This is a genomic window from Varibaculum cambriense (assembly GCF_032557235.1).
Lineage (GTDB): Bacteria > Actinomycetota > Actinomycetes > Actinomycetales > Actinomycetaceae > Varibaculum > Varibaculum cambriense_C.
Genome location: NZ_JAWGMB010000004.1, coordinates 115,344 through 173,014 on the forward strand (window position 1 = coordinate 115,344; position 57,671 = coordinate 173,014).

The following is a 57,671-nucleotide window of genomic DNA, read 5'->3' on the forward strand; positions in this document are numbered from 1 at the left end:
CCGATAGCGACGGAGACTCCTCCCGCTCCAAAGTCATTGCATTTCTTAATCCGCTTGGCGACCTCGCCGCGACGGAAAAGCCGCTGAATCTTGCGTTCAATAATCGGGTTACCTTTTTGTACCTCTGCCCCACAGGTTTGGGAGGAGTCCCGAGTGTGGGTTTTGGAAGATCCGGTAGCTCCCCCAATCCCGTCACGTCCGGTCCGTCCTCCGATCAAGAGGATGAGATCCCCGGGGGCAGGTTCTTCGCGAATAATGTTCTCTGCGGGAGCTGCTCCTACTACAAAGCCAAGTTCGAGGCGTTTTGCACGATAACCAGGGTGATAGATTTCCTTAACATAGTTAGTAGCAAGTCCGATCTGGTTCCCGTAAGAGGAATATCCAGCGGCTGCTCGTTGGGTGATTTCTTTACTGGATAGTTTGCCTTCGATGGGGTCTGATAGCCGGGGATCAGCGCTGCCGGAAATACGCATTGCCTGGTAAACGAAGGTACGTCCCGATAGCGGGTCACGTATAGCACCCCCAATACAAGTTGAAGCCCCACCGAAAGGTTCTATCTCGGTGGGGTGATTGTGGGTTTCGTTCTTGAACTGCAGGATATAACGCTCGCCGCCCACAGTTACATATACCGAGCAGGCGTTAATCTCGTTGGAGACTTCCTGGTTCTTCACCTTTTCTCGTTTGGCAGCCAGGGTGGCCAAATCCATCAGGGTAATCGGTTTTTCGCTATTGCGTTCTTGCAGGTAGCGATCCCATTCTTCCTGCAGGCGATCCGCGTAAGGACCGCTAAAGGCGGCATCGGTTAGTTCAGTTTCAAAAGTGGTGTGGCGACAGTGGTCTGACCAGTAGGTATCGATTACTTTAATCTCAGTTTCGGTAGGTAGACGCCCGATACTGTCGAAATAGCCTTTGATAAATAGCAAGTCTGCTTTGGTCATCGCCAAGGCGGCATTTTCATAGTAATCTTCGGTGATTTCAATGCTGGGAGGTAATTGCCGGTTAGGAACGTAGGTTTCGTTTTCCAGTATCGACATATCTTTAAGTCGCATCTCGATGGGGTTGAATTCAACCTTGCCGGTATGCCCGTATCCGCATTTGACGGTAGCTTCATATCCTTGCAGCTGTAGGCATTTTTCCGCGGCATCGGCGCGCTGGTCGAATTGTCCCGGTAGATATTCGAGGACGTAGTAGTCATCGATATCAATCTCGTCAAGCACCAGATCCTGGTTGATCTCAGCAAATACGGTGTACTTGGCTTTTTCCAGTGCAGCCGCGTCAAGACCAAAAATGTCATAGACATTGAAATGGGTAGTATCGTTCTTTTTCCTTACGAAAATCCGCTTATTCAAAGTCTTCCCTTATATGAAATAGCTGCCCGGTATGAAATTTTGCGCGCGGCATTGGGAAGTCGTCTGAATTCTCACCCACTACCCAACCGCATTCCCCTGACCTCTGGTAAAACCTGCTGCCCGGGAAGCCTGTTAGTTGCTTGCCCGGGACTTATTAGAACAAGTCCACAGGAACCAACTACCCTTTTAGCCTACCAGGGGCAGCGCCTAGCGTACTAATCAGCTACTAGAAACCAGCAAGCAATTCGTCTCACCTTTTATTGATTCTCTTAATGCCGAGGAAGAACTTCAGGTTTGCGGGATAGCTTTCAAATACACGCGAATCAGGCTATCGGGTTGTGGACTTCGATCTGCCAGTCCGTTTCGAGGCTCTAGGTACTAAAGTAAAAATATGTTAGTTGCATTTTCTATTACTCCTTCTACCGCCGATGCTGAGGGCGGAGTTCATGACGCCGTTGCTGCCGCGGTAAAAGTTATTCGGGATTCGGGACTGCCTAACCGTACGGATTCCATGTTCACCACTATTGAAGGCGAATGGGATGAATGTATGCAGGTAGTCAAGGACGCCTGTGAAGCGGTATCCCAATATGCTCCGCGGGTCTCCTTAGTGCTAAAAGCAGATATTCGTCCTGGCCGCAGCGGTGAAATGACCGCGAAACTAACCCGTCTAGATGCCGCGCTGGATCGACTGCAGTCCTAGAGTATGTATCTGAAAAATCTGGGTTAAAACCTAATATCTGTGAGTAAAAAAGCTAGTGGCGCCGCCCCGAAATCGGGGCGGCGCCACTAGCTTTTTTACTTGTAGGCGCTCACTCGATAAGTAGCCAAAGTGGGCTACCTACTGGAGTCACCTATCAGATAAATAAGCTATTTACCTAGCTGTGCGGTCCATTCGGGAGGAACGTCTTTACCGGATTCCTCATCCTTTTCCGCCTGCGCGAAAGTCTCTTGTACGATTCCCTTCGCGTGGTGGGAAGGCGAATAAACTGCATAAACCTTCATCGGTTCATCACCGATGTTAATAATGTCGTGCCATTTGCCGGCCGGTACCATTACTGCCCAGCCGTCGCCGACCTCTTGCTCGAAGGTGAGGTTATCTTCGGCGTCCCCCATTACCACTTTGCCTTTACCCGCATCCAGGCGCAGGAATTGGTCATTATCAGGGTGTACTTCCAGGCCAATAGATTCACCTACCGGTATAGACATTAGGGTTACCTGCAGGTATTTCCCAGTCCAGGCGGTGGTACGGTAGTTGGTGTTTTCCTTAGTTTCGGTTTCCAAATCGAAGCTATAGGGCTCTGGTCCATTGTCATGAACTGCCATGAGTTTTTTCCTTTCATTAGCCTTTCAGATTGTCCTCTTCCATGCTAGCCAGGCTGAAACCAGGTCGCAGCACTTCCCGGAGAATATCGCTACCAGCGTGGAAACAACCTGGGTAAATATTTCGGCTACCAGTAGGTGCTCACTTCTTAGTTCAGCGGATTGAAGGCCGGAAGATCGAAAGGGGTGGGAGTGAAGGCGTTTTGCGACAAGGCTGTTCACGCCGCCTTTGTTATTCTATTTTTACTGCTGAACAGGAGTCTTGATTGTTAGAGTAGAAACATGCCAACGTTTACCCCTAATGAAGCTGGATTCGGTTCAGCCTCGCGCACGCCCTCGGGCAGCTTCCCTTCCCCTCCCCCAGGCACCCCTTATCAGTTTTATGCGCAGGGTAATACCTACCCACCGGCTGGCCAGTACCCCCACCCTCCCCAGCATCCGGAATAAAAAATACCACTTTAAAGAACAAATCTACAGCGATAAACGCCTGGTAGTCGGAGCCAGCCCCACCGCTAGTAACGCCCGGCAAATCGTGGCCTACAGTCCCCAAACCACGAAACTGCTGTGGGTACAGAACCTGGAAAAACCTGCCTCGGTAACCTGCAGTGGGAAAGCCGTTTACACCACCAGGGTGGCTCGGGATTCCTCGGGACAAGCCAGCCCGGATTCTGACGCTAATACCCAGAGCGCAAAGCCCCAAGCCCCGGATCCCTTAGCAGAGGGCGTTTCCAATGAACTCGAGGTAATGGCACTTACCGGCAGCTCGCAGGCACAAGATTCTCCTGAGGAAGAACTAGGCCAAGCCGATACCCAGCCGAGTGAACCTGAGGTGGCAAAAGATGCCATTAAAAATATTGACTTCGCCAACGCTTTCCAGCCCTTCGAAAACTCCCCGGAATGCGCCGAAGCTAATTTTTGGCAGCATGCTGATGGAACTCCTGTTGCCCGGAAGATGCCGGCTGCCACCAGTGAATGTTGGGCAACCATGAAAAATGGAACCTCGGTTGAACAGTTTACTCCCGCGCCCATGAACCCGGAGTCGCATATGGACGCGATCACGCTAGCAGATAAAAATGTTGGTAAGCTATTTGACCAGGCAAGTTTCCCACCCGATCCGAATAAATCCTATGCAGTGGGATACGGGGATGTAAACGCAGACGGTTATTTAGATGCCCTGCTGGTAGTCGACGTATTCGAAGGAACTGGCTTCAACCTGGCGATTTTTGATCCAGCAGACCCCAAGCATCCCTATCTAGCTGCAATTGGGCCGGCTCTAGAAAACGGAGTGGTGAAAATTGTTGGTCCCGGCAGGATTAATATTTACGGAACTGATCCGATACTGGGCTCAGGTGGTTCCGACTTAATAGCTGAAATGTCAATTAAAGGGTTTGAAATCAGCGACTATCACGATTCTTACTCTTCGCTATAGGGGGCAGTAGGTCTGTCATACCCCGGAAAAAAGGCGGAGTACCACGGAATCAGCGGCATTCTCCGCTCCGAACTAAGTAGCTGAGGTAATGCCAGAGCTGGGGAGACTAATCTCGGGCTAAGAGTAGCTTATAGTGAAAAATCGGGGTTTCCTCCAGTTTGGTTCTGGAGGAAACCCCGATTCAATAATCCTTATCCGCTAGTGCCGTCCAAGGACGCACCTGATAGGCACTACTGATTGAACAGTCCCTTGAGATCTTCCAGCTGATCTACCTGCTGTTGCAGCGTATCTTCTACCGCAGCTTTTGCGCTGTAGGTGACGGCATAAGCCCCGGTCGGAACCGCGAGCACCCCAATTACTAGGGAAACGCAAAGCGTCCAGATGATATAGAAAACGGTATGCCGCATCTCCGGGCTTTTATCTTGCGGATACAGTTCTTTTAAGCCTCCAAAGATTAGGAGCTCCATAATCAGTAGGGAGGCCGATAGCAGTAATTGGAGAATCGCTATCAATAATAGTGGTAACACCGGAATCGGGAGCAGAGAAATCAAGAATACTAACGCTAACGCAAAGGAAGGCATGACCAGCCCAGTCGCAACTATGGAAGCGACTTGAGTAAAGGTGATGGTACTTTGCTTGGTGCGAGCAGCAGCTAATGCTAATGCCGCCCTCAGAATAACTGCCGCGAAGGCTACCAGGGTGAAGACGAAGAAGCAAAGGAACCAATACCCGAAATATAAAATGCTATAGGCACCATACCTCGAGCCACCGAATATTCCCCCCGAGAAGATATCGGCGCTGCGTGCTACCAGGACTGAGGCGCTGAGCCCCGCTAATAGGGAAAACAGCAGCATCATTACCCACCACCAGTGTTTCAACTGGGAGTTGGCTTTTACCCGAAGTTGCCCCTCCGATTTGTGCATGGCTACAAAAGTAGGCCAAATAGCTTTTAAGGCGAGCACAAAATCGTTGGGTGCTTTTTGGGGTTGCGGATAACCGGGAAGATTAGCAGCATAAGGTGACTGCATCGGTGCCGGATTAGCGGATGGATATCCTGCTGGGGAATACCCCACCATTTCTCCCTGGGGTACCTCAGCTGACGGAGGGAGCGTCTGCGGCATTCCGACCATCCCTTGCGGCGGATAAGGCGGATAGCCAGCGGGAGGCACCGGTTGCGGATATCCCCCTGACGGATATGGGGGATTCATCCCACCTGGCGGAGCGGGAGGAAGCGGGGGATTTACCCCGTTAGCGGGAGCTGATGGCTGTGAGGAGCCGGCTTCAGGAGAAAATGAACTGTTTTCGGAACTAGAGCTACCGTTAGGAGCCAATCTAGTTTCGTATCCGTCTGGTTGCTGAGCTTCTTCATCAGGTTGGAAATGGGGTGAGTTACTCAATGGACTTCCTTTCAAATTGTTGCAATACGCAAATTCTAGCATCGTAAAAATCTAAAGAAGGGTTGAGCAAAAACGGCAGGAAAAACCTTCCCTTGAGCACTAAATAGACCAAAAACTGGCCAGAGTCAACGGATACCTGCCCTCAGCGGCTATTTAATCGCTGGGGGCAGGGTGTGTAATAGCCGATTTCGGTTATTCCCATTCGATGGTCCCCGGGGGCTTGGAGGTGCAATCTAGCACCACCCGGTTGATCTCGGGAACATCCCCGGTAATGCGGTTAGAAATCCGCTCCAGCACGTCGTAGGGCAAGCGGAACCAATCGGCAGTCATTGCGTCCTCGGTCACTACCGGGCGAATCACAATCGGATGCCCATAGGTGCGGGCATCTCCTTGCACCCCGACGCTACGTACATCTGCCAGCAGCACCACCGGACATTGCCAAATCTGGCGATCTAGCCCCGCAGCGGTTAGCTCCTCCCGGACTATCCGGTCAGCAGCCCGCAAAATATCTAGGTTTTCTTTAGTGAGCTCCCCTAGGATCCGCACCCCCAGACCGGGACCCGGGAACGGCTGGCGCCACACCAGATTTTCTGGCAAGCCTAGCTCTATCCCTAGCGCGCGTACCTCGTCCTTAAAGAGAGTACGCAAAGGTTCGATCAATTCGAAGGAGAGATCTTCTGGTAATCCTCCCACATTGTGGTGAGACTTGATATTGGCGGATCCTTCTCCCCCACCTGATTCCACAACGTCGGGATATAGAGTTCCTTGCACCAAGAACTTTATTTCTTCTCCGGCTTCGCCGGCTTCTTTCACGAGGGCGCGCTGGGCGTCCTCAAAGGCGCGGATAAACTCTCGCCCGATAATCTTGCGTTTTTGTTCCGGTTCTTTTACTCCAGCGAGGGCGTTCAGGAAACGTTCGGATTCATCTACCGTGACGATCTTTACGCCACTGGAAGCCGCGTAGTCACGCTCGACTTGTTCTCGTTCTCCTTCCCGTAGCAGACCGTGGTCTACGAAGATACAGGTAAGTTGATCACCCACGGCTCGATGTACCAGGGCGGCGGCGACTGAAGAGTCAACTCCGCCAGACAGCCCGCAGATCACCCGGGCATTGCCTACTCTTTCTCGAATCTGGCGGATTTCGTGTTCCTTAATAGACTGTGGATCCCAGTTAGGCTCCAGCCCGGCAGCATTGAACAGGAAATTCTTGATCAATTGACTACCGTATTCACTGTGGCGCACCTCGGGATGCCATTGCACTCCCCAAATGGGTCTGCCCTCAATTTCGAAGGCTGCTATTTGGGCACCAGGCGAACTGGCCACCACTTTTGCCCCTGCCGGCAGTGCTTTCGCCTCATCATTGTGAGACATCCATACCACCTGTTCAGCCGGGGTATCCGCGAATAGGGGACAGTCGGCAGCGACCGTAGCTTCAGCTTTGCCATATTCATGACGTCCGGCGCTGGCAACTTCACCCCCCAACATCTGGGTGAGCATCTGGAAGCCATAGCAAATTCCCAAAATCGGAACTCCGCTGTTTAAAAGTTGCGGATCAATGTGGGGAGAGCCGTCTTCATAAACCGAATGCGGCCCTCCGGAAACGATTAAAGCCAGTGGTTTGCGCGCCAGAATCTGCTCCGCAGAGAGCTTAGGAGAAACAATTTCGGAATATACATGGGCTTCCCGCACCCGCCGCGCAATCAACTGTGCGGTTTGCGCACCCATATCGAATACGAGGACGGGACGTACCCAGTCAGGACTTGATTCATTCACGTATTCCAGCATAGCGGGAAATTATTTCCCTAGGTGCCTTCAAGCTAAATATATTTTTCCTCAGCAACGACCAAATACTTTAGTATTACTTTTATTTGAGCATTAATTTACCTGGTAGTCTAGGGGTGGACAGTTTTCAAAGAATCGGAAGGAAACAAACGGCAATGGCGAACTCCTACTATCTGGCGCCCCTGCAGGCAAATATCAACACTAAAACCATTACTGCGGCCTTAACGCAGCTGCTGGGGAACTTGCAGGTTCAACCGATATTTCAGAACGGATTGCCTCAACCCCATGATTGGGTTTTGAAATCCAAACCAGCTGCCCAAAAACTAATTGACGCTTTCCCGGTTTCCATCCCCGCCCTCTACGATGGTTCCTTTACCACGGCTTTCAACGGGATAGATATCGCCTCCGTACATGCTCGCGCCGCTTCTCACCTACTCGCCCCCATGGTTTTATTAATTGATGCTTCTGGAATGGATGAGGAAGCAGCAGTTAATACCGGACACATAATGGCGTTTAACGCTTCCCAAGCAGGGGGAACTCCCCTAGCCACTATTTTACTCAACGCTGGCTTTACCCCTTCGGTTTCCCTCGAACACGCGCCGGTAGTTGCCGTCAGCGGTAGCGAGGTAAGCGCGGAAGATCTAGCCAAGTTAGCACCTACTTTAAAAAATGCGCCACGTCCCGCGATCCCTCCCCTCACCTTCCAGGGTATGCTGACCGAGCGTGCGAAAGCTGCCCCGCGCACTATCGTGTTACCTGAATCTGAAGACGACCGCGTCCTGCAGGCCGCCGCGCAAATTCTAAAGCTTTCGGCAGCGAAAATTATCCTGCTGGGTGAAGAGGCGGAGATCGCCTCCAGGGCGCAGAAACTAAACCTCGATTTAGCCGGGTCCCAAGTAGTCTCGTTACGCGACGAGGAACGACTAGACAAATACGCTTCCCGGCTTGCCGAGCTGCGAGCCCATAAAGGCGTCACCGTAGAAAAAGCCCGGCAACTATTACAAGATTCCGCCTATTTTGGCACCATGATGATCGAAAGTGGCGACGCCGACGGCATGGTTTCAGGAGCTTGTCACACCACCGCTAACACCATTCGCCCCGCCCTCCAAATAATAAAAACCAAGCCAGAGGTTTCGACCGTGTCCGGGGCTTTCCTAATGCTGTTTTCCAATCACGCCCATCTCTACGCCGATTGCGCAGTTTCGATTGCCCCAAACCCGGATCAGCTTGCCGATATTGCTGCCAGCAGCGCCAGCACTGCCTCCCAATTCGGCATCGATCCCAAAGTTGCCCTAGTCTCTTATTCCACCGGAGATTCTGGCAGAGGGGAAACCGTGGAAAAAGTATTAGCGGCAACCGAGATAGTCAAAGATGCTCACCCCGAATTAGCAGTAGATGGCCCCTTGCAATTCGATGCGGCTATCGATAAAACCGTGGCGGAAAAGAAATGCCCGGCTTCGCCGGTGGCGGGACAGGCTAACGTATTTGTTTTTAACCACCTTGATGTTGGAAACTGCGTATATAAAGCGGTGCAACGCACCGCAGGAGCCATAGCCGTAGGGCCAATCCTGCAGGGATTAAATAAACCTGTCAACGACCTATCCCGCGGGGCTTTGATAGAAGATATAGTTAACACCATTATTATTACTGCAGTTCAGGCACAGGGATAAGTCCCCCAAAGGAGGAAAAGGGCGTGGAAAACGATACTATTCTAGTAATCAATTCTGGATCTTCATCCATTAAATACAAGCTGATGAATCCAGAAACCGGTGAAGAGATAGCTCGAGGAATCGTTGAGCAAATCGGCGAAGACAGGAGCCGGATCAAGCACGTCTATCATGACGTGGAAGAGAAGATGGTACGCTCAGTGCGCGACCACCTCGAGGGGATGGCAATAGTCGAAGAACTATTCGAAAAGATCGGTCCGTCTCTGCAAGAATCTCACGTAGTGGGAGTAGGACACCGGATTGTACAAGGCGGTCCCTATTTTTCTGGACCAGCAGTAATCGACAAAGACGTTTACGGTTTGATCGAAGAACTATGCCCCCTGGGTCCGCTGCATAACCCGGCACACTTAAAGGGCATTGATGCCGCCAAGCGCATATTGCCGAAGGTTCCGCATGTAGCCGTATTTGACACGGCATTCTTTAATCACCTACCTGAAAAGGCATACACTTACGCTCTGAAACGATCAGTCGCCGAAAAGTACCGCATTCGCCGTTATGGCGCCCACGGCACCTCCCACCAGTATGTTTCCCAGAGAGTACGTTCCATTTTGGGAACCGACGATTTGAAACAGATCGTGTTGCACCTCGGCAATGGTGCCTCCGCTTCCGCGATTATACGCCACCATCCTATTGATACTTCGATGGGACTAACCCCCCTAGAAGGCTTGGTGATGGGAGGCCGCACTGGCGATATTGATCCGGCTGCAGTTTTCCAGCTCTACCGCGAGGCTGAGATGAGCATCGACGAAATTGATGAACTCTTCAACCGCCGGTCAGGTATGAAGGGGCTGACCGGGCATAACGATATGCGCGAGATTTGGAAATTGATCGAGGCCGGAAATGAACAGGCCGAGATGGCCATGGAAATCTATCTGCATCGCCTCTTGAAATATGTGGGAGCCTACTGGGCGCTGCTCGGCGGGCTAGATGCCCTGACTTTCACTGCCGGAGTGGGCGAAAACGATCCGGGAGTTCGCTGGGAACTGTGCAGAAGTCTCGCCTTTATGGGAGTTAAAATCGACCAGGAGCTTAATGAGGAGCATTTTACCCGCGAAGCAATTATTTCTACCCCAGAATCTACAGTAAAAGTACTGGTGGTTCCCACTAATGAGGAGCTCGCCATCGCTCAGCAGGTCTACTCTTTAGTTAAGTATTAATCAACTGTCCTAATAGGGGGTGGGGATCGGACAGCAATGATCCGATCCCCACCCCCTATTATTTGTATTCTCAGTTTTCACCGCCGCCATTTGCGGCGGGATCTCTACCTGGTTGGCACGGCGTCTAGTTTTCTTGCTCGTATTTAGCCATTAGGTCAACACGCCGCTGGTGCCGCTGCTCCCCCGTGAAAGGCTCCGCAATAAACGCATCGATTATTGCTAAGGCCTCTGGTATCTCGTGCATGCGCGCACCTACCGCCACGATTTGGGCATTATTGTGCATCCGGGCAAGTTTGGCAGTCTCCAAGCTCCAAGCCAAGGCGGCGCGAATCCCTTTAACACAGTTAGCGGCCATTTGTTCGCCGTTACCGGATCCCCCTAAAACTACCCCTAAAGAACCATTATCTGCCAAGACTGCTTCGGCACAAGGAATACAAGTATTGGGATAGTCGTCCTCAGCATCGTATTCCTTTGATCCGTGATCAATCACCTCTAAGCCTTTTTCCTGAAGATGACTAACTAGAGCTTCTTTTAATTCAAATGCGGCGTGATCGCATGCAACATGTATTCTCATGCCCCAAGCGTATCAGGGTAAGTAGCTGAGCGGGCAGTAATTGCAGCTTTGGCAAGCGCGGGATAATCAGTCATGACGGCATCTACACCCAGGTCTGCTAGCTGCAACATCTCAGTTTTCTCGTTAATTGTCCAAGGTTCTACTCTAATTCCTTGGCTATGACACCAGGAGACAAAAACACGGTCTACCACGGTGATGCCTTTCCATTTGAGGGGCACCTGAGCAAAAGCACCAGCGCAATCGAAGTGCCGCTTACTGGCGCTGTGGGCAGCGACCAGCGCCTGTACAACTTCGACTGGAGATAAACAGGTTTGCGCCTCCGGGTGACATTTTCGTAGCTTCGCCAGAGTGCGGGAAGAAAACGAAGAAAAAACTACTCGCTCCCAGGCATCTGCATCGCTCACTGCCCGTAAAGCTCCCTCCAGGGAACGCGGCTCTTTGATATCCACGTTATAGGCTAAGGTAGGGAAATCTTCGAGGGCGGCTTTTAACGAAATCGGGCGTTGTCCTGCCGGTCCGCGAAGCGCAAAGAATTCTTGGGAAGTAAGCTCTCCGACTGTACGGGAATTGCCCCAAGGGGTTGTTAACTGGGAATCGTGTTGCAACACCACAGTGCCATCTTTAAGAGCACGGACATCGGTTTCGTAGCGACTTACCTTTTGAGAAAGTGCGTAGCCGATGGATTCGCGAGTGTTCTCTAGGGTTTCTCCGGCTCCCCCTCTATGGGCAATAATTTGGGGCGTTATTCGCATTTTTGTCCCAGGTAGCGGAAATGATGGGATTCAAGCCAGGGAACTGGATCAACATAGTTACTTTCATTGCCAGGCATGATCTCAAAGTGTAGGTGATTGCCGGTAGAGTTCCCGGTAGAGCCCACCGCCCCCAACTGATCTCCCGCCTTGACCTGTTGTCCCACTGTCACCGCAAAAGATCCCGGAAGCATGTGTTTGTATTGGGAGTAAACAGTTGCCCCATCGATAACATGTTTAACTCGCACCGTATTGCCTCCCCCACCCATGGGGCCGACAAAATCTACTTCCCCATCGGTTAGGGAATGGATCGGGGTGCCCGCGGGAGCTGCAAAATCCGTTCCCGAATGTAGTTTCAATATGCCAGATATCGGGTGTATACGCTCCCCGAAGGGAGAAGATTGGTGAAAGGTTCCCCGCTGCAAGGGAAATAGAATCGCGCCTTCGTTGGACATAGTTTGAACAGCCCGGTTACCCGATCCCACATTTGAGAATTGACATTGAGGATCCGCACTTAATATCCGCGCCCGAGTTCCGGCTGCTGGTACTGGAACCAGTCCTTCTTCGGAATCTACCGCTTCCAGAGAGTGGACACTGCCCGCCCAGCTTTCTGCGTCAGTGTGCACAGATAAGACTTGAGCGATCATAGAGCCGGGTTTATTAGCCTGCACGAATCCGGTTAACGGCGCAATGATAGTAACTGCTGCTAAAGCTAGAATCACGAGGGCACGGGGAACCGCAGCGTAGCGCCGAAAACGTCGTATTCTCTTCCGTTCGGCGCGGCGAGAACGCCTGGGCATAGCCGATTCGTCCATACCTACTTCCTCCGGAAAACTAACCAACCCTGAAATAATAACGAATTTGTAACGCTTTATCCAGAGCAGGTCGGAATGGTCATTACCTGACCACATTTCCCCGCTGAACTAGAAATACGAAGCAAAACCTACAATCATCAGCAAAAGAATAATTATTCCCGAAAAAGAGATTGCAGCGCCCGCGATAGCAAGCCCACGAGGTCTACGGAAAATACCGATTAGGGAGAAGATCGCTCCTAGAATCCAAATTATGAAACCTGCAACTGGAATCCAGGCCAAAAAAATACCCAGTAGCGCTAAAACGAACCCCGCGGTACCGATACCGTTTCTCTGCCCAGAAACAGGCGCATTCACATATACGTTGGTACTGATGCTGGCACTAGGAGCCGGCTCCCCTGCAGGTCTAGTCTGCGTCCTAGCAGTCTGCATCTGGGCAGGAAAGGGCTGAGACGGGGGAACTACCGGCTGACCGGCTTGGGGATGATTAGGGAACTGACCACCATAAGGATGGGGCTGTGGCGCACCCGCCATCGGAGGACGGGCAGGATACGGACTAGCCAGCGGAACTAGCTGCTGACCCGCTTTCGGATGATTAGGGAACTGACCACCATAAGGATGGGGCTGCGGCGCGCCCGCCATCGGAGGACGGGCAGGATACGGACTAGCTTGAGGAAGTGCCGGTTGGGACGATTGCGGATAACGCGGATTCTGCTGGTTATTTGTCATTATTATCCTAAAAAACATATGTGGGAACAGGTTTTCTATATCTAACGTAGCACAATAATTAAGACGCTATCCCCCAGATTCAACAACAATTTGGTACTTAAATAGCTCGATTATCAGCTGGCTGGAACAGCCCAGCCTGCGCCAGTAGTACGGGCGCAGGCATTCGCTCCCGCAATCCTTATTTAGCGGCTACTTCCTCTTCCGGAAGCCCCCCGGTAGTTAGCACTACTCCAGTATCTGAGCTATTCTCGGCGGGGTTCCAGGCAATCCAATTTATCTTAGTTACATCGGTTGCCAGGGATACTATCTCGGGCTCCTCATCTAAGGTTTTTACGCTCTTGCCTGCCAAATCCATCGCCAAAATTTCATCGGTAGTTTGTACATAAAATTGATTAGTCAAGTAATTGGTAGCTCCAAAGTGACTATCATCGCTATGCAACAGTCGCTCGAACTGCGCACTATCCAAGATTTCACTGACTTTCCCGTCGGTTCCCAGATGGAAAACTTGGTAGGAAGCTCCACAGGTTACCAACACCGACCCATCTTTTAGTTGTTTCATAGTCACACTTTTAAAATCTGGATGGTCGGTGGCAACTTTAAATAGACCAATCAGCGGGGTAAGCTTACCGGTGCTGTCCACCAAAAAGACATTAGGAAGACTGTGCTTTTCGTCGTCAGACGTCTGACAGGAGAACAAATATTGCTCATTGCTCAATCTGAATAGGTTTAAGCTAGTACCCTCACCTACCGGCTTGTAGCAACTGGGATCACCAACATCGATATTTAATGGCAGCTCAAATAAGACTTGATTACTGTCAATAGAATAGAACCGCCGTTTCCCTGTGGCAATCATGTAGATATCATTGGTAACACTACTTGAAACCGCAAACTCATCTTTGTCGGCAGCTAGTTCTTGCAAGGAGGCGGCTTTGTTCTGTCCCCCAGTTAGCGACATTACTTGCACGTGCCGCTGAACTGTCTTAACTAAAGCATCCGGCTTCTTGTATTCGCTGCTCCAGATTTTTGCCACCGCTACTGATTTTTCTGACTTCCCCACGATGCGGTAACTATAATCTTGACGATCATTGACTACGTTATCTGCCTCGGTTTGCAGGTAAATGCGGGGTTTAGCCTTACATGAAGGCAGCTGCAGTTCTTGGGCATAAAGATGTACGGTTTCCGGAGAAGTTCCCATCGCTTTGGTTAGCACGGTATACACCACGAAAACAGCGGGATCTTCTCCGTAGGTTGCGGCCACTGAAATATCTTGATCCGTCATCTTTTCGCCGTTTTGCACCGGGGAAAATGTGCATTCAACCGTTTTGTCTTTCAGTTTGGGGGTCCAAACTTTAAAAGAATACTGTGGGCTTTCTTGCCCTCCGGTGTTGAAAGCTTTGGTTATCATTGCTCCCCCCTGCCACTGCCAGCTATTATCAGCTCGCAACTCCACTTTCGTAACCTCGGGAGTGGGAATCTCGGAGGCGGTAGCTTGGGTGCTTTGAGTAGAAGCAGCGGCAGTAGGTTTCGGCTTTGATCTAGCACTGAGCGTATAGGCAACCCCGGAAATTAGCGCAATAGCCACCACTACCCCGATAAGGATCGGCAATAGTGCCTGCTTATTCCGGTACCATTTTTTCTTCGGGTCTTTCGAAATATCGCCTAGTAATCCCGGGGGATTCGCGGAATAAAAATTAGAGCCAGGATTATAGGGAGCAGGCGGGGATTGCGGATAAACCGGTTGTTGCCAGGCCTGGTACCCAGATCCCACCGGTTGGGGAGGAGTCGCGGCAGACGGCGGAGAAAAATGGGGGTACCCCCTGTCGGCTTTGGACAGCGGCGATGATTGATTGCTTTGACCGGCTAACCGGGTTTGATCCATATCCTGTACCTGGGGATCATTTAGTTGGTACCCACAGTTTTGGCAGGATGCTACCCCGTTCACAACTGGGTTTTGGCAACGCGGACACCTATCCATAGATAAAGACTCCCAACAAATGAGCCAACGAACCTACTAGTCAGTATAGCCAGTGAGTGTCTTCGCGAATACGGCATTTGCGATGCCACCCAGAACAGAGTTAGTTTTCGCTTCGCTGCATAGTGTCGCGGACTTCTCCCACTAATTCTTCCAAAATGTCTTCTAAGAAAATAGCCCCAATAGTTTGCCCGTTTTCATTGACTTTAGCCAGGTGAACCCCGGTTTTTTGCATAACTCTTAATGCGTCCTCTACTTCTTCATCAGGGCAAACCTCCGGGAGGACCCGAACTCGCCAAGATTCCAGAGGCGCCTGGCGAGCAGCGCTAGAATCAGCGAAAATAACATCTTTCAGATGCAAATACCCTTGCAAGTCACCAGATTCATCACTAATCGGGAAACGAGAAAACCCGGTTTTTGCCACTTCAGCTTCAAAGTCGGCAGCGGTTAGCGGCCAGTCCAAAGTAACTAGTTGCGCGCGCGGAACCATCGCTGAACGTACATCCTCTTTAGAAAACTCCAAGGTCCCCGATAATAATCCCAAATCGTCGTGCAGGGTTCCGGCGGCGGTGGATTTTGCGACAATCGCCGCCACTTCTTCAATGGTGAAAGACTGCGAAACTTCCGAACGAGGGGTTATCCCCAGTATTTTCACGAACCAGTTAGCGCTGTTATCAAGGGCGTGCACAATAGGACGTACTGCCCGGGCAATCCGTACCAAATGTGGAGAAATGACCAGACAGACCCGCACCGATGTGGCTACCGTGAGATTCTTGGGAATCATTTCTCCCAAAACGATATGTAAAAATACCACTATTATCAGCGCTAACACGAAGGCGATGGGGTGGGTAAGCGAGGGCGATACTCCGAAGAAATCTAGCGGACGCGCGATTAAATGCGCTAATGCTGGCTCAGCTACAGCACCTAACCCGGTAGAAGCTAAGGTAATCCCCAATTGGCTTACCGCTAAAACCAGGGAAACATGCTCTACCGCCCACAGCGCTGCTTTCGTCCCCCGTTTACCTTGCGCGGCCAAAGGCTCAATTTGCGAGCGCCGGGTGGAGGTAACAGCAAACTCTCCGGCCACGAAAAACGCGTTTGCAGCCAGTAACGCTACCGCGATTATCAGTGCCAACCAATCAGACATTTCCTTCGCCCCCTTTACGGGGATCCTGCCCGCTAAGTTTCGCGGTAGGTCGAGTTCCCGAAGCGGATTTGGAGCTACTAATCAGCACTTTCTCAATCCGACGCCCCTCCATTTTTGCCACCGTCAAGATATGACCACGAACCTTATACCTCTCCCCCACCTGGGGAATCTTACCGGCAACAACCAAGATCAGACCGGCAATTGTTTCATAAGGACCATCATCTGGTAGCAGCACCTCAATCCGGTCAGCTATTTCATCGGGACGCAACATCCCATCTACCAGCCACTTATTATCACCCTCGAGGCGGATACCACGCCGGCGTAAGTCGTGTTCGTCAGCCACTTCCCCCACGATTTCTTCCACTACATCCTCTAGAGTCACAATGCCGCAGGTACCGCCATATTCATCAACCACAATCGCCATTTGCAGATCCGCTTCCCGCAATTGCACTAGCAGCGGTGCGAGCCTGACGGTTTCGGGAACGCGTAGTGCCTTAACCAGGAGGGACTGGGCAGTAACTGGCACGTTTTTTCTTTTAACAAAAGGCACCGCCACTGCGCGACGTAAATGCACCAAACCGAGAACATCATCGGCATCCTCGCCAATAACCGGGAATCGAGAGTGCCCGGTGCTCCGCGAAAGCTCCACCACGTCCTCGGCGCTTTGCCCAGCCTCTAAAGATTCCATCCGTCTCCGGTCAGTCATCACGTCGCGAGCGCAAAGCCTACCTAGCCCTACGGAGCGGGTAAAAATCGTGGCAGTAGATAAATCTAAGGTACCGGCTTCGGCGCTGTGGCGAACCATCGCCGTTAGTTCCGAAGCTGAACGCGCCGAGGATAACTGTTCTAAAGTTTCTACCCCCAAAGCGCGAACCACCTGGTTAGATAACCCATTAAGCAGCGTAATTATCGGCTTAAATACGACGGTAAAACCGCGTTGGAGGGGAGTTACCACCCGGGCAATTTCGAAAGGTTTAGCTAACGCCAGGTTCTTGGGGAACAGTTCCCCGAACACCATAGAAAAGGCGTTGACCAATATCAGAGCTACCACCACCGCAATGGCCGTGGCCAGCGAGGCTGCCAGTTTTATGTCCTGTAATAACTGCGCAAACAAAGAAGTAAGCGCAGTCTGCGTGGTATACCCCAATAGGATGGTAGTGAGAGTGATTCCCACTTGCGCCCCTGAAAGTTGGGTCGACAAATGCTGCAAAGCTTTTAGAACTCCGGCAGCTCCCTTTTCTTTACGCTTCACCCTCTCCTCTACCTGGGTGGGGTCGAGAGCCAGCATGGAAAACTCGGCCGCCACAAACAGGGCGGTACCGATCGTCAATAAGACCCCCAAAAGCACCATTAACAGGTAATAAACGCTATCAGGCAACTACACCACCATCATCAAACCCGGGGAGGACATACCAAAAACACCTCTTCAAGTAGGCAATTCGTAAGCTATTTTAATAGCAATGCACCAACATTAGTAAAGTCTACATAAACTCTCTCAATATCGAGAGAAATGCTAGGACTTTCGAACTAAATAGGCTTAGTATCTTATTGGACACTCCGTCACCATCCAGAAAAGGAAGCGCCATGCCCAATTCGGAAGATCAAGTGGATCATTCGGTAAGCCCGATCAACCAGGAGATCATCGATGATCTTTATGACAAATATTGCGCCGACCCTCTGTCGGTTCCCGAAGACTGGAGAGAATACTTCTCCGCTTTGGAAGCACGCAATGAGCAGATCAAAGAGCCAGAACCCCAAGAAAAGCAGCCTCACAAGGTGAAGGGAACCGGCTCAGCGGTAAGTGCCCGGGACGTAACTCGTTCCGATTTGCCTCCCGCTCCCCCGGTGGCCGCCTCAGAACCGACCTCTCCCTACGTCGCCCGGAAAACGGCTCTAAATCTCGGCCCGGCAGGTGACAGTGATGAGGAAGATACGGTAGAGCGCCTCCGCGGGGTGGCTAAAGCGGTAGTTAAGAATATGGATGAATCGCTGCAGATTCCCACCGCTACTTCTGCCCGCGAGATTCCCGCCAAACTGTTAATCGAAAATCGCAAAGTAATAAATACCCATTTGGCGGCCACTACCGGCGGTAAGGTATCCTTCACCCACCTAATCGGTTACGCCATTATTGAAGCGCTAGTCGAAATGCCATCCATGAACGTCCGCTTTGAAAAGGACGAGGACGGACATGGTTGCATCCGCAAGTTTGCGCATGTCGGTTTCGGACTAGCGATCGATCTTCCCAAGGAAGACGGTTCCCGCTCGCTAATGGTTCCAGTAGTTCACAAGGCCGATACTTTAAACTTCCGGCAATTCATTGATGCGTACGAGGATCTAGTTAAAAGGGCGCGTGCCGGTTCCCTAAAACCTGCGGATTTTGCGGGAGGAACCGTTACTTTAACCAACCCCGGAACCTTGGGTACCAAACAATCAGTTCCCCGGCTAATGACTGGTCAAGGGGCGATCATTGGTGTGGGCGCTACCTCGTTCCCTGCAGAATGGGCCGGGGCCTCACCTTCGCAACTGGCCAACGCCGGCATCGGTCAAATCATGACCATGACTTCCACCTACGATCACCGCGTGATCCAGGGTGCCGGCTCTGGGGAGTTCCTGCGGATTATTGAACAGAAACTTACCGGCCATGACGGCTTCTTTGAGCGCGTGTTCTCCACTTTAGGGGTTGCCCATGCGCCCTATCAGTGGGAACGAGATTTCAACTACGATCAGGTAACAGAAAAAGGTAAACCTGCCCGGATTGCGGAATTAATCCATGCTTACCGCTCCCGAGGACACCTGGCCGCCAATACCGATCCTTTGCAGCAAATCCTGCGCCGCCACCCGGATCTTTCTATCGGATCTTACGGACTGAGCGTTTGGGATTTGGATCGGGTCTTCCCTACCGGTGGTTTCGCTGGCCGCGACACTATGAACTTGCGGGATCTGTTAGAGCAACTGCGCGCCACCTACACCCAGGCTATCGGGATCGAATATATGCATATTCAAGACCCGGTTCAGCGCCGCTGGGTACAAAGCCGCATCGAAAAGCCCTCGAAGAAGCTCTCGAAAGAAGAGCAGATGCATGTACTCAGTATGCTCAATCATGCCGAAGCTTTCGAGACTTTCCTGCAAACCAAATACGTCGGGCAAAAACGCTTCTCGCTAGAAGGCGCAGAATCCCTGATTCCGCTGCTAGACAAGATGCTATCTAGTGCTTCACGCACTGGTGTAAAAGAAATCACTATCGGGATGGCTCACCGTGGCCGCTTGAATGTGCTGTCTAATGTGGCCGGTAAATCTTATGGCCAGATCTTCTCCGAATTTGAAGGCTATCTGGATCCGAACTCTACTCAAGGTTCTGGAGATGTGAAGTACCACCTGGGCACCGAGGGTATTTATTCTGCTGGCGAGGGCGAAGGGGTGCTGGTGTCCCTGACCGCAAACCCCTCCCACCTGGAGGCGGCCAATGGGGTTACCGAAGGTATCACTCGCGCTAAGCAAGATCGCTTAGGGGGTGGGAAAGATGCAGAAAGCCAGGTCATGCCGATCCTTATCCACGGTGACGCCGCTTTTATTGGTGAGGGCGTGGTACAGGAAACCCTGAATATGTCCCAATTGCGCGGTTACCGTACTGGCGGCACCGTGCACATTATTGTAAACAACCAGATCGGTTTTACTACCGGGCCAACTTCGGGGCGTTCTACCCGTTACTGCACCGATTTAGCTAAAGGTCTGCAAGTTCCAATTTTCCACGTTAACGGGGATTACCCGCAAGACGTGGTGAAGGCCGCCATGCTAGCCTTTGAGTTTAGGCAAGAATTCCATAAAGACGTAATCATCGATATGGTCTGTTACCGTCGGCGCGGACATAATGAGGGCGATGACCCCTCCATGACCCAGCCGGTGCTTTATTCACTAATTGATAGCCTGCCCACCACGCGCGAGGTTTATACCCGTAACTTGATTGGGCGCGGAGATTTGAGCGAAGAAAAAGCCCAAGAAGCCTTGCAGGAATACCACGATGACCTGAACAAGATTTTCCAGGAAACCCGGGAAAAGAAAGAATTCGACGCCGAAGAACATGACGATACTACCAATCCTGGCGGGGATACCCGCTGGGTAATGCCTACCTCCCAGCAACCAGGTCAAGGGATGATGATCGGCTGGACTTCGGCAATCACTCGCGAAGAGATAGAGAGGATCGGCCAATCCCAGGTTCGGGTGCCCGAGAACTTCACCCCCCACCCCAAGATCATGAAGGTACTGCAAAAGCGGGAAGTCATGTCGCGCGAAGGCAAGATCGACTGGGGAATGGGCGAAATGTTGGCCTATGGTTCGCTAGTAATGGAAGGCACTAATGTTCGTCTCGGTGGACAGGACTCGCGCCGTGGTACTTTCTCCCACCGTCACGCGGTAATTCACGACTATGAAAATGGGCGCGAATGGACACCGTTGAATTTCTTAACTGAGGAACAAGCAACTTTCCAGGCATTCAACTCTCCACTGTCCGAGTACGCACCGCTAGCTTTCGAGTACGGCTATTCAGTGGAATCTCCGGAAACCTTGGTGCTGTGGGAAGCTCAGTTTGGGGACTTTGCTAACTGTGGTCAGGCAGTTACCGACGAGTTCGTTTCTTCCTCTTTCCAAAAGTGGAATGAACGTTCGGGAGTGGTAATGCTATTGCCGCATGGTTATGAGGGGCAAGGCCCGGATCATTCTTCGGCACGCATTGAGCGTTACCTGCAACTGTGCGCCCAAGAAAATATGTGGGTATGTCAGCCCTCAAATCCGGCGAATAATTTCCATATGCTACGCGCGCAAGCCTATAAGCGCCCGCGTAAGCCCTTGATTGCCTTCGAGCCGAAGCAATTGCTGCGTTTAGCAGCGGCAGCTTCCCCGGTAGAAGATTTCATTTCCGGGGAGTTCAAGCCGGTTATCGGCGAAGTAGACGAGCGGGTAAGACAGCCTTCCCGCGTACTGCTGTGTAGCGGGCGTGTCTACTATGACTTGGTGAAAGAGCGGGCAAAGCGCGAACGTTTCGATACCGCTATCGTTCGGCTAGAGCAGCTTTATCCGCTCCCGGTAGTCGAGCTGCAGGAAGTTCTAAACACCTGGGGAGATTTGCCTCTCACCTGGGTGCAGGATGAACCAGAAAACCAAGGCGCCTGGCCTTTTATGGCCTTGCATCTTTCAGGAGCTATCGGCAAGAGTCTGCAAGTAGCTTCCCGATCTGAAGCGGCCTCTCCGGCAGCCGGTAATTCCAAGTTACACAAAGCGGAGAACGCCGAGCTAATGGAGAAGGCTTTCGCCTAGTTCGCTGTTAAAAGCTTTTGGGGGGTGGTGACTTTTCGTCACCACCCCCCAAAACTTTTACCGCAATGACTTAGCGGTAGCTAAAGCTCTTAGCAGTTGGGCCGTTTGCCGTGGTTGGCGGCACTGGTACGGCGGCTTTTGCGTTTACGTCCACGTTTAGACATCTTTTACACCTTCCCAATTAATAAACAACGTCCCTAGTTTTACATATAATTCTAAGTTTTTGAAAACTGACGATGCTTGCGGAAAACTTATTGAACCAATTCCCCATAAAGTCCAACAATTTTAAGGTTAATCTTCTTGGTAGCGTTGTTCTTCATAGGCAATCTGCATCCCATCCGTTTGCATATATACCGCCAGACTCTCCACAATCCGAGTCCGTAAGGTCGAAGGAGCCACGGTTCCGTGACACAGGCAGCGCCGCAAAGACAAGGAGATGCCGGCAGCTTCGGCCTCTAGGATTTTCCGGCAACAAGGACATTCAGCAATATGGCGTGCCTCATCCTCACTAAGTTCCCGGGACTCCTCCGTGGCATGTCTAAGGGGATCACGCCCACATGGCTGCTCGTTCATTACTTCACCCCGATTCCGTACTCGCGGGCATATTCTGATAGTTCCTCTCGAAGTTGGCTGCGCCCTCGATGAAGCCTAGACATTACAGTACCTAGGGGGATTCCCAGAATCTGCGATATTTCCTTATAGCTGAACTGTTCCACATCCGCCAGGTAGACTACCGCCCGATGCTCATCGGAAAGTTTTTCAAAGGCCGCTTGGATAGTTTCATTCGGAAGTCGCTCCAAAGCGGTAGTCTCGGCAGAGGGCATTCCCTCCCCATGATGCAGTGATTGCGCTACCTGTGCTCGATCAGTTATTTCTCCCGAACCGTGCTCTTGGGGACGTCGGGTTCTTAAACGGTACTGATTGATAAAGGTATTAGTCATAATCCGGTACATCCAGGCTTTTAGATTGGTGCCTGGTTGGTACTGGTTAAACTTACGAAAAGCCTGCATATAGGTATCTTGAACCAGGTCTTCCGCATCTGCAGGTTTTCGAGTAAGTCGCAGCGCTCCTGCATAAAGCTGATCTAGCAATGGTAGGGCTTCTTTGCTGAAACGGTCTGAAAGGAGCACCTTATTATCACCGGCAGCTAAGGGATCTGACTGAGACCCATTCCCGTCCTCGCCAGCAGGTGTATTCCCGTGATCAAGCGCTACCGTTTTAGGTAACGCCGCCGTGCCTGCCAGCTCTGCCTCTAGGATTTCAGTTTCCATTAACTCCATTCTAGCTTGGTTTCAGCAACATTAGTTTGGGTAATTAAGCTCCCAGAAGCTAGAAATAGCCAGCAGCTTAGGTAAGAATAGAAGTATGGCTAAAAGGTATGCACTTTCTCGCGCGCTCATAGCAGCGCCTTTGATGATTGAGGGGATCGACGCGATCCGTAACAGTGACAAGCATGCACGCTTAGCCCAACATCACCTAGAGGTAATGGAAAAGAACGGTTTTCCTCCTCTGACCCAAAGCGATGTGAAAACTATTGCTAAAGTTTGCGGAGTGGCGGTAACCGTATTGGCCTTGCGGATGGCTACTACCCGCCGTTCTCCCCTAGCAACTAGTGCCTTGGTGTTAGCTAACGGGGCAGCTACCATTGTGAACGGCTGGCAGCCAGGTAAGGTTGATGCCTTACGAATTTCGCAAGGTTTAGCGCTCCATGCCGGTCTAATCTCTGAAGTTTTTCCCACTAGACAGGACTAAGTTTTGAGTGTCTGGAACGCGCCCGTTAAAACTACCCCGCTAAATGCGGTAATCTCCCTTCCGCCCTCTAAATCTTTAACTGCCCGCGCCTTAGTGCTAGCGCTATTAGCGGAAGAGCCAACTTTAATAACCAATCCGCTGCACTGCCGAGATACCGACTTGATGATTGCCGGTATCGAAGAGTTTGGTGCCCAGGTAGAGGAGCAAGCGGGAGGACTCCTAATTACTCCTCCGGCACAGTTATCTCCCCAAACCGGGGTTATCGAGTGCGGTCTGGCAGGAACGGTAATGCGCTTCCTGACCCCGGTAGCGTTGCTTAGTGGCCAGCCGGTACGTTTTCAAGGCGATGATGCTGCCAGCGCTCGCCCTATGAAAGGCTTGCTAGATGCCTTAACTCAGCTGGGCGCCAAATTTAGCGATATGCCAAAGCCGGGACATTTGCCTTTTACTATTAGCGGTCAGCTTATTGCCAGTGAGCAACTGCAGCAGCTGCAGATAGATGCTTCTGCTTCTTCCCAATATGTTTCTGCTCTCCTGTTAGTCTCCCCGGCACTACCTTTTGAACTCCAGATAGAGGTTGACTCGGTTTTACCTTCTATTCGTCATGTGGAAATGACAGTAGCGGCAGTAAACGCCTGTGGCGGGCAGATTGAAAACCTGGGTGGAGAAAGCGGAGATTGGAATACTCGCCAGATTCGTCATCTGTGGCGCTGCCGACCTGCCCGCTTACGAGGAGGTGAGCGCCGCATCGAACCCGACTTAACTAATGCCGGACCGTTCCTAGCTGCGGCCATGATTTGTGGCGGGCAAGTTAGTATTCCCCATTGGCCCGCTAAGACTTTTCAACCTGGGGATGCTTGGCGGCAACTGCTAACTCCTATGGGGGCGCGAATTTACCGCTCTCCGGAGGGCAGCTTGGTTTGTCAAGGCAGTGGGGTAATCGGTGGTACCCAATGTGATTTAGAAGCGGTAGGAGAATTAACTCCTACTTTGGCGGGCTTGTGTACCTTAGCAGTGGAGCCTTCAAAACTTACCGGGATCGGGCATTTGCGCGGACACGAAACTGACCGTTTAAACGCCCTCGAAACGGAGATTAACCGCTTGAGTGGTAAAGCTAAAGCAAGTGAAACTACCCTCCGGATTTCTCCGGCACCTTTACATGGTGATTTGGTGCAAACCTATGGTGATCACCGCATGGCCATGTTTGCTGCCCTGATCGGTCTTAGGGTTCCCGGGGTACAAATTGAAGATATTGAGTGCGTAGGCAAAACTTTCCCAGATTTTACTGCGACTTGGGAAGCCATGTTGGCCGGTGCTAATGGCGCGGCGTGATATTGGCACCGACGATCCGCGAGTTAGAGTTCGTCCCGCCCGCTCAAAACCGCGCCGCTCAAAAAAGCAAGTAGATTATTCTGATAGTCCCACCGCTTTTGTGTTCGCGGTAGATCGCGGTCGTATCCACGTACAAATGGGAGACACCAAGCTAGTGGGGGTAAAAGCCCGCGCACTTGGTAGGCACGGTATCGTAGTCGGGGATCAGGTGCGGGTCACCGGGGATTTAAGTGGAAAAAGTGGCTCTCTGGCGCGGATTGTGGAGGTTTTACCGCGAAAAACAGAACTAACCCGCTCCGCTGAAGATAGTCCCGGGGCGAAAGAAAAACCGATGGTAGCCAACGCTAATCAAATGGCGATCTGCACCGCCTGCGCTGATCCTCTCCCCCGTCCGGGAATGATTGATCGGCTATTAGTTGCCGCTTACTGCGCCGGAATCGAACCGTTACTGCTGGTTACTAAATCTGATCTGACCTCACCAGAGCCGCTGCTAGAACTTTTCCGGCCTTTGCAGGTTCCCAGTGTGGTAACCAGTATCGAAAGCGGGGAAGGAATCGATGAGGTATCCGAGCTGCTGGCTGCGCGGGTCAGCGTACTGGTAGGCCACTCGGGTGTAGGTAAATCTTCGCTGATGAATGAACTTATCCCCCAGGCTGACCGCTCCACCGGACACGTTAACCAGGTGACCGGGCGCGGTCGCCACACCTCTACTTCGGTGATGGCACTCCCCTTCCAGAATGGCTGGTTGATTGATACTCCCGGGATTCGCTCTTTCGGTTTAGCGCATATTAGCGAGGACGACCTGTTAGCCGCCTTCCCGGACCTAGCGGAGGTAGCCACCGGCTGTCCTAAACTGTGTGCTCATTGGCAGTCTTCACCGGGGTGCCAGTTGAGCGCGCTGGAAGAAACCGATCCTGCGCAAGCACGGCGGGTAGAATCCTTCCGCCGTCTACTTGCCTCCCAAAATAGTCAGAATCCGTTGATGTAGGTGGGAGTTAGTAGCCAGGGCGTTGCCACTAACGCACCCTTTTTTTCCTTCCAGCGAGGTAAAACGCCCTCCAGCTTCCTCAACGATGGGCACTAATGCTGCCATATCGTAGATTTCTAGTTCCGGTTCGGCTGCGGCGTCAACTACCCCTTCGGCCACCAACATATAGGAATAAAAATCTCCATAGGCACGGGTGCGCCATACTTTTCGAGTCAGCTCCAAGAAGGCCGTCAATTTGCCGCGTTCTTCCCACCCGGACAGGGAGGAGTAGCTAAGGGAAGCATCTTTGAGTTCGCTTATCTTAGAAACCCGATTAGCTTGCGCTTCTCCCTCCTGGAAGGAACGCCACGAACCTACGCCGCGACCTGCCCACCAGCGCCGCGCCAAAGCCGGGGCACTAACTACCGAAGCCACCATTTCTCCGGCAAGTTCCAAACCGATTAGGGTTGCCCAGACTGGAACTCCCCGCACAAAATTTTTGGTGCCATCTATGGGATCAATAATCCAGCGAGCCTGGTTAGCTTCGGCAGCGTTTCCTCCGTATTCTTCCCCGTAAATCAAGTCGTCAGGGCGGGCAGCCGCTAAGGCCTGGCGAATCATTTGCTCGGCACCGCGATCAATATCAGACACTGGGGTCAGATCAGCTTTTTCATACACTTGATAGTCGCGCTGGGTAAAATGCGCTAGCGTATACCGGTCTACCCGGTCTGCGACTTCTAGCAGTAGCCCTACGTCCTCACCAATGTTCCTCATTTTATGATTGTCCCTTTCCGAGCGCGGATAGTACTTCTGCTTGCAAGGAGGCAGTAACTTGTCCCGGGGCGCTGGGTTTTGCTCCCGGCAGCGCCGCGAAAGTAGCACAGTTACCAAATACCCCACCAACTAGGCGGCTAGCGGTGCCGATCTCCCCCATACCCGCAACCAGAAACAGTCGCTGGCCAGCGGTGTCTCGATAATAGTTTTCCATGGCGGTAAAAACTTCTAACAGATGCCGGGCGCTGGTGATTGTGAGCGCCAGTTTTGCTACCTGCGCCCCGCGTTCGTGGGCGGTAGCTAACCAGTCATAGATCTTTTCGCTATCCATTTTTTCGGCTTCCGCGGCCGCAAAATAATGCCGAGAAAGCACGCTCACTACCCCCCGGTCATGGGCATAATTTAAAGCCTCTGCTGCCAAAGAAAAATCGTCCTCGATATCGAGGGCGCTGGCTCCCGCTTTCACCAGCATCTTCATAGTTTCAAACTGGTGGGTAGGAACCATCCGTGAGCCTCCACCCTGATGGACGCTGCGGCAGGTCGCTAGCCAAGGCAGTTTGATAGCGGGAACTACGGCCTCCACAATTTCTCGCAAGTAGGCGGGGTTATGGTAGTCGCGGAGTTGGTCAAGACGCCACTCAACCAGGTCTGCTACCCGCGGGATCCGAGAAATTTGCCCGCGCAGTTCAACCTGGTTTATACCGGTCAGCGGAACAATCAACGCCGGTCGTCCCGAAGAAAACAGCGACTCCTGTGCCATAGTTTCGCCTCCTGGAAGTATTGCTATCTTTAAACATATCGCACCTGAAAGCCTCGGGCCCTAGCCGGTAAATAAGTAAAATCGATTGTATGAAGTTAATCCACACCTCTGACTGGCATGTGGGACGCACCCTTTATGGGGAAGATTTAGCTGCGGCGCATCGCCAGTTTTTTTCTTTCCTTACTCAGCTGGTGCGTGAAGAAAAAGTCCAGGCAGTAATGGTATCTGGAGATGTTTTCGATCGCGCTATTCCCTCGCTGGAATCTTTAGAGATTGTTTCCGGGGCGTTGGCGGAACTAACTGAACTAACCGCAGTGATTTTGACTCCCGGCAACCATGATTCTGCGGAAAGACTAGGATTTTTAGCTCCCTATGTGCGCGGCAACTTATATTTGCGTACCGCTTTAGCAGATATTACCCGCCCGGTGGAAATCTCGGACTCCGGTGAAACCTTGCGGGTTTGGGGAATCCCCTATCTCAACCCCGATATGGTGCGTACCAGCCTTTATGATGGAGCGCTACCTGCAGAAAATCCCGAGTCAACAGTAGATAATCCGGATGAAGATTCCCTTCCGCGCCTGCCACGCTCGCACGAAGCGGTAGTGGCGGCCGCCATGCGCCGATTAGGCAAAGCACAACGCCGTCTTCCTCGCGTTGACCGCACTATGGTTATGGCACACGCTTTCGCCGTAGGCGGCGCGGCCAGTGATAGCGAAAGGGACATCACCGTCGGTACGGTGCAATCGGTTCCCCTGCAAGTATTTGAACGCTACGGGGAGTCCGATCCCGAATCAGCTTCCGATTTAGCGGCACCCGATTATCTAGCGTTGGGACATTTACATGTGCCACAAAAACTGCATACCGACCAATCTGCAGGACGCTATAGCGGCTCCCCGATTACTTTTTCTTTTTCGGAATGCCACACCCCTAAATCGGTGGTGCTATTAGATACTGCTGCCCCGGATCTGGATCCCCAGCTAGTGTCCACCCCGGTATTTCGACCGGTAGGTCGCATCAAAGATTCTTTTGAAAACCTGCTCGCAAGCCCCCGCTATGAAGAATTCACTTCCTATTGGTTGGAAATTACGGTTACTGACCCGGCTCGGCCTGCCCATCTGGTCACCAAGTTAAAGCGGCGTTTTCCCAAAGCTTTAGCTATCTTGCATGAAACTTCCCGGGCAAATCTGGAGGAACAACACCGCTCCCTACGGGTTAATCGCTACCGACCCGCCGCGCTTGCTAAAGATTTTTTTAAGCAAGCACGAGGGGGAAAAGAGCTAACCGAAAGCGAAACTCAACTGGTAGAAGAGATATATGAGCAGGTGCGGGAGGAGAGTTAAATGCGGATTTTAAAGCTTAGCTACGAGGCCGTAGGCTCTTTTGGCGGTAAAGAAACGATTGATTTCACCAAACTGGGTACCGGCTCAGGTCTGTTTTTGATTCACGGCCCCACTGGTTCTGGAAAATCTACGATTCTGGATGCCATTGTTTTCGCCCTCTATAACGATGTGGCTTTGGAATCTAACTCCTCAAAAAGCCGTCTACGCTCCGATTATGCAGGTGATGACCAAATCAGTTGGGTACAGCTAGATTTTGAGGCTCGCGGACAGCTTTACCGGATTTGGCGCACCCCCAAATATGAGCGACCTAAACAACGCGGATCGGGGACAACCTCGCAACCAGCACAGGCAAGCCTGTGGCGTCTGAGCAGTGAGGATGCGGATCCGGGCGATGCGATCGCCTCGCAACCGCGAACCGTAAATGAGGAGTTAGCTACCCGCATACTGCCTTTAACTAAATCCCAGTTTTTGCAGACCGTGATTTTGCCCCAGGGGGCTTTTTCTCGTTTCTTACGAGCATCCTCCGATGAACGCCAAGAGATTTTGCAACAAATTTTTGGCACCCAAATCTTTGAGCGGATGCAAAAAGAATTCACTGAGCGCGCCCGGCAGGCGGAAACTAATGCTCAAGCAGGCTCGACAACTATTGTCAGCAAGCTAGAGATTTTCGCTGATAACTGGAATAAATTGGCGCAATCGGTGGGTAGTTCCCGCAGCGAGTTGGAAACTTTGCACAATAGCCTTAGATCTTTGCCGAAAGTTTTAGACGAAGATTTAATCAAATCTTGGGAACCTTACTACCCGTTGCCAGCCGCGCACTCTTACCAGTGGCTAAATACCCAAAGGCAGCAGGTAAAAACCGCAGGAGCCCGCTACCGGGCGGCTTTAGAGAAAAAGGAAGCAGCAAAAACCCTCAGGGAAGACTTCCAGGAACTTACTCGCCTATTAGCGGAAGAAAAAGAGCTTCAGGAATGCCAGCAAGGCGTAGAAACTAATCGAAAACAAATCGCACTTCATGAGCGCGCAAAACTAGTAGATGCCGAAGTCAAGGAACAACTGCGCTATCAAGACAACTTAGCTACCGCGAAGGCGCAACTGGTATCAGCTCTACAGACTTCTCCCGCGCCTTTTAATACTTGCCCGATACCTGCCTCAGATACTTCCCTAGACAACCTAAGTGCAAAGGTAGCCAAGCAACAGGAAGAGAATTCTAAAGAGCTGGGGTTACTGGCGCCACTGATTGAACGACAGAAAAAACTCCAGACCCTAGAAGCTGCCGCCAACAATGCTCGCAAAGGGTATATAGAACATTCCCGAGCGGGGGCCCAAGCTGCTAAAGAGTTCACGCTGTTAGCACCCCAGTTGCAGACGCTACAAATTCGGCAGCTGCGCCTAGAAAAACAACAACTAGGTTTCGAGGACGCCCGGCAAAAACAGCTCCAGTTACGTCAATACGAGGGGGAACGCCAACATTTCTTGCAAGATTTTAAACGCTTTCGCAGCGAAGTCAATGAACTTCCGGCATTAGAACAAGAGGTGGCGACCAGGGGGGCGGCCGCTGTCGAATATGAGCGCGATTTTTTCGTGGATTCGGCGATTCTTTTGGCTTCTCACCTGGAAGCGGACACTCCCTGCCCGGTTTGTGGTTCGCCCTCACATCCTAATCCTGCCCTGGGGAATGCGAATGAGGAGCGATCCCTCAGCGGATTAACCAATCTAAAAGAGCAGTTAACGGGGGCAGAGGCTACTTTACAAGAAAAAAAAGACCAGCTAAGAAAGGAACGTGACCGTTTGCGGGATGAAATCCAACGACTCCGGCAAAGCTGGCCTGGAAACGCACAAACGATTGACTCCCAAGTGGCCTACCTGCAGGCGCAAGCAAAAGAGCTAAAAGCTGTATACCGACAGTTAGCTAAGATAGAAAAACAGGCTCAGCAGTATCGGGATTTGGTACGAGCCTCGGTTAATGGCGCGAACCTAGAAAAGAATAAGTACCTTAACGCGCGGAACCAGATTCATGAAATTACCGCCGAAGTTACTGCTTCCGGGAAATCAAGCAACCTTTTGGATCGCCAACGCAGCCTAAGTGAAGACCAGAAGAAACTGGCTTTACTGGTAAAGCACCTGACCAGCACCAAGGAAGCCCTAGGGAGCCTATCGCAAGCGCGCCAACGTTTAGAGAAAGCTTTACTTGGGGCGCATTTCCCGGATGTTCAAGCGGCGCAAGCTGCCCTGTTGGATACAGATAAATACCAAGAATTAAAAACTGTCGTACAGCAATGGGATCAGGCATTTCAGACCAACCAGGTAAAGCTGAAGGCTGACCGAATGCAAAAACTGAGAGCCCCAGACTTTGCACTGCCAGATTTAGGAGCCCTAACGGAAAAAGCCACTGCCCAGGCAGAAATTTTCCAAAAGAAACAGGCGGAACTAGCGAAAGTTCAAGAGCAATTGAAGACGGTGGAGGCCACGGTAAGTGACTTGCAATCCGCTGCCGCCCAATATTTAGAGTCTATTAGCGATTCTGCCACCCTAATTGCCTTCGCAAATCTAGCCAGAGGTGAAGAAAGTTCCGCGCTGCGCGCCCCCCTAGCTACCTGGGTGCTCTTAGATCGTTTCGAAGAAGTTTTAAGTGCCGCCAATCCGTATTTAGGAAATATTTCTGGAGAACGCTACCAGCTTTCCCGTAGCGACTCTGAATCTTCCCGGCGCCGTAACCAGGCATTATCCCTGGCAGTCACCGATAACTCTTCCGATAAAGTGCGTGAAATATCGGCCTTATCGGGCGGTGAGCTGTTTTATTGTTCCCTCTCGTTAGCCCTGGGACTTGCCGAAGTGGTAACTGCGGAAGCTGGTGGAATAGAAATCTCTTCAATGTTTATTGACGAGGGTTTTGGTACTTTGGATACCAGTAAACGCGAATTAGTAATGGAGGCGCTAAAAAATACTTCCGCTTCTGGGCGAACTGTGGGGTTGATTAGTCACGTGGACACGTTACGCGGTGAAATCGCGGATCAGATTCAGGTTATCGCCGCAAAAGAAAAAGGATCTACCTTAAAAATTATCGGCAACTAGCTAGCACGCGAAGAACTAAGATAGCACCGGCAGATTAGGAAGTAACCCAAATTGCTGCTACCGCCGGTTTACCCAAGGTAATTTCTTTTCCCGCTACCTGTAGGCGCATTATTCCAGCTTCCGGAATATTTTCTAAGGGTAGCAGCTGGCAACCGGGAACTACCCCCACCGATTCTAAGAAGCGCAGTAATTCGGCCTGGCTATCTTTAATGCGGGCCACGGTTACCGGGGTATTTAAGGGAGCTTGCCCCAGCGGCACCATCGAAACTTTAGGTAAGAGCCCCTCACTGGTGGGTATGGGATCTCCATGGGGATCCACCTGCGGACTGCCCAGCGCCTGCTCCATGGCCGCGATTAATTTATCGGAGGCGGCGTGTTCTAGTTCTTCTGCTTCCGCGTGGACCTGATCCCAGGGATAACCCAGTTTCTGGTGCAGATAAGTCTCGAGGATGCGGTGTTTTCGCACCATTTTTAACGCTAACTTTTCCCCTTTTTCTGTAAGGGTAATCCCCCGGTAGGGAACGTGAGTGATCAGCCCCAACTTGTCTAAACGGCGCACATTTTCAGAGGCAGTAGAGGGTGCTACCCCCATTTTTTGAGCCAGTCCTGATACTGACAGGGAGCTTCCTCCCCATTCGGTAGCTCCTAAAAGACGCTTTAAATAGTCTTGCACTACCCGCGAGGTTGCCGCCTCGTCCCCGGTCTGCTCGGAAATTGATTTCCTGTCCATCGTTTTAAACCTTAGGTCACAGACGGAAAATCTGCAGACCAAATACTGCGAATAGCACCGCAACAATTGCCGCTATGCAAAGCAGAGCACCTAACCACCAGTACCCTACTAACAGGCGGCGCGCGCCCTCTAGCGGGCGAGTAGGACTTGCCCCTGTTCTTACCCAGAGCGCATAGGATAGCCAGGCGAGAAAAATAGTTGCCAGCCAGGTTAAGAAGCAGTAAGGGCACAGGGAACGCAGCTGAAATACCGAGGTCGCCAGGAAGAACAGCACCGCTCCCAAACCGGCGCTGGTTCCTAAAACAAAAACCATCAGTCCCCATTTAGGCAATCTTCCTCCACACAGCAGGTAGATTCCCGCTGCGCTGAGCACTGCAAACAGTACCATCCCAAAAATGGAATTGGGAATCCCGAAGAGAAGATGCCCGGCCGCCGAATCCATGGCACCCCGACAATCCACCACATTATTTATCGAACAACCTAGTCCCCGTTCTGGCTGGGAGCGGTGAATTATTTCGGTTCGCCATAACTGCCACGAAGCCACCAGTCCTAATAGTGAAAAAAGCAGAACTTCCAGACTGGCCAGGCGAGGAATTCGTCCGGCGCGCATAGCCGGGGACGGAGAAAGAGGATCGGAGTAAAATGCCAGTTCATTTGCAGATAACGATGCAGCGTTCTCGGCCATTAATCCTCCTACCCTAAATCTGATCAATAATCTAGCATATCGATGAACTGTAAAACGGGTGAGGCCGCTACCGCGACCTCACCCGCATTCTGGCTAAATAGAGGTTACTATTTTGCTTCCCGCATCCGCAGCGGCACATAGTCACGCTGCGGTTCACCTTGGTATACCTGGCGCGGACGCCCGATACGGGTCATAGGATCATGCAGCATTTCTATATATTGGGAAATCCAACCCGGCAGACGCCCGAGGGCAAATAGCGGGGTAAACATCTTGGTGGGGAAACCCATAGCGGAATAAATCAGACCGGTATAAAAGTCAACGTTCGGATAGAGTTTACGTTCAATGAAGTAATCATCCGAGAGAGCAACTTCTTCCAGTTCCATCGCTAGATCGAACAGGTCATTGTTTTTACCCATCCGATCCAGAACGTTATGCGCCTGTTCCCGCACGATTGCTGCCCGGGGATCATAATTTTTATAGACGCGGTGGCCAAAGCCCATCAGCTTTACGCCCTTTTCCTTATTCTTAACTTTTTCCACGAATTCGGGAATAGAAAGCTGGTTGTCGCGAATATTAATCAGCATCCGCAGCACCGCCTCGTTCGCACCACCATGGAGCGGGCCAGAAAGAGCCCCCACCCCGGCAGCAACCGAGGCATACATATTGGCATTCGAAGAACCGACCAACCGCACGGTGGAAGTGGAACAGTTCTGTTCGTGATCGGCATGCAAAATAAAGAGTACTTCTAAAGCTCTGATAATCGCCGGATCAATATCGTAGGACTGATAGGGTAAACCAAAGGTCAAGCGAATAAAGTCCTCTACATAGGAACGCTCATTATCGGGATACAGTAGCGGCAGACCCGCCGCCCGCTTTGCGATATACGAGATCATAGTCGGTACTTTCGCCAGCAACTGCACGGCTTGAATATCCTGCAGCTCCGGATCATGTACATCCGCGAAGGTTTCTTCGTAATAGGTAGCCATCCCGGCAATGCCACCTTGCAAAATCGCCATCGGGTGCCCATTTGAGGGAAAGGCAGTAAAGAATGCTCGAAAATCTTCATGCAGCAGGCGTTGACGTTTTACTCGGCGTACGAACTCGTCTAGTTGCGAGGGCGTAGGTAGTTCCCCCCTGATGAGCAAATAGGCAACTTCCAGGAAACTGGAGTGATGTGCCAGCTGGTCAATTGGGTAACCCCGGTAACGTAAAATCCCTTTACCACCGTCAATGAAAGTCACTTTCGAGGTACAGGAAGCAGTAGTGGAAAAGCCCGGATCAAGCGCCACTAGCCCGGTTTGATTACGCAGCTTGGAAACATCGACGCCTTGATCACCACAGGTGGCTTGTACGGGTGGGAACTCGATGGTTTTACCCCCGACCTCCAACACTCCCGGTAACCGACCGGAGTCATTGAATTCTGGGGTGTTATTTTGATTTCCTACCATTATAATAACCTTCCCTAAAAGGGAGACTTATGCCTTCCCACTATCACTCTATAGGACTTAATACCCTTAAGAATACAACCTTTTTTAAAGACTTTACCATTTTTAGGCAAATTTCACTAAACGTTTGGCAGTCTCCTGAATTTCGTTATCGCTAACGCACAGAGCCACTCGCACATGAGATCCTGGCCGAGCGTTGTAAAAACTTTCCGGGGCTACTATCAGCCCCAGATGCGCCATACGCTCTAACAAACGCCAATCTGCTCCGCTACCGGGAGCCCCCAAATGCGCATTTTCATCGGCTTTGTCCGCGGGATCAAAAGTCCATAGGTAAAGCCCGGCCTCGCATTCCTCTGCAATTTTAAGTCCCGCCTGTTCGAGCGCCGCCACCAACACTTTGCGCCGCTGAGCATAGCGTTCCACTTGTTCCTTAACCTGTGAGCGTTCCGATAATACCTGCGTTAATGCGGTCTGTACCGGAGCGGGCATTATCTGTCCGCAGTGTTTGCGCACCGCTAGCAGCGCTGAAATCAAAGCCTGATCCCCCGCCACAAAAGCCGCACGGTAACCGGCCAGATTTGATTCCTTTGACACCGAATAAACCAGTAGCAGATTCTCGCTGCTGCCCCCACAGATATCTTCTTGCAACAGCGACGGTGCCGGTCCTTCTCCCCGGTAGGTTAATTCGCTATAGCACTCATCGCTGGCAACCACAGCGCCTACTTCTCGCGCCCAAGAAACAACTTCCCGCAGCCACTTCTTTTCCGCCACCCAACCGGTAGGATTCGCGGGAGTATTTATCCACACCAACGAGGCGTCGCGTGGCCAGGTGGAAATATCATTGGAAACCGCGATCCCTTGGGCACCGGCAAGTCGGGCACAAATATCGTAAGTGGGGTAAGCGATTTCGGGGAATAAGACCTTATCTCCCCTGCCTATTCCCAATTGCCAGCCAAGAGAAGCAATAAGTTCTTTAGACCCGACCGTCGGCAGACAAGAGTCCTCATTTATGCAATTGATTCCCCTCTCGCGCGCCCAGCCCACAATGGCACGCCGCAGCTGGATACTGCCGGCAACTGCAGGATAACCCGGACTATCCGCACCCGCCTGCAGCGCTGCTTTCGCGCTATCTGGACAATCATCAATCGGGGTTCCGATAGATAAATCTATGGCTCCCCCCGGAAAAGCGGCGGCAGCATCCCGGTAGGGGGTTAATAAATCCCAGGGAAAAACTGGCAGGTTTAGCGAACGCGGCAAATCACTGTTCTTCATGCATTCACCCTATGACGGCCGCCTGAGCTCCAACCGCCACGTCCACAGGTAAAAACAAAAACCGAAACGCGGCACAGGAAACTATTATTCCTCGCGGGCAGGTAGCTTCTCGATCATAGGATCGTCATAGCCGGTGGCGCCCACACTGGAGGCTCCTCCCGGAGATCCCAAGCCCTTAAGTTCGAAAAAGTCTACGTTAGCGCGATAGTAATCTGCCCATTCTTCTGGCAAGTCATCTTCGTAGAAAATAGCTTCCACCGGACATACCGGTTCACAAGCCCCACAGTCTACGCATTCTTCAGGGTGAATATAAAGCGAGCGTTTTCCCTCGTAAATACAATCTACGGGACACTCATCGACACAGGCTTTATCCTTAACATCTACGCAGGGTTCAGCGATTACGTAAGTCATATATTCTCCTTAGGTTCCGATATTGCTAGTATCTCACTATGAAGTTTGTGGGCAATCAGAAACCGCCACCACGCCTGCCTTGGCTATCTTGGAAAGTAGGCGAACGGGTAGTTTTGCGCCGGAGAGAAGCAGACGGACTCTATGATGCCCTCGGGGAAGTTTTGGACGTAAGCCCTGATAGCGTCACTATTTTGACCCGAAAAGGACCGGTGTGCGTCCCAGCAGAAAAGATGGTCACCGGGAAAAGGGTTCCTCCCCCGCCGAAAATCTAGCCACCCCGAATGACTTAAAAATCACCTATTCTCCGCGTTCTTGACGGCGTCTGCGGGAGGCAATTTTGAAACGATCCTGCGCACTTAATACCACTTTGCGAATCCGGATCTCTTCGGGGGTAACTTCCACGCATTCGTCCTCGGCCGCAAATTCCAAAGATTCCTCCAAGGTAAGTACCCGAGGAGGTACCAACCCCTCAAAGGCATCGGCAGTCGAAGAGCGCATATTGGTTTGCTTCTTTTCGCGAGTGATATTGACATCCATATCCTCCCCGCGTGGGTTTTCTGCCACTACTTGCCCCTCATAGACTTCGCTGCCCGGTTGAATAATAAAGCTTCCTCGTTCTTGCAGCTGGATCAGGGCATAGGGAGTGGATTTTCCGGCACGATCTGACACCAAAGAACCGCTTTGGCGCCGGGTAATTGTGCCTTGCCAAGGGGCGTAACCGTCAGCAATAGAAGAAGCAATCCCCGATCCGCGAGTCTCGGTTAGGAACTTAGAACGGAAGGAAATAAGACCGCGAGCCGGAACCCGGAAAATCAGGCGCACCCAGCCGGTACCATGATTCGACATAGTCTGCAGTTTCCCTTTACGCGCCGCCATTAGCTCGGTGACTTTACCTAGGTAATCTTCGGGAACATCAATGGTCATTTGCTCCATCGGCTCATAGGTTTTCCCGTCAATCTCTTTGGTTACCACCTGAGGTTTACCGGCAGTTAGCTCAAATCCTTCCCGGCGCATCTGCTCAATCAAAATTGCTAATGCCAGTTCTCCCCGCCCTTGTACTTCCCAGGCGTCCGGGCGTTCGGTGGGCAGTACTTTCAAGGACACGTTCCCGATGAGTTCGCGATCTAGGCGATCTTTAACTTGCCGCGCCGTGAGTTTGTGCCCTTTAACCCTGCCTGCCAGCGGAGAAGTGTTGGTACCGATAGTCATCGAGATAGCAGGGTCATCTACTTTTATCAGCGGTAGAGGCTGAGGATTATCTAGATCCACCAAGGATTCCCCAATGGTGATTTCTGGAATGCCCGCTACCGCCACAATATCTCCGGCGTGGGCTTCCTCGACGCTTTTACGTTCCAAACCAAAAGTGGCTAGCAACTCAGTTAGCTTCACATCGGTGATTGAGCCGTCGTGGCGTGCCCAACCTACGTGTTCTCCTTGCCGCAAAGTACCGTTGTGAATCCGCAGCAAAGCCAGGCGTCCTAGGAAGGGCGAAGAATCCAAGTTAGTAACATGAGCAGCCAAGGGAGCATCCGGGTCGTATTCCGGTCCAGGAATCCGGTTAATAATGGCATCGAACAGATCGTGGAGGTCGCTTCCTGGCAGTTCCCCGCGAGCCGGTTTTACCCAGGAGCAACATCCAGCTTTTGCCGAACAATACAGCACCGGAACATCCAGCAAGGAATCTAAATCTACTTCTTCGCCCTCGTCAACCAGGTCTTGCGCTAAGGCCAATAGCAGGTCAACGGTTTCAGTTTCCACTTCTTCTATCCGAGAATCTGGGCGGTCAACCTTATTAATTACCACGATCACCGGTAGACGAGCAGCCAACGCTTTGCGCAGTACAAATCGAGTTTGCGGCAGGGGGCCTTCGGCCGCATCTACCAACAGCACTACCCCATCAACCATCGAGAGAGCGCGCTCTACTTCTCCCCCGAAATCAGCGTGCCCGGGGGTGTCGATCACGTTAATGGTGATACCTTCACTCACTCCCACATTTTGCGCAGCTTTACCCGCATAGTGGACGGCAGTGTTTTTCGCCAGGATAGTGATCCCTTTTTCCCGTTCCAAATCGCCAGAATCCATCACTCGTTCGCCGGTTTTTTCTACGCTGGCATGGTCACCGAAGGCACCCGATTCCCAGAGCATTTTGTCTACTAAGGTAGTTTTTCCGTGGTCTACGTGGGCAACGATTGCCACATTTCGTAAATTCTGGCGAACCTTCATCCGCGCCTCCTTATTCGGTTCCAAGCGTTAACTCGGGCATGAAAAAACCGGCGGGATTAGGGTCGCAGCGCCGGAACTTCCTTAAATATACCCCTGAGGCCTCTACCAGTGCTAATGAGCGTCGTTTAGCTCACTGTTTTCGGGATCCACCTGTCCGGTTTGCCCCTCTAGGGGCTGCCCGGCTAGATCTTTCGCATCCGTTTTAGGAGTTTGCGGAGCTGCTACTTTAGGGCTACGCGAGCCAGTGGCGGGATCCTGCTCGTTTTCCTGTGTCTGCTGCGCCCGCAGTTGCTTGCGAGCCTGCGGACTAAGGCGCACCCCGAAACGCGGACGCTCATCAAGGCGGGATCCGAACTGGGTAGGGCCATCATCTACGTGGCTAGGGACATCCTGTTCTACTACTGCCGCTTGGAAGCGAGAATCATCCAAGAGGTGACGCCGGGCAATATAGTAATCGGCAGCGGTCATTAGTACGTGCTCTTGTCCGGTGAGGGAGGAGGCATAGGCGACCGGATACCCGGCATCTGAAGAGCGAAACGCCCAGGCAACTAGACGCTCAATTGCGGTCAGAAGTGCGAAAGCTGCAATCACTAGGGGCGCAAAAACCGCCCAGGAAGGTTTCCAAAGCACAAATAATAGTGCAAAGAAAATTCCCATCATCAGGCCACGAGAAAACCCAGCGAGGAGAGCCTTCGGCCAAGTGACAATCCCAACTACTTGATTGGAACGAGTTAGCCCGCGTTCTTGTACCAGAAGTTGCTGCAGTGGGAAATCTTTGGTTTTTAAGTAATTAATGGCTTCTTCTACGTCTTCTTTCGAGGAAAAGATCGCTAAATCCTGCCCCTGGGAAGCTGCGGTTACCGTGCGATTTAGAGGAAAAGCCATAGCCTAAGTGTCTATTGAGTATCAACGCATTGCAAAACTAATGCCCGTAATGCCCGTAAATTCTGCCGCCGGCGAATCCTGCTACCCCGCTTGACCTGCTAACAGACGGATAGTTTCCGCTAAAGAAATCACTGCAAGTTGGCTTAAATCTTACCTGCTGGAATCTTCAAGTAGAGTTAGAGATATGGAGCACGCCAAGCATTCAATCAAACCCATCGGTTCACGCATTTTCATTGGCAAACTGGCAGGAACTCGCGTATTTGACCCGGTAGGAGATGAAATCGGTAGGGTAACCGATGTAATTATTGTTTTGCGTTTTACCGGCCTGCCCACGGTGGTGGGTTTGGTGGTTGAAGTGGCCGGGCACCGGAGGGTGTTCGTTCCGGTAACCCGGATAGTGGCGATCCAACCTGGGCAAGTTATTACCACGGGACTGGTTAATATTCGTCAGTTCCAACAGCGGGTAGCAGAGACCATGGTGATGGGCGAACTTATGGATCGGGTCTTGGCTATGCGAGATGGTTCTGGAGACGTGAAAATCCAGGACATGTGTATGGAACAAGACGATCGCCGTGACTGGTATATCACCAAACTCTATGTGCAGCGAGTAACTTCTGCGCTGGCTCTTAGCCGCGGAGAAACCATGCTAATTGACCCATCAGAAGTCTCTCACCTGCGTAAATCAGTACTCCCCCAGGAGGCAACCACCCTATTAGCTCAGTTGGAGGACGCCAAGGCCGCCGATGTGGCCGATGTCCTGGCTGATCTGCCCGAAGTGCGACGCTTAGAGGTGGCAGCACAGTTGGGAGATGACCGATTAGCTGACGTACTCGAAGAGCTAGGTCAAGAAGATCGAGTCTCTATCCTCACCTCTCTTGATGTGGCGCGAGCCGCCGATATTTTGGATGTGATGCAACCTGACGATGCCACCGACTTGGTCAATGAACTGCCCGAAAAACAGGCGCAGATTTTATTGGCAGAAATGGAACCTGAAGAGGCTGCGGATGTGCGGCGCCTAATGGCTTATGGGGAACGTACCGCCGGGGGCTTGATGACCACCACTCCCGTGATTTTGCCCCCTGATGCGGATGTAGCCACTTTATTAGCCCACGTGCGGCGCAAAGATATTCCCCCGGCGCTGGCAGCAATGGTATGCGTGTGCCGTCCCCCCACCGAGACTCCGACCGGCCGTTTCTTGGGGGCAGTCCATATCCAAAAAGCCCTCCGCGAGCCTCCCCAAACCTTGGTGGGTCAGATCCTAGATGACGATCTTAAGGGAGTGGATCCGTCTGCCGGTATCGGCACCGTGACCAGGCTGCTTGCTACCTATAACCTAACCGCGGTTCCGGTAGTTGATAAGAATCGCCATCTTTTAGGGGCAGTTAGTGTCGATGACGTCCTCGATCACCTCCTACCTGAGGATTGGCGCGATGCGGACGAAGACGAAACCGATTTAGCGATGGAAAGAGAAAGGATCGAAGATGGCGGACAGGCTTGACACTCCCCGCGAAAGGAAACGTCGTTTTCGGCTCCCGCGTATCAATTTACAGTCAGAGGGCGTCGGACAAGTTTCCGAGTCTTTCGCTCGTTTCCAAGGAACCCCGCAGTTCCTGGTCTACCTGACGGTTTTCGTAGTTTTGTGGCTAGCTTGGAACTCCTGGGCTCCAGAGGCCTGGCGTTTCGACAGTGCTTCCCTGGGATTTACTGCCCTGACTCTCATGCTTTCCCTGCAGGCTTCTTATGCTTCTCCCCTGATCTTGTTGGCTCAAAACCGGCAAGATGACCGCGATCGAGTCTCTGCGGAACAAGACCGACGCCGCGCGGAAAAGAATCATGCCGAAATCGAATACCTCACCCGAGAGATTGCTTCTCTACGCCTATCAATGTCGGAAGTGGCCACCCGAGATTTTGTGCGAGGCGAACTTCGCGACCTTCTAGATGAGCTCAAGGAAGAGGAATACCAGAGGAAACGGCACGAAACCGAGGAATAATCATCTATTTACCGGTCCGGACACCAGGAACCTCTCCTTAGCCGTTCAAACTTACCCAAAGAACCCTTTGAAGCGAGCCTTAAGCGGTATCGCCATTAGCTTAGCTAAAAGTGAGGTATTGGCTTGCGCCATATAGGATGGAGGGCATGAGTCAGTTAAACGAAGACGCAATTAGGCAGGCACTAAGTCGGGTAATCGATCCCGAACTAGGACGAGCAATTACCGACCTAGATATGGTGCGCGAAATTTCTATTGGCGAGGACGGCGCAGTCAAAGTCGGTGTTGATTTAACTATCGCCGGTTGCCCCCTGCAGTCGGTAATCGAAAAAGATGTCCAAGAGGAAGTTTCTAAAGTTCCCGGCGTAAGTTCAGTGACAGTAGGAATGGGAGTCATGAATGAGGATCAGCGAGCTGCGCTGAAAGAAAAACTTTCGGGGCCGCAAAATGTGATTCCCTTTACCCAACCCGATAATCTAACCCGAGTCTACGCGATTACTTCTGGTAAAGGCGGAGTCGGTAAATCTTCGATGACCGCCAACTTGGCTTTAGCTCTGGCCACCCAAGGCCTCAAAGTTGGGGTGCTAGATGCTGATATTTATGGTTTTTCGATTCCCAGAATGCTAGGAGTCGAGGAAGAACCTACCGTGATTGACGGCATGATAGTTCCCCCGGTTGCCGGCGGAGTAAAAGTGATTTCTATCGGAATGTTCGTTCCGGACGGTCAGCCGGTAGTTTGGCGCGGCCCGATGCTACACCGCGCCCTCCAACAGTTCTTAGCGGATGTTTACTGGGGCGACCTGGATGTATTACTACTGGATCTGCCTCCGGGAACCGGCGATGTCGCTATTTCGATTTCCCAGTTGCTGCCGGGTTCAGAAATCCTGGTGGTAACTACCCCGCAGGTGGCGGCAGCAGAAGTTGCCGAGCGCGCTGGAGTTATCGGAGCGCAAACCGAACAGCGAGTCATCGGGGTAATCGAAAACATGTCATATCTTCCGCAAGAAGATGGCAGTAAACTGCATTTATTCGGTACCGGCGGCGGAGACATGGTGGCCGGACGCCTCAGCGCTCAACTGGGATACGAAGTGCCCGTTTTGGCGAACGTCCCGTTAGATATCGCTTTGCGGGAAGGATCTGACCAGGGAACTCCGGTAGTGGCAATGCATCCTGATTCTCCGGCCTCCCAAGCTATTAACCAGGTCGCCAAGGCACTGGCTAAGCGTACCCGTTCTCTTGCCGGACGAAACCTGGGCGTTAAACCCCTGTAAGTTACGGAGCTGGTTACATAAACTGGTTGCAAGCGTAAATCCGCTAGCGAGGAAGTCGTAATGAATAACAACAAAGCTTTAAGTTGGGACTGGACTGAGTCTCAGGTGGTTGAGGATGAAATCACCGCAGCGGCTCGAACTGCCGCGGTGGAAATGGGGGCTACCCCGGTTTCTCCAGCCACCGGAACTGCTTTGCGGATGCTATCGGCGGCCTGTGGTGCGAAAGCTGTTTTCGAAATTGGTACCGGAGCGGGAGTGTCGGGTTTATATCTGCTGGCTGGAATGTCTGAGAACGGAGTACTTACCACCATTGATTCCGAATCAGAGTTCCAGCAAGCAGCCCGCACCGCTTTCCGACTCGCCACCCAAAAATCAAATCGTACCCGTCTCATTAATGGTCATGCCCTGGAAGTATTACCCCGCATGGCAGGAGCCGCCTACGACCTGGTGGTGATTGATGCAGACGTCCGGGAAATTTCCAGCTATATTGAACAAGCAACTCGGATTCTACGTCCCGGCGGTATGGTGGCAATCGTGCACGCCCTCTGGATGGATCAGGTAGGAGATCCGGCGCGCCGCGAAATGGAAACCACCCAAATGCGGCAAGCGGTTACCGGATTGCTGAACGATGAACGTTTCATTGCCAATGTGCTCACCTGTGGTGATGGTCTAGCTGTCGGGGTTTATTGCCCACCTGAGTAGGCTGGCGGGCTTTCTATCCTTTGAAGGAACGTTTTAGTTAACGTTTACCGGCCACTACTAGCAGCTTTTCTTACATTGCAGTGGCGAGCTACCGAATGTTTCGGCGGTGTTAACTAAGGGTTCAACTGCTTACTGGTATGCTTCGCGAGTGAGAAGTTTTAAAAATGATGGCGTGTACCGTCGCGGTCCCATTCAAATGAGTAACGCCCTAATGCCTACTGAGACATCGGAGCAGCGGCTACTTAGTCCCCAAAAGGATACTGACTGGCTCCATAATGACACTTGGCGGGTACTGAGAATTCAAAGCGAATTTATCGAGGGATTCGGAGCCTTGGCGGAACTAGGGCCAGCTATTTCAGTTTTCGGTTCTGCCCGCACGTCCCCGGACGCCCCCGAATACGCTTTGGGGGAAGAAACTGGCCGGCTCCTAGCTCAGTCCGGCTGGTCGGTGATTACCGGTGGCGGACCGGGACAAATGGAGGCCACCTGTAAAGGCTGTACCGAAGCCGGAGGCATTGCCGTGGGGCTAGGAATCGAGCTACCGCACGAGCAAGTATTCAATGATTGGGTCTCGCTGGGGATTTATTTCCGCTACTTTTTCGCTCGCAAAACCATGTTCGTGAAATACGCGCAAGGTTTTATGGTTTTACCGGGAGGATTCGGTACCTTAGACGAGCTATTTGAAGCCGTCACCTTGGCAGAAACTGGAAAAATCCAGTCCTTCCCCATCGTACTAGTAGGACGCAGCTATTGGAGTGGTCTCCTTGCTTGGATAAAAGACCAGGCAATCGGGTTGGGAATGATTACGGAGGAGGAATTGGCGTCCATACAGCTGGTTGATACCCCCGCCGAAGCTCTAGAGATTATCGGTAAAGCTCCCGAAGATCTGTAATTCTGCTCCCTAGCGTCCACTTTTACTACTAGCTTCCCTGGCCTGCCCTAACCGGGATCACCAAGGCGTAGCCGAGGTGCAAGGCGGGTATAGGTCTTCATCTGCTATAATTAGCTAGGTAATCGCTGTTTCAGCCGTTTTTATTTAGCTCTCTGGGGGTTAGCATGGCCGCAATGAAACCACGAACCGGAGATGGTCCGTTAGAAGTAGCCGAGGACGGAGTTCGCACCGAAGCCGGCCGGGAAGTCGTGTTACGTCTACCTGCTTTAGGGGGCGGACGCCTCGTGATCGAGATGAGTAAACAGGAGGTTATCGATCTAGCGGTAGCTATTCACGAGCTCTATCCTGACGAAGTCTAGCTCGCCCCCCAGTAAGCCGCAGGTTCGTGGCTGGCACCCTGGCTCGGTTACTTCGGTTACTTACCGCTGCCTCAAAAACCCCTAGAGTGTCAGGGTTCCTTGGCGGAATTCTTCCTCAATAATCTGCGAGTTTTTCTTTACCTCATTAGGCACGGTGGAACCATATTCATAAAACGGAGTTAGTCCTACCCATCCGTTCCGGTAGGTTCCGACGATCTGCGTAGAGTTCGCCGCAAACCTATCCTTACGCGCCTCTTCAATCAGAGAAATCATTGCTTGAGACAGGTCAGGAACTATTGAAGTCAAGACCGGTGGCCGCCCTGCTGGTAGATTATACTGGGTTTCGTGTCCGTCAGTTAGATACCAAATTGCAGTAATGTTTTCCACCGAATCGATTATCTGCGGAGTGGCAGTAGATGTGCTGACACTAGGCGTAGGAGAACTTTCCGAGGGAGTAGGGCTGGCGCTTTCACCCTCGGTAGGTTTTGCAGTTTGTCTACTAGCTTCTTCCGCCGCCTGCTCAGCTTTTTCTTTATCTGCATTCGCTTTAATAATGGCTTCTAAACCAGCGGGATTTTGCGCACCCTCCGCGAAAAATATTACATCCGCCCCCTGTTTTATTACCGCCTCGGTCTGGGATTTTACTCTCGCTTTATTCGCGTTTCCTCCCAGATAGAAGCGGTTTCCCCCGGGAATCACTTTAACTTTTAGGGACTGCCCATTTTCCTGTTCCTGCTCTGAGTTGTAGCGAGCTACCCCTTGGGAAAATGCGGAAATCAGGGTGCTATTAATCTGGTTTTTCTCTCCGGCAACTACTGCCACTTTTCCACTTGCGGAAGTACCGGCCGCGATAAAACCTGCTACATAGGCGGGTTGACTCAAATCGTAGGTAATGATGGCCAAGTTTTCGCGAGTCGCCTGGGCGGTAGTTCCGGGAGGAAGCAGCAGCGCAAAATGGCGCGCTCGGTGATATTTTGCCTGTTCCATTAGAGGCTGAACGAAGGCTTCTCCTACCCCGATAATCAACGAGCAGTTGGCAGAAATATCGCGAGCAATAGCTTTTTCAATCTTCTTTGGCGAATCGAGACTAGTGCGGCGTGAGGCCACCCCTAAACGTTTTTTACCATCCTCTAGCGCAGTGATGGCCTTATCGTTAATGGAACCAGTTCCCCCCTCACCTAAAGTAAGCAGACAGGTACGAAAATCTGCCGCATTTATGTAACCAGCCGGTGCCACATTGGTTCCGGCACAGGCAGATAGGCTCAAAGATACTGCCAACGCTGCCCCTAACTGGCGCCATAGTTTCACTGCAGTTCCCCTTGTTCTGCCACCACGTCCCCTAGCTCTTGCGCATATTGGGCAGTAGTAACCAGGGTTACATCTGCGCGGCGAATCACTACCGCGTTAGGTATTCCCAACACCACCAGCTTTTCTTTACCGTCGTGATCAATAAAAGCTCCCGGGCTGGCCAGTAACTGAGTTTCGCCGCTACCGCGAACAATGGAGCTTTCGGGGGCATCACCAGCAATAGTTCGGCGCAAAGAAGCGAAATCGCCCACATCGGACCAACCGAAGTTGTCAGCAGCGACTACGGCCACCCCACCCTCGCTAGCTACTGGTTCTGCGATGGCAGTGTCTATGGGATAGGAAGGCAGTGATTCCCAAAGCTCCGCAAACTCTACAGTCCCCGGGTTCACTCGCACCATTTCTTGGATCGTTTCATAATATTGAGGATGCAAATTATTTAGGTGTGACAGGAACACCTCGGTGTTGAACACGAACATTCCGGCGTTCCAAAAATAGCCTCCCGACGCTAGATAACTCTCGGCTTGGAACCGTGAAGGTTTTTCTTTAAAACCTTTTACGTCAAAGACTTGCGGCTGGCTATTGTCCGGGCTTAATACCCTATCGGAAGCGCGGATGTAACCATAAGCAGTAGCAGGATAGCTAGGAGCTATTCCTATAGTTACGATTTTCCCCTCCCTTGCCGCCTTAACCGCAGCCGATACGGCGTTGCGGAAAACGGCAACATTTTTTATCGCGTGGTCAGCAGCAAAAGACCCGGCAATCACCGCCCCATATTTTTCTTGTAGCCTACCCGCTGCCCAAGCGATCGCACCGAGAGAGTTTTTTCGACTGGGTTCTTCCAGAATCCGGTATTGTTCTTTCGCACTCGCTTTTAGCCGTGCATTCAGATTTTGGGAGGAAACGGCCTCGGCATGGCTGGTGCCAGTTACTACCGTTAGCGACGATGCCAGAGGCGAAAGTCGGTCAACAGTCGCCTGCAAGAGGCTACGATCTTCCCCCAGTAAATCGAGTAAAAACTTAGGTTTACCAACTCGCGAAACTGGCCAGAGACGGCTTCCAGGACCTCCGGCAGGAATAATTACATGTAGGCTCATAATTTAAAAGTATCGCGCATAGTCCGAGTGAAGATTAGGCTCGACTAGGGCTGGCAAATATCCACCATTACTTGCGCCTCGTTGAGGCTCTCAGCTATTCCGCTCGGTGGGGCACTAACCGATATTACTCGTGAAAGCTTTTTTAGGGGACAAACTACTCCTAGCGCCGACCTTCGCCATGCTGAGGTTGGCACCATAATGGTGGCGAACTCGCTGTTTTCTATTAGCACTTTTTCCAGCATCGCTTTGTCCAGATTATTGCAGCTAAGACCAGTTTGAGTATCAATTCCTTCGGCTTCAATAAATACGGAATGAAAATGAAAATTGTAGGCGGTAATCACGCTAGGAGAACCTAAGGTTTCATGATCTACCGGCTGTCCGCCGAAGAAAATAATTTCAGCGTGAGCCCTGCCGTTGTCTCGCTGCATCTGTTGGGCTTCATCAAGAATCCGCATCGCAGGCAAATAATTGGTTGCCACTGTCAAAGACGAGAAGATTTCACTTTCACTAATTATTTTAGCGAGGCAACGACCGCTCCCACCTGCACCGATAAAAAGCTTAGAGCCCGGGCGAATAGTTTCAGCCGCCGCTTCAGCCAGTATCTTTTCTTCGTCGCTAGAAGCAGCACCGCTACCTGAAGCGGGCAAGCTTTCGCCTTCCAAACGAACCGCCCCTCCATGAACGCGCTCTAATTTCCCTTGATTTGCGAGCAGACTAATATCTCTGCGCACCGTCATTTCAGATACGCCGAGCTCAGTTACCAGATCGGTAACCCGCACTGATCCATTACTATTTATTTGCCGTAAGATTTCGTCGTGCCGCTGATGCGCTAGCATGGCTCTCTCCGCTGGTAGAGGAAACTTTCCTCTAGATTACCCTATTTTGTTGCTATTTGTCTTTTTCTTCGCGCGCTTTTGTTCGTTTGACTGAATGCGACTAACCACAGCAAAACCGTTAGATTGAGAGTATGAAAAAAACCAGTAACTCCCCCGAGATTTCCGTTCGCGACCGCCACCGAGAGCAATTTTCACCTAGCTTTATCGAGGTGAAAGCCGAATCCGGATTTATAGATAAAGTCAAACTATTTGTTTCTTGGTTGCAACGCCTGCGAATTATGCGTTCTCTTACGCGTTACGGTAATGGTCGCGGCGCGCTACTGGCTGGAGGTATCGCTTATTCTGCGATCTTTTCTCTCGCTGCTGCCCTAACTATTGGAATCACCGTGCTTCTAGGAGTACTAGGGCGCAGTCCCCAATTACAAGATGCGGTATTTTCTTCCCTCGCATCTTCCCTTCCTGGAGTACTGGAATGGAAAGGATCCTCTGGGATTGTTAATCCCTCCGATCTGGTAGTTTCCACCTCTTTTTCCATAACCGGAATCGTGGCGGTCGTAGTATTAGTGTTTTCCGCTACTTCGGTGATGCACGCCATGAAGTCTTCCATTCGCGCCATGTTTGGAATTGATCAGGTGCCTTCTGGTGCGGCAAGCGAAAAACTACGCGACTTACTAGGCTTTGTGGCTATTGCCTTGGGAGTAGGAGCAACCGGGATTTTAACTTTGGCGCATACGGTTATCGGCACTCAAGTCTTTTCGGCAATCGGACTAGAATCCGCACTCGCCTCCATGATGATCAGGATCGGTTCTTTTCTGATTAGTGCCGCTATCGACGGGTTGATCCTTTGGATCTTGATTCGTTTCGTGGCACTAGTTAGAGCACCAAAAACTGATCTTTGGTGGGGGCTAGCAGGGTTTGGGCTAGTAGCTTCTTTGATAAGGTCTCTGGGAACCTCAGCAGTAGGCTCAGTTGATAACCCGCTGCTAGCTTCTTTTGCCGCCATTGCCACCCTGTTGCTGTGGATTAACTTGCTTTCCCGAGTGATGCTGATTGCTTGCGCTTTTATCGCCAATCCTCCTAAAGCTCTCAAAGTTAGCGAAGCTGAGGACGTACATGCTACTGAACGCCCCAACTACGTATCGTTATCGGAGCCGCTAACTTTGGATTGGGCACACCATCGGATCAGTGGAGCCGTGGATCTTGACGTTCCCGCCGACACTTCTTTACCGGATCATTTGGCACTGGGGCAAGCACCGCTGTGGCGGTCTCGCCTGGTCAGCCAAAGCGGAAAACCGTGGCGTGGGAAGGTAAGCGCCCTGATTGATCAGATGATCGCGCGACATGAAAAACGGATCGCTTTCCTGCGCTCTCTAAAAGATGGGCGCCGGGATCCCCGATAGTATCTCGCGCCTAACGCGCTAGGTGTTTTTAGGGTTATAGGACCCAAATAACTTAGGAAGCTAGCTAACTAGCGGGCAGGAAGTTAGAGATCCCCCACTATCCGGTTCTTCATATGGTGAACTACCGAAGAACGCAATCCGCCATCGACACCAAGCATCACTCCGCCCAACAGGGAAAGCTTAGAGAAACGTTTCTTACCGGCTAGACCGATTAGGCCAGCGCCAATTAAGCCCACCCCTACTGCCATTTGAGCAATATTTGCCACTTTCATCAAAGTGGGGTGCTCTATTTCTAGTTTCCGTAGGATACCGAAAGGAGTTTTCGCGTCCTCGTCAGAATGCAATATCCGCATATCTACGCTGTGCCCCATGGCGCGCGCCCAGCCAGGTTCATGGAAGATTTCTATCCCAGGCACGTCCTCTAACTCAAGTCGCCCATAGAGGAAAGCGGCGGCCTCTGCCGGAAGCCCCATAACTTCAATCGCCCGCACCATTCCATCTTGACCGGCAATTTTGAAAGTCTGCGCTAATTGGTGGGCGTCACACCCGGCGGTTTCAGCAATCCGGTTGGGCGAGGAGGAGTGTCCAAGGTATTCCCGGATCTGTTCTTCCAGTGCCGGGTCGGGATTCTCTACCGCTCCGGGAACCACCTGGGTTTGGAGTAACCAGGAGTGAATTGCCAGTTTCTCTGGGTCGGCAACTTCATCGGAAGTAACTGCCACCACCCGCTGATCATGAGCAGAAACATACAGTCCCACCGCGGGAATCCGGGAAATCAAAGAACCTTCTACAATATCCGCGCGAATCGTTTCATAGCACAGAGCAATCCGGCCTTCCGGAAGGGTCACACACCCCAGGGTTTTCCCTTCCGCAGCCGCGCAAAACGGGACCGAAGAAACCGGCATCGAAGAAATCTCGACTACTCGTACCGGTTGCTCCCTATCACCTGACCGGGAGGGAAGAGGCATATCGGAAGGTAGTTTATTGGCATGATATTCCCCGATGGAAACGTCGGCAGCAAACTTTTCTGCCAGCAGTTCTACCACTTCCGGGAGTGCTGCCCCCACCCGCAGCGGTTCATCTGCCTCATCCAAAGATGCCAGGCCGTCAGCCTGGTTGCGTAGCACATTTACGCCCAGCAAATGCGGGGTATCGGGAAACCAATCTGCCTCGGCAACGATATTTTGTTCCCTAAAGAACTGGCACACCGTCCTGGGATCGAGCTTAGCAGCCACCATCGCGCCCTCTTGAACATTCCAGGTAACTACCGGGTCAGCATTGGTATCTACACTGGGCGAGCTGTCATTGCTCATGATTTCTCCTTTGCGGTTACTCTTTCCTCCAGATTAACCTTTGGGGACAGCTTTTTCAGCCGTTACAGGACACAGAATTGCGAATTTTCCTCTTATCGAAATAGTGACTTAGTTCTCAACTTCTAAGATTGGCTTGCTATTGACGGGCAACAGCAGGTTATCTTGAGGGCATGACACGTCGAATGTTCAGCTGACCCGCACGGTCAGCTCTTCCCAGTCCGCCCCTAGGTGGCGACGCGTTTGCCCGTGCAAAGAAAGTCCCTTTGGACTGCCTTGCCGGGCTTTTTGTTTATCCAAAGTGGACTATTGGCAAACGTTTTAGAAAAACCCAAATCTACTGAAAAGGATAAATAAAAATGACTAAGCAAAACTGGGGTTTCAACACTCGCCAGATTCACGCCGGATACCGTCCTGATAAAGAAGCCGGATCCCCGGTGCCTCCGCTGTACCAAACCAACGGATATGTGTTTAAGGACGCGAAACAGGGCGCGGATCGCTTCGCCTTAAAAGAACCCGGCCCCATCTACACTCGTCTAAACAACCCCACAAATGAGGTTTTCGAGCAGCGAGTTAACTCCCTAGAGGGCGGAGTGGGAGCCCTGTCTACCTCCTCGGGAGCCGCCGCGATTGCGCTGACTATTTTGACGATAGCCCAGGCAGGAGACAATATTGTGGCTTCGCCCTCGCTTTATGGGGGAACCTTGGCGTTCTTGGCGAATAACCTACCCCGCTACGGCATCACTTCCACTTTCGTGACTGACCCTACCAACGGCGCGCAGTGGGAAGCAGCCACCAATGAACGCACTATTGCGTTCTTCGCCGAAACTATTCCTAACCCCAAAAATGATTTCCTGGATATTGAGGGCGTAGCCGAGGTTGCAAAACGGGTAGGAGTACCTTTCATTGTGGATAATACGGTCGCCACCCCCTATTTGACCCGCCCCCTAGAGTGGGGCGCCGATATTGTGGTGCATTCGGCCTCGAAATACCTGTGCGGACATGGAAACTCTATCCAAGGGGTAATCGTTGATGGCGGCTCTTTCGATTGGGGAGCTGACCCGGAGCGTTTCCCCCAGTTCAACCAGCCAGATCCGTCCTATCACGGCTTGGTTTATAAAGACCTCGGCGAGGCCGCGTTTATTACTAAAGCCCGGGTGCAGGGGCTGCGCGACTTTGGATTTGCGGCCAGTCCCTTTAACTCATTCCTAGTAAATATCGGGATTGAAACCCTGTCACTGCGGGTACAGCGCCATGTGGAGAATGCTCAAAAAGTAGCAGAGTTCTTAGAAGCGCATCCGCAGGTAGCCTCAGTTAGCTATTCGGGGCTTGCCTCCTCTCCTACCCATGGTTTGCAGCAAAAATATGCTCCCGGCGGTGCGGGCGCGGTTTTGGCTTTTGACCTTAAAGGGAACCGCGCCGATGGGGAGGCGTTTGTGGATGCTTTGCAGCTACTAACTAACGTGGCAAACCTGGGGGATCTACGTTCGCAGGTTATCCACCCCGCCTCCACCACCCATTCGCAGGCTAATGAACAAGAGTTGGCGGCGGCTGGTATCACCCAATCCACGATCCGAGTCTCAGTCGGTTTAGAGGACGTAGCAGACATTATTACTGATCTGGAAGCCGGATTCGCGGCGATTAAGAAATAAGTGGCGCTTGCGCTTTTGCAATAAAAAACAGGAATCCGGTATTAGCTTGGAGAAATCTCAATGTCTACAGCGTTAAAAGAAAAAACCGCCGGCGGTACAAAAACCGAAATCTTTAATCCCCGCCAGCAATATCCCGGCACTAACTGGGCAAATAATCCCGCTTGGCTGCCTGGTGACGATCCCGGTAACCGCCGATTCGTTTCCCTTGGGGAATTACCTTTAGAAAACGGAGGCAGCCTGCCCGGAGGTTACCTGGCGTATGAAACTTGGGGGAAACTGAACGCCGATGCCTCCAATGCGATATTGATTGAACACGCCCTCACCGGTGATTCTCATGTAATCGGATTGCAAAGCCCGGCGCACCCCACTGCCGGCTGGTGGGAGCGGGTAGTAGGACCAGGTAAACCGATTGATACTGACCGTTACTTTTTGGTGGCTCCTAACTGCCTGGGCGGATGTCAAGGGTCTACCGGCCCCGCTTGGCCGGCGCCCGATGGTTTGCCCTGGGGGTCTCGTTTCCCCGAAATCACTACTCGTGACCAGGTGCGGGCAGAAAATAAGCTGCGCAAACAGCTAGGAATACTGTCGTGGGCACTGGTAGTAGGGCCGTCTGCTGGAGGATTTCGTGCCCTCGAGTGGGCGTGTTTATATCCGCAGCGAGTGCGGGCATTGGCACTGGTCGCAACGGCCGCAGCGACCAGCGCCGATCAGACCGGTTGGGCACATATGCAAGTAAATGCCCAAGAGTTAGACCCCAGTTTTGCCGGCGGAGACTATTATCTATCAGCCGATAAACAAGCGGGCAACCCGGGAATGGCGCTGGCTCGGCAAATCGCGCACGCCACTTATCGCACCGCCGGTGAGTTAAACACCCGTTTTGGGCATAGCCCCCAAAAAGGTGAAAACCCCCTGGCAGGAGGACGCTACGCCGTGGAATCCTACCTGGATTATCACGGGAAAAAACTGACGCGGCGTTTTGATCCCGGTTCCTATAGGGCGCTAACTCGCGCGATGATCACTCACGATATCGGTCGCGGTCGCGGCGGTACCCGCCGCGCCGCCGGCTCCATCTGCGCCCTCACCCTAGTAATTGGAGTAGATTCTGACCGCTTATTCCCAGTGGAAGAATGCGCGGAACTGGCGCGTCAAATCCCAGGAGCGAGGTACCGGCAAGTCACCTCGTCGTCTGGTCACGATGGTTTCTTGGTGGAAACTCGCCAGGTTGAAAAAATTCTGGCGGATTTCGTTGCTGGCTTATAGTTCCCGCTTAGGCACTCCCCGAAGCGATTAAGCCAGTTAAAGCAGGTAGGCTGGAAAGCGTGCAAATAATGGATTTAACCGGGCAGCTGCAGGACTATCGTGCCCTGGATAAACTGCATAAACAGGTACATGCCGAGGTGGCAGCGGGGAAGCGAGAAAACACGGCACTCTTAGTGCAGTACTCCCCCACTTTCACCGTGGGACGCAACACCAAACCGGAAGATGTACCCAATAAAGATGTACCGGTGATCGAGGTCAATCGAGGCGGCTCGGTTACTTGGCATGGCCCGGGACAGCTGGTTTGCTACCCGATAGTGAAACTGCCCGAGCCTTTAGATGTTATTCGTTTTATTCGCGCGGTGGAACAGGTAGTAATCGACACCTTGGAACCCTACGGGATTCGCGCGCAGCGAATTAAGGGACGGGCAGGAGCTTGGGTACTAAAACCGGGGGAAATCGATAAGAAGATTGCCGCCATCGGGATTCACACTGCACGGGGTGCTTCCATGCACGGTTTCGCCCTCAACGTGAATCCCACGTTTAGCGATTTCGCCCGGATAATTCCCTGCGGCCTTACCGATGCCTGGGTAACTTCCATGAACGAACAAGGATGCAGCGAAACCGTGACCTCTATGCGCGAACCAGTAATCGCCGGGTTGCGCCGCAACTTAGACACCCCTTACTTTAGAGGTGAGATTCAAGGGCAGGAGGGCGAAAATGTCTACACTTCCTGAGGTGGGCGAGCGCAAATTATTACGGGTAGAGGCACGGAACTCGTTAAGTCCGATCGAAAACAAGCCAGAGTGGATAAAAACCAAGGTAGTTTCAGGCAAAAACTATATGGATATGCGACACCTGGTGCGCCGCTCCGGACTAAACACCGTATGTGCCGAAGCCAATTGCCCCAATATCTATGAATGTTGGCAAGACCGAGAAGCCACCTTCCTAATAGGCGGAGCGGTCTGTACCCGGCGCTGCGACTTTTGCGATATTGCTACCGGACGGCCCAGCGAATATGACCGTGAGGAACCGAGCCGAGTCGCGGACTCAGTCGCCGAATTAGGGCTGCGGTACGCTACGGTCACCGGGGTTTCCCGCGATGACCTGCCCGATGGAGCCTCCTGGCTGTATGCGGAAACTGCCCGCCAGATCCACGCTAAATCCCCCAATACCGGGGTAGAACTGCTGGTAGATGACTTTCGGGGACATATAAGTGCCCTAGAGGAAGTGTTCTCATCCCGTCCCGAAGTATTCGGCCACAACCTGGAAACCGTACCTCGGATTTTCCGGCAGATTCGCCCCGCCTTCCGCTACGAGCGTTCCCTGCAAGTCTTGGAGGCCGCCTCCGATGCCGGTTTAATTACTAAATCGAACCTGATTTTAGGAATGGGAGAAACTCGCGAAGAAATCGAAGCAACCATGCGTGCCTTGAAAGATGCCAAAGTCGATATTATGACCATCACCCAATACCTGCGTCCCTCTGCCCTGCATCACCCGATTGACCGCTGGGTAAAGCCCGCCGAGTTTGTGGAACTCTCTGACTATGCCTATAACCTTGGTTTTTCGGCGGTTATGGCTGGACCGCTCGTGCGTTCTTCCTACCGGGCGGGTAGGCTCTGGGCGCGCGCCATGCAGGCGAAAGGCCGCGAGCTCCCCGCTAATCTAGCACAACTTGGCGAGGAAGGTACCGCGCGCCAAGAAGCCTCCGCCCTGCTAGCATCTCGTACTAATGCAATAGGGCTGGGAGAATAGGTTTTTCCTCCTGCCCAAGTCGGGTTTATTTTCTAGGTATCGCAGGGAGTAAGTTTTTCCTCCCGCCCAAGAATTCGGAAAAAGACCGTAGGCATTTTCCGAATTCTTATGCCCACCGCGCCCACTCGGATAAAACTTACTCCCTGCTCCCTACAAAAATTTCTCGCCCGTTCCCGTATTAGCTCGTTTATGTGAGAGTTACCCGCGTGCCCCGATAAAATCTATTCTCCCAACCCCTGTTCGTCATCACAGCTAGCAAGCTCTCGGAAGACTTATCTTGTGCTGGGTGGATACTTCCCCTGGTTCTAGCGATCACTTTCCCCACGCTTACGCTGCTGCTTGTTTAGCGGGGAGTTTCCCGGCCAGAAAGATAATAGTAAAATATGTGATTCCTCTTTTGACTAGCCGTTCCTTTAGGGGTGGGCGCTGACGCGTGAAAATCACTTTTCCATTTACGTGGGGCTCTGCGGTCTCGGGGGAAAAACTTACTTCCTGCTACCTGCGGAAACTTACTTCCCGCGACCTCCGTTACTTAAAGATTCTCTGAGGGTTTGGCGGGATAGTTTTCCGGCGCTGTTTAGAGGCAGGGCGCTTACTTGGATTATTTCCTTCGGGATTTTGTAGGCGGCTAGTTTGCCGGTTAGGAACTGTTTTAGAGATTCGAGGGTGGCGGTTCCGGTGATTACTGCACAGACCCGCTGTCCCCAATACTCGTCCTCCAGGCCGATTACTGCGACCTGCCCGATACCGGGGAAAGTTGAGAGCGCGTCCTCGACCTGCGCGGGGAAAACGTGTTCCCCGCCGCTAATGATTACGTCACTTGCCCGCCCGGATAGGCGCAGCAAACCGTCCTCGCCGATAAAGCCAATATCTCCGGTTTCAATTTGCCCCTCGATAGCACTCATGGCTTTGCCCGGATAGTTGGTTTTGCATACGTGCGGGCCGCCGATAGTGATTTGCCCCTGAGTGCCGGTAGGCAGCGCTTTGCCGTCCTGGTCGCGTACCGCCACCTGAGAATAGGTGAAGGGACGCCCGGCGGCCTCGGGGTGCTGCAAAGATTCGTTTATTCCCAGGTAACAACCAGCCCCTCCGGTCTCGGTCATCCCCCACACTTGGATCGGACGCAGCTCAAGTTTTTCCATCCGCCGCGCCAAGGATGCCGGTAGGGGCGCTCCACCGATCAGGGGACGGCGCCAATGCGGAAACGGATTTTCCGCGAGTTCCTCCCCCTCCTCTTTCTCCAAGGCATCTAGCATCCCGGTGAACATGGTGGGAACCGCGAACCCGATGCTGACTTGCTCGTCGCGAATAATCTGGGCAGCGGTAAGCGGAGAAAATCCGGTAATCACTACTATTTTTCCGCCGTGACAAAAAATATCGTTGGTGGTGCCGTTAAACCCGCCGATATGGGACAAAGGCGCGAGCGCCAACCCGGTGTCCGAGTTGCGGTAATCGAAAGCGTCCCGATAGTTCGCCCATGCCCAATACATGGTTTCCCGAGAGTGTTCCACCCCCAGGGGACGCCCAGAAGTCCCGGAGGTATAGATGATCGCCGACAGCTCACCCTCAGCTACCGGGGTAATCTCACTGGCTAGTTCCCCGGGAGAAAGAGGTTGCTCTCTATGGGAAGCCAAGAGCTGTTCATGCAGCTGATCCAGGTTTATAACCTGCGCTTTTCCGAGGGCACCCCCCGGGGAGGACACGGACTGTGCGGCAACGGGGTCAGAGCTAGCTAACGGCAATTCCCCCTTTTGATCGCTAAAAAGCAGACGCGGGGCGCAGTCGGCCACCATCGCTCGTAAATCAGCAGGCGCGGCGGCTTTAGCCAAGGGAACGAACACCGCTCCTATCTGGTCGCAGGCTATCCACAGCAACAGGTGGTATTCGCTATTCGCGCTGCAGATCGCTACCTTATCTCCGCTCATCACCCCACGTTCTTGCAGGTAAAGCACTAAATATTGCGATAGCGACCAGATGTCGGCCACAGAAAAATGTCCCAGGGGACCGGCTAAACTTTGCGCGTGGGGATGATCGATAGCGGCTCTTTGAAAATTTCTTATCGGTCTACTCATGACTTCCCCCGTTTAGTGTCCTCGGCTATATTACCCACCCGGTCACCTCTGCGAGTTAACCAGCAGGTAGGTTAAACTTATCGGCAAGGAAACCGGGTACCCCGGTGGCGAAGGTAGGCGAGGATTTAGGAGAACTCATGTCGGAAACTATTGAGAACCAGTTGGCACACCGCTCGGTGCGTCGTTTTGATACTCAGCCAATCTCGCCAGAGGTGTTAGCACAGCTAAAAGAGGCTACCCGACGCACCGCCACCTCCTGCGGGGTGCAAATGGCTTCGATTATTCAGGTAAATGATCCGGAAAAGAAGCGGCAGATTTCTCTGGTTTCTAAACAGGAGTATATTGCCGATGCTCCGCAGCTGTGGATTTTTCTTACCGATCTGTACCGTTCCTACCGGATAGTGGAGGAAAAAGGCGAGCAGACCGCCAGTGTGCGCGGTATGGATGGGTTTTTTCAAGGCTTTACCGATGCGGTACTGATGGCGCAAAATTTGGTGAATGCCGCCGAATCCCTGGGGTTAGGCACCTGTTTCTTAGGGTCAATCTTGAACGATCCGGCACGGATGATTGAGATTTTGGAGCTGCCGAAACTGACTTTCCCCGCTCTGGGGGTAATGTTTGGTTACCCGGGGCAGCAGCCGCAGTTAAAGCCCAGGATGCCGCTGGAGCT

General features: G+C 52.2%; 51 protein-coding genes (2 of these 51 cut by a window edge). 23 read left to right on the top strand and 28 right to left on the bottom strand.

Going from position 1 to position 57,671, the window contains the following annotated elements:
* Nucleotides 1–1,349, bottom strand: the 5' portion of a protein-coding gene (locus tag E6072_RS04610) for a phosphoribosylformylglycinamidine synthase (protein WP_316694079.1). It extends 2,098 nt beyond the left edge of the window; the window shows 1,349 of its 3,447 coding nt (coding positions 1–1,349); the start codon lies at nt 1,347–1,349; the stop codon falls past the left edge of the window.
* Nucleotides 1,350–1,740: 391 nt separating this feature from the next.
* On the opposite strand from E6072_RS04610, the gene E6072_RS04615 reads away from it, so the two are divergent.
* A complete protein-coding gene (locus tag E6072_RS04615) occupies nt 1,741–2,049 on the top strand; it encodes a thiamine-binding protein (RefSeq protein WP_316694080.1) in 309 nt (102 codons plus the stop codon).
* A gap of 167 nt (nt 2,050–2,216) precedes the next feature.
* On the opposite strand, the gene E6072_RS04620 is transcribed toward E6072_RS04615, so the two are convergent.
* On the bottom strand, nt 2,217–2,672 hold the full coding sequence (locus E6072_RS04620) for a cupin domain-containing protein (RefSeq protein WP_316694081.1): 456 nt from the start codon (nt 2,670–2,672) through the stop codon (nt 2,217–2,219).
* A gap of 379 nt (nt 2,673–3,051) precedes the next feature.
* On the opposite strand from E6072_RS04620, the gene E6072_RS04625 reads away from it, so the two are divergent.
* The gene (locus E6072_RS04625) at nt 3,052–4,098 is read left to right on the top strand and encodes a hypothetical protein (RefSeq protein WP_316694083.1); all 1,047 of its coding nucleotides are present in this window, start codon (nt 3,052–3,054) and stop codon (nt 4,096–4,098) included.
* A 230-nt stretch (nt 4,099–4,328) separates the two neighbouring features.
* On the opposite strand, the gene E6072_RS04630 is transcribed toward E6072_RS04625, so the two are convergent.
* Both E6072_RS04630 and guaA read right to left on the bottom strand, forming a co-directional pair.
* Nucleotides 4,329–5,495 (bottom strand): hypothetical protein, encoded by a 1,167-nt coding sequence (locus E6072_RS04630; protein WP_316694084.1) that lies wholly within the window; start codon nt 5,493–5,495, stop codon nt 4,329–4,331.
* A gap of 192 nt (nt 5,496–5,687) precedes the next feature.
* A complete protein-coding gene (gene guaA / locus E6072_RS04635) occupies nt 5,688–7,268 on the bottom strand; it encodes a glutamine-hydrolyzing GMP synthase (RefSeq protein ID WP_316694086.1) in 1,581 nt (526 codons plus the stop codon).
* A gap of 164 nt (nt 7,269–7,432) precedes the next feature.
* Here guaA and pta point away from each other — a divergent pair, with 164 nt between their 5' ends.
* Entirely contained in the window at nt 7,433–8,947 is a 1,515-nt protein-coding gene (gene pta, locus E6072_RS04640; RefSeq protein WP_316694088.1) for a phosphate acetyltransferase, read from the top strand.
* A 23-nt stretch (nt 8,948–8,970) separates the two neighbouring features.
* Entirely contained in the window at nt 8,971–10,161 is a 1,191-nt protein-coding gene (locus E6072_RS04645) for an acetate kinase (RefSeq protein ID WP_316694090.1), read from the top strand.
* Nucleotides 10,162–10,285: 124 nt separating this feature from the next.
* On the opposite strand, the gene E6072_RS04650 is transcribed toward E6072_RS04645, so the two are convergent.
* The 7 genes from E6072_RS04650 to E6072_RS04680 form a co-directional block, all read right to left on the bottom strand.
* A complete protein-coding gene (locus E6072_RS04650) occupies nt 10,286–10,735 on the bottom strand; it encodes a ribose-5-phosphate isomerase (RefSeq protein WP_316694092.1) in 450 nt (149 codons plus the stop codon).
* On the bottom strand, nt 10,732–11,487 hold the full coding sequence (locus E6072_RS04655) for a glycerophosphodiester phosphodiesterase family protein (protein ID WP_316694094.1): 756 nt from the start codon (nt 11,485–11,487) through the stop codon (nt 10,732–10,734). Before E6072_RS04655 ends, E6072_RS04650 begins: the two co-directional genes overlap by 4 nt.
* Nucleotides 11,478–12,299 (bottom strand): M23 family metallopeptidase, encoded by an 822-nt coding sequence (locus E6072_RS04660; RefSeq protein WP_316694096.1) that lies wholly within the window; start codon nt 12,297–12,299, stop codon nt 11,478–11,480. Before E6072_RS04660 ends, E6072_RS04655 begins: the two co-directional genes overlap by 10 nt.
* Before the next feature lie 108 nt (nt 12,300–12,407).
* Nucleotides 12,408–13,025 carry a hypothetical protein gene (locus tag E6072_RS04665; RefSeq protein WP_316694097.1) on the bottom strand — a complete coding sequence of 206 codons (618 nt, stop codon included), beginning with the start codon at nt 13,023–13,025 and terminating at the stop codon, nt 12,408–12,410.
* Nucleotides 13,026–13,203: 178 nt separating this feature from the next.
* Nucleotides 13,204–14,904, bottom strand: a complete 1,701-nt coding sequence (locus tag E6072_RS04670) for a hypothetical protein (RefSeq protein WP_316694098.1) — start codon at nt 14,902–14,904, stop codon at nt 13,204–13,206.
* 196 nt (nt 14,905–15,100) lie between these two features.
* A complete protein-coding gene (locus E6072_RS04675; protein WP_316694100.1) occupies nt 15,101–16,144 on the bottom strand; it encodes a hemolysin family protein in 1,044 nt (347 codons plus the stop codon).
* On the bottom strand, nt 16,137–17,495 hold the full coding sequence (locus E6072_RS04680) for a hemolysin family protein (protein WP_316694220.1): 1,359 nt from the start codon (nt 17,493–17,495) through the stop codon (nt 16,137–16,139). Before E6072_RS04680 ends, E6072_RS04675 begins: the two co-directional genes overlap by 8 nt.
* Nucleotides 17,496–17,728: 233 nt before the next feature.
* On the opposite strand from E6072_RS04680, the gene E6072_RS04685 reads away from it, so the two are divergent.
* Nucleotides 17,729–21,454 (top strand): multifunctional oxoglutarate decarboxylase/oxoglutarate dehydrogenase thiamine pyrophosphate-binding subunit/dihydrolipoyllysine-residue succinyltransferase subunit, encoded by a 3,726-nt coding sequence (locus E6072_RS04685; RefSeq protein ID WP_316694102.1) that lies wholly within the window; start codon nt 17,729–17,731, stop codon nt 21,452–21,454.
* 89 nt (nt 21,455–21,543) lie between these two features.
* On the opposite strand, the gene E6072_RS08850 is transcribed toward E6072_RS04685, so the two are convergent.
* From E6072_RS08850 to E6072_RS04695, 3 genes are all read right to left on the bottom strand, one after another.
* Nucleotides 21,544–21,618, bottom strand: a complete 75-nt coding sequence (locus E6072_RS08850) for a 50S ribosomal protein bL37 (RefSeq protein ID WP_373277209.1) — start codon at nt 21,616–21,618, stop codon at nt 21,544–21,546.
* Nucleotides 21,619–21,745: 127 nt separating this feature from the next.
* The gene (locus tag E6072_RS04690) at nt 21,746–22,027 is read right to left on the bottom strand and encodes a hypothetical protein (protein ID WP_316694103.1); all 282 of its coding nucleotides are present in this window, start codon (nt 22,025–22,027) and stop codon (nt 21,746–21,748) included.
* Entirely contained in the window at nt 22,027–22,725 is a 699-nt protein-coding gene (locus tag E6072_RS04695; protein ID WP_316694104.1) for a sigma-70 family RNA polymerase sigma factor, read from the bottom strand. Before E6072_RS04695 ends, E6072_RS04690 begins: the two co-directional genes overlap by 1 nt.
* Before the next feature lie 94 nt (nt 22,726–22,819).
* On the opposite strand from E6072_RS04695, the gene E6072_RS04700 reads away from it, so the two are divergent.
* From E6072_RS04700 to rsgA, 3 genes are read left to right on the top strand one after another with little or no spacing between them, the layout of a single operon-like run.
* Nucleotides 22,820–23,206, top strand: a complete 387-nt coding sequence (locus E6072_RS04700; RefSeq protein ID WP_316694106.1) for a hypothetical protein — start codon at nt 22,820–22,822, stop codon at nt 23,204–23,206.
* A gap of 3 nt (nt 23,207–23,209) precedes the next feature.
* Nucleotides 23,210–24,538, top strand: coding sequence for a 3-phosphoshikimate 1-carboxyvinyltransferase (gene aroA, locus E6072_RS04705; protein WP_316694107.1), 1,329 nt, complete (start codon nt 23,210–23,212; stop codon nt 24,536–24,538).
* On the top strand, nt 24,525–25,526 hold the full coding sequence (gene rsgA, locus E6072_RS04710) for a ribosome small subunit-dependent GTPase A (RefSeq protein WP_316694108.1): 1,002 nt from the start codon (nt 24,525–24,527) through the stop codon (nt 25,524–25,526). The genes aroA and rsgA overlap by 14 nt, the downstream gene beginning before the upstream one ends.
* On the opposite strand, the gene hisN is transcribed toward rsgA, so the two are convergent.
* Nucleotides 25,488–26,279 carry a histidinol-phosphatase gene (gene hisN / locus E6072_RS04715; RefSeq protein WP_316694110.1) on the bottom strand — a complete coding sequence of 264 codons (792 nt, stop codon included), beginning with the start codon at nt 26,277–26,279 and terminating at the stop codon, nt 25,488–25,490. The two genes, rsgA and hisN, sit on opposite strands and share 39 nt — an antisense overlap.
* Nucleotide 26,280: 1 nt before the next feature.
* Nucleotides 26,281–27,039 (bottom strand): type I 3-dehydroquinate dehydratase, encoded by a 759-nt coding sequence (locus E6072_RS04720; RefSeq protein WP_316694112.1) that lies wholly within the window; start codon nt 27,037–27,039, stop codon nt 26,281–26,283.
* An 89-nt stretch (nt 27,040–27,128) separates the two neighbouring features.
* On the opposite strand from E6072_RS04720, the gene E6072_RS04725 reads away from it, so the two are divergent.
* Together E6072_RS04725 and E6072_RS04730 are read left to right on the top strand one after the other, a co-directional pair.
* A complete protein-coding gene (locus E6072_RS04725) occupies nt 27,129–28,379 on the top strand; it encodes an exonuclease SbcCD subunit D (RefSeq protein ID WP_316694113.1) in 1,251 nt (416 codons plus the stop codon).
* Nucleotides 28,380–31,454 (top strand): SMC family ATPase, encoded by a 3,075-nt coding sequence (locus E6072_RS04730; protein WP_316694115.1) that lies wholly within the window; start codon nt 28,380–28,382, stop codon nt 31,452–31,454.
* Nucleotides 31,455–31,488: 34 nt separating this feature from the next.
* On the opposite strand, the gene E6072_RS04735 is transcribed toward E6072_RS04730, so the two are convergent.
* The 5 genes from E6072_RS04735 to fdxA all read right to left on the bottom strand — a co-directional run bounded on the left by E6072_RS04735 (nt 31,489) and on the right by fdxA (nt 35,997).
* On the bottom strand, nt 31,489–32,184 hold the full coding sequence (locus tag E6072_RS04735; RefSeq protein ID WP_316694116.1) for a metal-dependent transcriptional regulator: 696 nt from the start codon (nt 32,182–32,184) through the stop codon (nt 31,489–31,491).
* 16 nt (nt 32,185–32,200) lie between these two features.
* On the bottom strand, nt 32,201–32,869 hold the full coding sequence (locus tag E6072_RS04740) for a vitamin K epoxide reductase family protein (protein ID WP_316694117.1): 669 nt from the start codon (nt 32,867–32,869) through the stop codon (nt 32,201–32,203).
* A 107-nt stretch (nt 32,870–32,976) separates the two neighbouring features.
* Entirely contained in the window at nt 32,977–34,317 is a 1,341-nt protein-coding gene (locus E6072_RS04745; RefSeq protein ID WP_316694118.1) for a citrate synthase, read from the bottom strand.
* A gap of 102 nt (nt 34,318–34,419) precedes the next feature.
* Nucleotides 34,420–35,586, bottom strand: a complete 1,167-nt coding sequence (gene dapC, locus E6072_RS04750) for a succinyldiaminopimelate transaminase (protein ID WP_316694119.1) — start codon at nt 35,584–35,586, stop codon at nt 34,420–34,422.
* 84 nt (nt 35,587–35,670) lie between these two features.
* Nucleotides 35,671–35,997, bottom strand: coding sequence for a ferredoxin (fdxA, locus tag E6072_RS04755; protein ID WP_024058741.1), 327 nt, complete (start codon nt 35,995–35,997; stop codon nt 35,671–35,673).
* A gap of 47 nt (nt 35,998–36,044) precedes the next feature.
* On the opposite strand from fdxA, the gene E6072_RS04760 reads away from it, so the two are divergent.
* Nucleotides 36,045–36,269 (top strand): hypothetical protein, encoded by a 225-nt coding sequence (locus E6072_RS04760; RefSeq protein WP_316694120.1) that lies wholly within the window; start codon nt 36,045–36,047, stop codon nt 36,267–36,269.
* A gap of 25 nt (nt 36,270–36,294) precedes the next feature.
* Here the strand turns inward: E6072_RS04760 and typA are convergent, their stop codons facing one another.
* Together typA and E6072_RS04770 are read right to left on the bottom strand one after the other, a co-directional pair.
* The gene (gene typA / locus E6072_RS04765; protein WP_316694121.1) at nt 36,295–38,220 is read right to left on the bottom strand and encodes a translational GTPase TypA; all 1,926 of its coding nucleotides are present in this window, start codon (nt 38,218–38,220) and stop codon (nt 36,295–36,297) included.
* Nucleotides 38,221–38,331: 111 nt separating this feature from the next.
* Complete coding sequence (locus tag E6072_RS04770) at nt 38,332–39,105, bottom strand: general stress protein (protein WP_316694122.1); 774 nt, start codon at nt 39,103–39,105, stop codon at nt 38,332–38,334.
* 184 nt (nt 39,106–39,289) lie between these two features.
* On the opposite strand from E6072_RS04770, the gene E6072_RS04775 reads away from it, so the two are divergent.
* The 6 genes from E6072_RS04775 (at nt 39,290) to E6072_RS04800 (ending at nt 44,317) form a co-directional block, all read left to right on the top strand.
* Nucleotides 39,290–40,603, top strand: coding sequence for a magnesium transporter MgtE N-terminal domain-containing protein (locus E6072_RS04775; RefSeq protein WP_316694123.1), 1,314 nt, complete (start codon nt 39,290–39,292; stop codon nt 40,601–40,603).
* Complete coding sequence (locus E6072_RS04780; RefSeq protein ID WP_316694124.1) at nt 40,587–41,096, top strand: DUF1003 domain-containing protein; 510 nt, start codon at nt 40,587–40,589, stop codon at nt 41,094–41,096. The genes E6072_RS04775 and E6072_RS04780 overlap by 17 nt, the downstream gene beginning before the upstream one ends.
* A gap of 146 nt (nt 41,097–41,242) precedes the next feature.
* Nucleotides 41,243–42,364 carry an Mrp/NBP35 family ATP-binding protein gene (locus E6072_RS04785; protein ID WP_316694126.1) on the top strand — a complete coding sequence of 374 codons (1,122 nt, stop codon included), beginning with the start codon at nt 41,243–41,245 and terminating at the stop codon, nt 42,362–42,364.
* A gap of 60 nt (nt 42,365–42,424) precedes the next feature.
* Complete coding sequence (locus E6072_RS04790; protein WP_288336266.1) at nt 42,425–43,066, top strand: O-methyltransferase; 642 nt, start codon at nt 42,425–42,427, stop codon at nt 43,064–43,066.
* 196 nt (nt 43,067–43,262) lie between these two features.
* Entirely contained in the window at nt 43,263–43,958 is a 696-nt protein-coding gene (locus E6072_RS04795; RefSeq protein ID WP_288336290.1) for a TIGR00730 family Rossman fold protein, read from the top strand.
* A gap of 164 nt (nt 43,959–44,122) precedes the next feature.
* Nucleotides 44,123–44,317, top strand: coding sequence for a DUF3117 domain-containing protein (locus E6072_RS04800; RefSeq protein ID WP_022865121.1), 195 nt, complete (start codon nt 44,123–44,125; stop codon nt 44,315–44,317).
* Between the two features lie 81 nt (nt 44,318–44,398).
* Here E6072_RS04800 and E6072_RS04805 read toward each other — a convergent pair whose 3' ends face one another.
* The 3 genes from E6072_RS04805 to E6072_RS04815 are packed head-to-tail and all read right to left on the bottom strand — an operon-like array spanning nt 44,399 to nt 47,555.
* Nucleotides 44,399–45,625, bottom strand: a complete 1,227-nt coding sequence (locus tag E6072_RS04805; protein ID WP_316694130.1) for a BMP family ABC transporter substrate-binding protein — start codon at nt 45,623–45,625, stop codon at nt 44,399–44,401.
* On the bottom strand, nt 45,622–46,719 hold the full coding sequence (locus E6072_RS04810) for a mannose-1-phosphate guanylyltransferase (protein ID WP_288336262.1): 1,098 nt from the start codon (nt 46,717–46,719) through the stop codon (nt 45,622–45,624). The genes E6072_RS04805 and E6072_RS04810 overlap by 4 nt, the downstream gene beginning before the upstream one ends.
* Before the next feature lie 44 nt (nt 46,720–46,763).
* Entirely contained in the window at nt 46,764–47,555 is a 792-nt protein-coding gene (locus tag E6072_RS04815; protein WP_288336261.1) for a DeoR/GlpR family DNA-binding transcription regulator, read from the bottom strand.
* Nucleotides 47,556–47,686: 131 nt separating this feature from the next.
* Here E6072_RS04815 and E6072_RS04820 point away from each other — a divergent pair, with 131 nt between their 5' ends.
* Complete coding sequence (locus E6072_RS04820) at nt 47,687–48,955, top strand: YhjD/YihY/BrkB family envelope integrity protein (RefSeq protein ID WP_316694134.1); 1,269 nt, start codon at nt 47,687–47,689, stop codon at nt 48,953–48,955.
* 83 nt (nt 48,956–49,038) lie between these two features.
* Here E6072_RS04820 and E6072_RS04825 read toward each other — a convergent pair whose 3' ends face one another.
* On the bottom strand, nt 49,039–50,268 hold the full coding sequence (locus tag E6072_RS04825) for a hypothetical protein (protein ID WP_316694135.1): 1,230 nt from the start codon (nt 50,266–50,268) through the stop codon (nt 49,039–49,041).
* 356 nt (nt 50,269–50,624) lie between these two features.
* Between E6072_RS04825 and E6072_RS04830 the strand changes: the two genes are divergently transcribed.
* From E6072_RS04830 to lipA, 4 genes are all read left to right on the top strand, one after another.
* Entirely contained in the window at nt 50,625–51,917 is a 1,293-nt protein-coding gene (locus tag E6072_RS04830) for an O-acetylhomoserine aminocarboxypropyltransferase/cysteine synthase family protein (protein ID WP_316694137.1), read from the top strand.
* Between the two features lie 60 nt (nt 51,918–51,977).
* Nucleotides 51,978–53,177 (top strand): homoserine O-acetyltransferase, encoded by a 1,200-nt coding sequence (locus tag E6072_RS04835; RefSeq protein ID WP_316694138.1) that lies wholly within the window; start codon nt 51,978–51,980, stop codon nt 53,175–53,177.
* Between the two features lie 68 nt (nt 53,178–53,245).
* On the top strand, nt 53,246–53,911 hold the full coding sequence (lipB, locus tag E6072_RS04840; protein WP_316694140.1) for a lipoyl(octanoyl) transferase LipB: 666 nt from the start codon (nt 53,246–53,248) through the stop codon (nt 53,909–53,911).
* Complete coding sequence (gene lipA, locus E6072_RS04845) at nt 53,895–54,929, top strand: lipoyl synthase (RefSeq protein ID WP_316694142.1); 1,035 nt, start codon at nt 53,895–53,897, stop codon at nt 54,927–54,929. Before lipB ends, lipA begins: the two co-directional genes overlap by 17 nt.
* 509 nt (nt 54,930–55,438) lie before the next feature.
* On the opposite strand, the gene E6072_RS04850 is transcribed toward lipA, so the two are convergent.
* Nucleotides 55,439–57,001, bottom strand: coding sequence for an AMP-binding protein (locus tag E6072_RS04850; RefSeq protein ID WP_316694144.1), 1,563 nt, complete (start codon nt 56,999–57,001; stop codon nt 55,439–55,441).
* 137 nt (nt 57,002–57,138) lie between these two features.
* On the opposite strand from E6072_RS04850, the gene E6072_RS04855 reads away from it, so the two are divergent.
* Nucleotides 57,139–57,671: the 5' portion of an NADPH-dependent oxidoreductase gene (locus tag E6072_RS04855; RefSeq protein WP_316694146.1), read on the top strand. It continues 229 nt past the right edge of the window; 533 of the gene's 762 nt are visible here — the first part of the coding sequence; it begins with the start codon at nt 57,139–57,141; its stop codon lies off the right edge, out of view.

Coding starts and splice junctions, on each gene's coding strand:
- E6072_RS04700 (WP_316694106.1), top strand. CDS start 22,820: ATGGCTAAAAGGTATGCACTTTCTCGCGCGCTCATAGCAGCGCCTTTG.
- E6072_RS04675 (WP_316694100.1), bottom strand. CDS start 16,144: ATGTCTGATTGGTTGGCACTGATAATCGCGGTAGCGTTACTGGCTGCA.
- E6072_RS04850 (WP_316694144.1), bottom strand. CDS start 57,001: ATGAGTAGACCGATAAGAAATTTTCAAAGAGCCGCTATCGATCATCCC.
- E6072_RS04735 (WP_316694116.1), bottom strand. CDS start 32,184: ATGGACAGGAAATCAATTTCCGAGCAGACCGGGGACGAGGCGGCAACC.
- pta (WP_316694088.1), top strand. CDS start 7,433: ATGGCGAACTCCTACTATCTGGCGCCCCTGCAGGCAAATATCAACACT.
- E6072_RS04665 (WP_316694097.1), bottom strand. CDS start 13,025: ATGACAAATAACCAGCAGAATCCGCGTTATCCGCAATCGTCCCAACCG.
- E6072_RS04655 (WP_316694094.1), bottom strand. CDS start 11,487: ATGCGAATAACGCCCCAAATTATTGCCCATAGAGGGGGAGCCGGAGAA.
- E6072_RS04745 (WP_316694118.1), bottom strand. CDS start 34,317: ATGGTAGGAAATCAAAATAACACCCCAGAATTCAATGACTCCGGTCGG.
- E6072_RS04615 (WP_316694080.1), top strand. CDS start 1,741: ATGTTAGTTGCATTTTCTATTACTCCTTCTACCGCCGATGCTGAGGGC.
- E6072_RS04820 (WP_316694134.1), top strand. CDS start 47,687: ATGAAAAAAACCAGTAACTCCCCCGAGATTTCCGTTCGCGACCGCCAC.
- E6072_RS04800 (WP_022865121.1), top strand. CDS start 44,123: ATGGCCGCAATGAAACCACGAACCGGAGATGGTCCGTTAGAAGTAGCC.
- E6072_RS04815 (WP_288336261.1), bottom strand. CDS start 47,555: ATGCTAGCGCATCAGCGGCACGACGAAATCTTACGGCAAATAAATAGT.
- E6072_RS04625 (WP_316694083.1), top strand. CDS start 3,052: ATGCGCAGGGTAATACCTACCCACCGGCTGGCCAGTACCCCCACCCTC.
- typA (WP_316694121.1), bottom strand. CDS start 38,220: ATGAAGGTTCGCCAGAATTTACGAAATGTGGCAATCGTTGCCCACGTA.
- fdxA (WP_024058741.1), bottom strand. CDS start 35,997: ATGACTTACGTAATCGCTGAACCCTGCGTAGATGTTAAGGATAAAGCC.
- E6072_RS04835 (WP_316694138.1), top strand. CDS start 51,978: ATGTCTACAGCGTTAAAAGAAAAAACCGCCGGCGGTACAAAAACCGAA.
- E6072_RS04830 (WP_316694137.1), top strand. CDS start 50,625: ATGACTAAGCAAAACTGGGGTTTCAACACTCGCCAGATTCACGCCGGA.
- E6072_RS04770 (WP_316694122.1), bottom strand. CDS start 39,105: ATGGCTTTTCCTCTAAATCGCACGGTAACCGCAGCTTCCCAGGGGCAG.
- E6072_RS04690 (WP_316694103.1), bottom strand. CDS start 22,027: ATGAACGAGCAGCCATGTGGGCGTGATCCCCTTAGACATGCCACGGAG.
- E6072_RS04670 (WP_316694098.1), bottom strand. CDS start 14,904: ATGGATCAAACCCGGTTAGCCGGTCAAAGCAATCAATCATCGCCGCTG.
- E6072_RS04680 (WP_316694220.1), bottom strand. CDS start 17,495: ATGGTGCTTTTGGGGGTCTTATTGACGATCGGTACCGCCCTGTTTGTG.
- E6072_RS04825 (WP_316694135.1), bottom strand. CDS start 50,268: ATGAGCAATGACAGCTCGCCCAGTGTAGATACCAATGCTGACCCGGTA.
- E6072_RS04660 (WP_316694096.1), bottom strand. CDS start 12,299: ATGGACGAATCGGCTATGCCCAGGCGTTCTCGCCGCGCCGAACGGAAG.
- E6072_RS04650 (WP_316694092.1), bottom strand. CDS start 10,735: ATGAGAATACATGTTGCATGCGATCACGCCGCATTTGAATTAAAAGAA.
- dapC (WP_316694119.1), bottom strand. CDS start 35,586: ATGAAGAACAGTGATTTGCCGCGTTCGCTAAACCTGCCAGTTTTTCCC.
- E6072_RS04725 (WP_316694113.1), top strand. CDS start 27,129: ATGAAGTTAATCCACACCTCTGACTGGCATGTGGGACGCACCCTTTAT.
- lipB (WP_316694140.1), top strand. CDS start 53,246: ATGGATTTAACCGGGCAGCTGCAGGACTATCGTGCCCTGGATAAACTG.
- lipA (WP_316694142.1), top strand. CDS start 53,895: ATGTCTACACTTCCTGAGGTGGGCGAGCGCAAATTATTACGGGTAGAG.
- E6072_RS04685 (WP_316694102.1), top strand. CDS start 17,729: ATGCCCAATTCGGAAGATCAAGTGGATCATTCGGTAAGCCCGATCAAC.
- E6072_RS04790 (WP_288336266.1), top strand. CDS start 42,425: ATGAATAACAACAAAGCTTTAAGTTGGGACTGGACTGAGTCTCAGGTG.
- E6072_RS04720 (WP_316694112.1), bottom strand. CDS start 27,039: ATGGCACAGGAGTCGCTGTTTTCTTCGGGACGACCGGCGTTGATTGTT.
- rsgA (WP_316694108.1), top strand. CDS start 24,525: ATGGCGCGGCGTGATATTGGCACCGACGATCCGCGAGTTAGAGTTCGT.
- E6072_RS04780 (WP_316694124.1), top strand. CDS start 40,587: ATGGCGGACAGGCTTGACACTCCCCGCGAAAGGAAACGTCGTTTTCGG.
- E6072_RS04785 (WP_316694126.1), top strand. CDS start 41,243: ATGAGTCAGTTAAACGAAGACGCAATTAGGCAGGCACTAAGTCGGGTA.
- E6072_RS04775 (WP_316694123.1), top strand. CDS start 39,290: ATGGAGCACGCCAAGCATTCAATCAAACCCATCGGTTCACGCATTTTC.
- E6072_RS04810 (WP_288336262.1), bottom strand. CDS start 46,719: ATGAGCCTACATGTAATTATTCCTGCCGGAGGTCCTGGAAGCCGTCTC.
- E6072_RS04695 (WP_316694104.1), bottom strand. CDS start 22,725: ATGGAAACTGAAATCCTAGAGGCAGAGCTGGCAGGCACGGCGGCGTTA.
- E6072_RS04620 (WP_316694081.1), bottom strand. CDS start 2,672: ATGGCAGTTCATGACAATGGACCAGAGCCCTATAGCTTCGATTTGGAA.
- E6072_RS04730 (WP_316694115.1), top strand. CDS start 28,380: ATGCGGATTTTAAAGCTTAGCTACGAGGCCGTAGGCTCTTTTGGCGGT.
- hisN (WP_316694110.1), bottom strand. CDS start 26,279: ATGAGGAACATTGGTGAGGACGTAGGGCTACTGCTAGAAGTCGCAGAC.
- E6072_RS04795 (WP_288336290.1), top strand. CDS start 43,263: ATGAGTAACGCCCTAATGCCTACTGAGACATCGGAGCAGCGGCTACTT.
- E6072_RS04740 (WP_316694117.1), bottom strand. CDS start 32,869: ATGGCCGAGAACGCTGCATCGTTATCTGCAAATGAACTGGCATTTTAC.